Source organism: Bacteroides sp. MSSM.1001136sp1_RTP21357st2_D2_RTP21359_211015, from assembly GCF_040913205.1.
Taxonomy (GTDB): domain Bacteria; phylum Bacteroidota; class Bacteroidia; order Bacteroidales; family Bacteroidaceae; genus Bacteroides; species Bacteroides ovatus.
Genome location: NZ_JBDFVF010000002.1, coordinates 230,687 through 288,357, shown reverse-complemented (window position 1 = coordinate 288,357; position 57,671 = coordinate 230,687). Strand labels below are relative to the sequence as shown.

Here is a 57,671-nt window from a genome sequence, read left to right as displayed (position 1 = left end):
AAAAATACATAAAAATCTATCGCAGCTTGATAGGCATATTTTCGAAACAGCAGAAAGGGAGAATCGTGTAATTACAAATGCAGGACATTTTCCTACTTTTCTTTACCAAACTGTAATTCACGTCCTTCTTCCAATGATTAAATATTCCTTTTTTAAGAATCATCGTTTTTTAAGAAGGTTACTAATTCCTTCAGAAGACTCTTTTAACTTTTATCCTTCAATAGCTCTTTTGTCTTATCTGCCAAAAACAGGGGGATATTAATCAAATTACCATCTTGTTTCAAATTCAGCATTGAATACCGAATCCGGTAAACGGGTTGGAAAAGCTTCTCATACTGAATCAGACTTTTACCTGTTACATTCTGGTCTGCTTTCACTTCTATCGGATAAATATGATTGTCGTATTGAAGCAGAAAATCTACTTCAGCCTTATTGCCGGAAGTCCAATACCGAAAAGATGCCTGGAACTGTGCCGTAAGACTCTGCAACACATAATTCTCTGCCAAAGCTCCCTTATATTCCATATAGCCGGGAGTAGACAGAAGCAAAACACTTGCGTCCAGCTCCGACAACTGCCTCAACAGTCCTACATCTAATGCGTAAAGTTTAAATGTACTCAAATCATCATACGCTTTCAATGGTAATTTGGGTGACTTGCTCAATACGACCTTATTGATAAGTCCTGCCTGCTCCAGCCACAAAATAGCATCTTCATACTCACGAGCACGGGCGCCGGGACGCACCAACTGATAAACAAACTTACGATTTTCCTTCGCCAATTGTGAAGGCAAGGAATTCCATACATAATTAATGCGGGGAGCCAATGCCGACGTAGTATGTTTTACAAAATCCAATGCATAGTCATTCAAGATATCCCGAAGTGCCGAATCCACCTTTTCCATATCATTGAAGTCAATCATTAGAGTAGCAGGTTCGGGCATACCGCCACAAATGGAATAGGCAACAAATGATTCACGCAACTTATCGAAAAATATTTGAGGAAGAGGAGCTATTTCTTTAATAGAACACAGATACTCATACATATTCGGGTCTTTTGTCTTCAGAAATTCCGTAAAAGTAAGCGGATACATAGACAAATGATTCACCTTTCCCACCGGAAAGGAATTGCCAATATGATTCAAATAAATACCTAATAAAGAACCTGCGCAAGCTACCGCATATTCGGGAGCTTCCTCACAAAAATATTTCAGTGCGTTTAGTGCTTCATTACACTCCTGAATCTCATCCAATATGAGTAAAGTCGTTTGAGGATTGATTTTCTTCCCATGCAAGAAAGACAATTGCTGAATAATCCGCCTAGGATCTTTAGTCGTTTTAAAGATATCGCAAAGCCCGCTTTCATCTTTATCCAAACTAAAATAGGCGACATCCTCAAAATATACCTTCCCGAAATACTTCAAAGCCCATGTCTTTCCTACTTGACGAGCCCCATGAATAACAAGTGGCTTCCTATTCACGTCCATTTTCCATGCCGACAATTGCCTGATAATATCTCTTTCAAACATAACAAATCACATTTTTAATATCAGAAATGTGATAATTTACACATTTTTGATATGAGTTTTGTGCGAATATACACATTATCCATATAAAACGAAAGAAAAATTCAGATATTAATACTTGGCAACTAATAAGTTATATCTGATAAATAAAATCCGCGGACAAATTTACAGACACGTATAATTAAAAAGAAATCCCTCCGAGGACGGAAGGATTTCCAGTTTAGATATGTATATCAGCACCTTTTATTTTAAGAACATAGGCAAAACAGCAAAGAAATCATCTTAAAACATAGGCAAGTCAATCTTTCATTGTATCAGCCTTTAGTTGATTTTTAGATTAAAAATGAGAAATATCTATAAAACCTAACAATCTAATCTTTTTTGAATTACATTTGTCAAAAACTCAACACAAAAAGATATGAAAAGAATTTTATTAGCAACATTAATTATCACTATTTTATATGGTTGTGAAAAAGAAAAAAGTGAATCAATCAACCCAACTATAACTATAGGGAAAGTCACACATTTAGACATATCAGGTGCTAAAGCTTTATATACTACAGTTAACAATATTAGCATAATACAAACTAGAGATTTAGGAACAAACAGTTCATATGCTTTATATAAAATACTTGCAGATGGAACAAGCTCAAAAATTAAAGTACAAGATGAAAACGGAAATAACATTGAGTTTTTCAACAGCAAAATATTTCCTGCTAATGATAATTTAATCGCTTTCAACTTCGAAACATCAGAAGGTCAATACGAATACTATATAAGAAAGACCGATGGAGCAGTATTTGAAATTCCAGAATCATTTTGGGGACAATATGATCATGAGTATTATATTCCTCCCTATGACAAATTCCAATACATATATGCAACAATCAATGAAAACAACAATCGTCCCATTTATAAAATTCAAGGTAATATCAATAACAAAATTATAGCAAACAGAATATCGGATAACTATATTGTCAATCAATATGATGTAGATTATAACGGAACTGTATATTGTCGAGTGGAAAGTACTGACCACTTACTATGCATCTTACCTGATGGAACAAAAGTTATTGGCGATAGAGATAATATGCCTTCAGGATTTACTTTAAAGAAATATGAAAATGGCGGTTTACTTTATTTTGAAGATGGAAAACTTAAACAAACATTAATTAACCCTGAAACTCAAGTCATAACCCATAATATTATATACGACCCCAATACACCGAATGATATTTATTTTTCAATACTAAGAAAAGATAATATGACTGTTGCATTCAATAAAGAGAAAGTATTAGTAATAAAAAGTCCAAACAATATTATTGATTATACTTGTGCGGTTAATTCTTATACAATTTATGATATACATTGTACTGAAAATTATCTTTATTGGGAAAAAGATGGTGATATTTTCCGCCTTAATCTAACAAATGGAACAAAAGAAATGATATTTAATGGAGCCGGGAATTACATTTTTTATGATTATCCAAACATAATATACTCGAAGATATATGTGCAATCTGATGATATAGTACATTTTAGAGCTCGAAAATTTTCTACTGGTGAATTGGTTGCTGCAAAAATTGATAAAGGCATATTTAGTGAGAATACAATCAATGAATCTAATAATAGTACTATTATATCATTTATACAAATAAACTAGCTTCCATTTTCAACAACAAAAACATAGGGTATCCTCGGTAAAATACCCTATGTTTTGTTGTAACACAACATCCACTCTTTCAATTAAGCTGCCGGATCAGGAGCTTCCCTTCCGCTATTGCCACCCGGATTCCCACCACTATCTGAATCTGAATCACCATTGCTATCGCTCGCTGACACCACTTCTAATGATATATATTTTGAGATGCTCATCTTATTCAACATGGGTTCCAACTTAATTTCCGAGTAGTAAATGCAATATTAAGGTTTAATAAAGAACAAAGAACTATATAATGATTATATTCAGGATAATATCATACTTAATTTATTATGAGATTATTATAAAGAAAGTATGATCAATTATCCTGAATAAAACATCTTGTTTATTTCACATCATCCCACGCATCCGTTCGAAAAGGGAATGCAGCTAATCCAAAAGTATTACGCAATGAAATATTTCCTACATAGTTACGAAAAGCATACCGCACAGCTATCGGTTGTTCTACTTGTTCACTCCAAACTCTCACTGTGGGTGTACGGTCTATAATTTGTGCTTGAGCCGGATAAAATTTCTTATCAGCCCCTGCAATCTCAAATCCTTTCAGGTTACAGAATGCTGGTGTCAATCCGGCAGAAGCATTATCAAAAGTGACAATTGCCTTACCTTCTGAGTAATTGACTTTCGTCATCGTTGGCCCGGTAGATGGAAGTCCACAAATGTTATATGTCTTAGTTAAAGCCAGAGTAGCCAAACGAAGTCCTACTACATCTTTTTGAGGAGGATGAATACAAAACTCATCACCAATGTCGGCAGTAGAAACCATGCCGGAGTTGGGTATTATTTCAAGAGCTTTTATCTGCGCTTCTCTTAATAAAGCCGCATCCGTATCCTGACTATCTTTATACTTATGAGGAGCAATCTGAACATAATAAAAAGGCATATTCGGTGCTTCCCAAACCTCTCTCCATAACTGAACCATAGCAGTCATCATAGGAGCATAACAGTAATAGTTAAAGATATTCGACTCTCCTTGATACCAAAGGAAACCACGTGCGGTAAAGTTCCTCACAGGCCACAACATTGTATCGTACATACACCCCAAGCGATGATGCATTTTTAATTTCGAACTTCTGGCAGCCTCTATATCTACTCCATCAATAGAAGCTAATGTTTTCTCATTCATCCATGATTCTATCCGTGAACCTCCCCAGCTACTAATGACCAGCCCTACCGGAATATCGAGCACTTCTGTGACTTGTTTTGCAAAGAAATAAGCAACCGCACTACAAGTCATGACCGCTTCCGGTGCCGATACCTCCCATTTTCTCCCTTCAAAATCAATCCGTTGCTGTGCATCTTTCGTTCTCGAAACAGCAATGAAGCGGATACGGTTACGATAATTACCAGCATGCAGAATCGTCTCCAATGAACGATCAATAGGTTGTCCCGTATTTCCCATCATACGCATATCCATATTAGATTGACCGGAACAAATCCAAACCTCCCCTATCAATATGTCTGAAAGGATAACATCCTCTCCATCACTAATTGTGATGGAATAAGGCGTATAACTTGCCCCAGGAGTATCCACCTTTACCAACCAAGCTCCGTTCTTATCCGTTAATACCTGATAAGTCTGATTATTCCAGGAGGTAGTAACAGTAACTTTCTTATTATCTGCCCATCCCCACAGCTTAACACTACTATTTTGCTGGAGTATCATGTGATCTCCCATCATAGCAGGTAATTTAACCTTTCCCTGTATAAAAGATGAAAAACAGAAGCATAAAATCAAAATACTTAGAAGCTTTTTCATATTGTTCATATAAAGTTTAGCCCAGGTCTACATTAAAATTGTATCCTGGGCCAAGATTCGTTCATATCCGTTAATTCATTACCAAACTCATATCGTCAAGGAACGGCTGTTGATGTCCATTTCTTCTCCAAACAATATATACATCTGTCTTATCGGCAGGCATAGTGAAAGTATAAGAAACTTTCTTATGCTCATCAGAACTGCTTAAAACTCCATCGGAAGCCGCAACAAATCCAAAAGTAACTTCCGGAGCCAATGGATTAGATAATGTCGGTATGTCTGTTTCATTGATCACCGCACCAAGCCTGATATTTCCGGTTTGAGGCATTTCCGCCGCTGAAGGAGTCTTAAACCAGAAAGAGAATGTATAAGACTTACCCGGAGTTAATCCTTTCACCTTTCTCCATAACCAGTCTAAAGAACTGCCCGTTTCGTTTTCACGCATACGTACAAATAAATAAGATGATCCGGTGTGAGGTATAGGCGAGTTTGCAGCAACCCGGACGGCAGTGGCACTTGCTCCAAATTTACCAATCCCCTGACTGTCCGATCCGCCCCATTCTCCAAGAGCCGGCCAATATTTGTTGGTAGTAATTCTCTCAAAGCTGTAATCTTCTTCAGGAGTATCCAATAAGTTCACTCCCCCCATTGCTTCAGTTTGCTGAACAATATCTACACTTTTAGTGATACCCTGAGCAGTAATAGTAACCTTTCCTTCCCGGATCACATCATCCCCATTCTTTTCCACTACAAAATTCAAGGTTCCATCCTCCAAGCCCGAAGTTTCACTGGTAAAACTAATCCACTCTACATCGGTTGAAGCCTCCCAATCGACATTACAAACGAAAGATATTGAGTTCCTTCCACCCTCAAAATCCAGTTTGATAGGACTTTTGGTAGTGATGTTTAACTGTGGCGTAGAAGTATCTCTGTATTTCTGATGGATATTCAATCTTTTTTCCAACTCACCAGCCACTATCTTAATCACACCAATTCTATCCGCCCCCTCATCATTTTTAGTAACCTTTGCATTTATGGTAGCACTCTGACTGCCCGCCTTAGTGTCCAAAGTGATCCAAGTGGCATCTGTTGATACCTGCCAGTCCAAGTTACAAAGGAATTCTACCGGTATAGTTCCCCCATAAGTACTAAGAGCTTCAATATCTTCCGTTACGATATAAAGAGTCGGTTTGTTCTGTATTTCATCATCATCGTCACATGATTGCAAAACTCCGGCAGACACTCCGAACAGCCCGATACCTATCATTATCATAAATGACTTTATCCAATGGTCTGAAATATATTTTCTCATAATCTATCACTTTTGAATTATTCGTTAATTTCTGCTGAAAGAAGCCGGGTATATCCCAATAAGTCCATATATGACGACTCTCTGTTGAATGTACCCGAATTTATCAATTGCCTGATGGGTTCACTATCCGGATAATATCGCAACCCCATTTCATACATACCCGGATTATCACCGGCTTTTGTCATACGTTCCGTTTCACCACAATAATATCCTGACTTTATACATGAATCCATAGACCGGTAGAAATCACTGTAATACTCAAAACAGTAACGTAAATTCTCTCCGGTCGGAGCTGTATATGCAAACAAATCCAACCCATTATTATAACACATACGAGCAGTTGTAGACAATAATGTGAGTGTGAGATGCGTATATTGTAATCCTTTTAATGGTCCTGTGTCGTGACGGTAACGGTCATAAATTTCTCCCTTCACAGGAGGAGCCGAACCAGCTTTTTCTCTTGAACACGGAGTATCGCCATCCATCAATATACAGCCGCTTAACAACTCTTTTACATCCCTTGGATTTGCAGGAGAATCGATAGCAAACTGAACCAATTCATCATTATCTGTAGCCAGTCCAAGCATCAGTATTCCCATTGAATGGGCTACAAGATGATTCTGATAATATTGCTTATTAAAGTAATCGTTATCTTCCCACAAATTGATACTAATCATCCCTTCCCTATATAACACCTGAAACCAATCTGTTATATTCTTCTTTGTCTCATCACTCATGATATTCTCCGAAATCAGCATGTCATAAGCACAAACCATTGGATACATACCTCTGGTAAGATACATCGCACTACCCGCATCAGCCACATAACTAATGTCTTTACACGCTTTCGCCCAAACCTCTATTATTTCAATTGATTTCTGGGCATATTTTTTATCTCCTGTAAACCAGTATGCCAAAGCCAGATCGCGGGAGTTTGATCCGGGAACATAACTCTCTTCAATAAACTTTGTAGGATCTTGTCCCGTATAAGGAGCCGCCGTATAAGTCAGTGCATTATTACAGCGCTTCATCAGATTGTTGTAAGTCGTTGTTATACTTGCCGAACTGTTGCCTTCAACCATTTGTTTTATATTCAACAATTCCTCTTTGGTATAAAGGATAGAAGGGTGTTTATATTCTATATCAATCGTTTTTACAGATTGCCTGATCTCTATTATCTTTATGTTACCTCCACAAGTAATAGAGAGCTTTCCTGTACGATCCCCTCCAGATGTATTTTTCTCTATATGAATCTTTATGATTGCATTGCCGCTACCCTCTGTCGGCCCCCCAAATGTTATCCACGACACATCTGATGAAATTGTCCAGTTATCGTAGCAAATGAACTTAATCAGTTCTTCCCCGCCACCATATCCAATATTAACAGCATCATCTGAAACTAAAGCTATTTCCGTATTCTTCGCATTATCATTACACGCCATAAGCATCTGTGCTAACAACAGCAAAGTCAGGATGATCGAATGTTTATATTCTAATTTCATATTAATTTCGTTTAATAGTTAATGTTCTTATTCCATATAAAAAACTTCTTCCAATGGAATACTGACAGGTGAATTATCCGGATTAACTGCCATGATATCTGCCATATAGTCCCACCATTTTTTCACGATTTCATTATCGCCCATATCTTGCGAGCCTGCACCATCATTCTTCTGCACAGCATACAACACATTCGTTTCCTTATCCCAGAATATAGAATAATCGGACACTCCGTTCGCCTTCAAAAGCTTTACCAATTCAGGCCATATTTCGCTATGCCGCTTTTGATATTCTTTTTCAAAACCGGGTTTCAGATACATTTTAAAAGCTTCTCTTTTCATTGTTCACCTCCATTTGTTTACTAAGTACATACAAAAAACAGACAAGTTACCATCCCGGATTATTAGGTTTCAGAGCCGGATTCCGCTGAATTTCTTCACTTGGGATCGGCCATAGATAATCTCTTTCCGTAAACTTACGGGTAAAGCGAATCTCTCCGGTAAAGTCTTTCTCCTGACGATTATTCAGATATTGCACAGCCACCCCCCAACGTCTTAAATCACTAAAACGGTGTCCTTCACCAACAAGTTCCACAGCCCGCTCGTGCATAATACGTTCGAACATATCCTCTTTATCTGAAACCTGTAACCAGACCGGTCCACTATTTAATGCCGGCATACTCGTTGACTGTCTTTTTCTTACCTTATTCAGTTCAGCGACAGCCTTGTCCAATTGGTTATCTTCATTATAAGCTTCAGCCAGCATCAATAACACATCTGCAAAACGAATGATAGGGAAGTTGATAGGAGTGTGATTACGATTGGTGATGGCACCACCCATATCTTCAATCGGAACAAACTTCCGGTAAAAATACACATTCCATCCTCTGTCATTCTGAATAAAACCATTGGCCACCGTAGTACCTGCCGCAATCGCATACAATTGCTTTTTAGCCCCTGTTCCCACTATATAGCCATTATAATAAGAGTAAGGAACAATCAATGATTGCATCATTCTCGGATCTCTCCCTCTGTAAATCTCACCTAATAAAGTGGTATCAGGGATTGCTTCCAATTTCTGTTTGGTCGAATTCAAGGTTGCCTGAAACGCTTTTTTCTTCACAGCATCACTTTCATTATATCCGGGAATATAATTATTCCAGTTAAACTTCTGTCCATCCTTCTCTTCATACATATCCGCTAAAGTTACCGACGGCATACAAGTAGCACGGCCACCACCATAAGAGCCGCGTGTTCCATACAAAGTACAAAGCGGCATACCATACAAATTGTCAGTAGTACCCTTATTTTGAATGGCAAATACCGTTTCATTATCATTAGGAACCGGTCCTGCCGAAGTGAACAAAGTCAGATAATCGGGATACAATTGATAACCATACTGATTAGTTTTGTTATATACAATTTCCTCAAAATCAGCAATCGCTTCAGACCAATTCTTTGTATACAGATGCGCCTTTCCACGTAATGCATAAGCCGCTCCCTTTGTCGCCCTTCCATAATCGGATACCGCCCATTTGAGAGGAAGGTTTGCAATTGCAAAAGTCAGATCTTTAATAATGAAATTCCAAACCTCCTCTCTTGAATTACGAGGCAATAACATTTCATTGAAAGATTCGGAAACTTCCCAACTCTCATCATAGATAGGCACTCCGCCAAAAAAATCAGCTAAATGAAAATAATACAAAGCCCGCAGAAAATGAGCTTCTCCCAAGACATTATTTTTCACCTGATCGTCAATTGACATGCTTGATACATTCTTAATAACGGTATTGGCACGCTGCACACCATCATAAGTGTCTTGCCAGTTTTGCACCAGGAAATCATATGCACCGTTATATGTACCCTGTTCAACAGGTCCACCCGGTCCGTGACCTATATCCGAGTAAGTGTCGAAAAGAGGCATATAACCATAAGCACCGTAATCTTTCAGTTGGGCATATACCCCCATAACTCCCGATTTGGCATCGGCTTCCGTTTTCCAATAGTTATTTTGAGCGACCTTATCATACGGAGCCACATCCAGATCATAACAACCGCTGAATCCCAGTGTCACTACAACCGCTACCATAATATAATTGACTGTTTTCATAATCGTATTTTTTAAAAGACTACATTTACACCTACCGTTATCTGCTTCATCGTCGGATAAGTTGTACCACTTATCTCCGGATCAATCCCTTTATAGGAAGTAAAGGTTAACATATTCTCCAAACTTGTGTATAGTCGAAGTTGGGATATATCCAGCTTTTGAAGAAGTTTCTTAGGAATCTTGTATCCTATCTGAACGTTCTTTAATCGTAAATATGACTTATTCTGAACCCAAAAATCACTCGGTTGAGCATTTAACGTATTCAAACCGGTCAGCAATCTGGGATAAGTAGCATTTGTACGCCCTTCCCGCCAGGCACCTTCGGCTATTTCTTTGTTGATTACATCTCCATAATTAATATATCCCATATAAAATTTATCCTGCCAATATACTTGCAAACCAGCATTTCCCTGGAACAAACAAGAGAAGTCGAACCCATTCCATTCTGCCCCTAATGAGAAGCCATACGTCAAACGGGGAGCAAGTCCATGCCCTACTGCATATTTATCATTATCGTCGATGACACCGTCACCATTCAAATCTTTATATAAGAAATCACCTTTCTTCGGAGTTCCATAAGAAGCAAATGGGTTAACACGTTGTCCGGTGGTAGGATCGAGCGGTGCGTCTTTAATCATCTTTTCAACAAACAACATGTCTTCGTCCGTTTGAAGAATCCGGTCTACCGCCAATACATATTGAATATTGATAGGATAGCCTTCTTGAATCATGTTCGTCCCCGAAATCGACCTTTCCTCTCCTTTAAACCGGGTTACTTCATTGTCTATGAAAGTAAAATTACCACCCACAAAATAGTTTACTTTACCAATCCTATGATTCCACTTCAGATTCATTTCCACACCTCTATTCCGCACTCTTGCTGCATTTTGAGTAGGGATAGACGCATTACCAACAAGCAATGGTGCTGGTAAATCGATAAGAATATCATGCGTATCTTTATTAAAAAGTTCTATTGTTCCATCCAGCTTTGAACCAAAAAGACTGAAGTCTAGTCCGATATTGGTGACATAGGTCGTTTCCCATGAAACCATTGCATTAGCCAGCTGTATCTGTGCCAATCCCGGCACAACAGAGTTTCCTAAAACATAATTATCTTTATTGTACACAGACTGGTATTCATAATTATCTACCGCATTATTACCCAATGCACCCCATGAGAGCCTCAACTTCAACATATCCAGCCATTTAATTGACTTCATAAAGTTCTCTTCCGACATACGCCATCCCAAGGAGAAAGAAGGGAACGTCCCCCATCGATGATCCTTATGGAAGCGGGAAGAACCGTCCCAGCGAATATTCCCTTCAAACAGATATTTGTCCGCCCATGACAGGTTTATTCGTCCGAAATAAGAACGCATCACCCAGTCTGTTGCAGCCCCACTTGTTTCAGAATCTCCGGTAGCACCATTAATGACAGACAAATTATCTGCAAGAAGATCATATCTCTTCGCCTCAAACCATTTTACATTATCCTTTTCCTGACTAGCTCCCGCCAATATACCTACATCCAACTTATCAAAAAATGTCTTCTGATAACGAGCTACCACATCAGCTACGTGATGCGTATTAGTCCAATTCTTATTCCTTACAAACGTTCTACCGGCTGCCATCTGGGTTATTGTGTTAGATTGAAAACTCCAACGGTCAGCATAAACCGGAGTCTCTTCCTCTTGCGAATTATTACGGCGATACGTGTAAGATGCTTCTATATTTAAACCTTTGAAAACCTTTATATTCGTCCAAAAGCGGGAAGTGAAGTTATTAACTTCAATATCTCCTTGATACATATTCAGAGGATAGAGAGGACTTTGCACTTGCTGATTCTCTTCCGGATTCTCGGCAGATCCATACCTGCCATCCGGATGCCGGTAGACAATACCGGGGCTGGAGATGTTACTAAAAAGCGAACTCATGTATTTGGAACCCATCTCGGCATTTGATTTCAGACCGCTAATATTCATCCCCATTGTAATCCAAGGCTTTAGTTCGGCATTCACATTCAAACGGGCAGTAAATCTTTCATAAGCCGAATTCTCCACAATACCCGGATTGTTCAGATAAGCTACAGATCCAAATGCTTTCAGTTTCTGGTTTCCGACAGAGAATGATAAATTATGATTAGTAGACACCCCTGTTGAAAAAACTTCATCCTCCCACTTTGTATTCGGATACAAGTAAGGTTCATTGGGGTGAACTCTCCATTCCGCTATTTTCCGTTCCGAATATACCGGCATTGCTGTCGGGTCAACATTATAAGCCGCTTCGTTATAATACTCCATATAATCGGCATAGTTGTATACAGTTTCAATTGTATTCGAAGGTTTCTGGAAAGAAACATACCCATTATAGGAAATCGACGCTTTGCCTTCCGAGCCTTTCTTGGTCGTTATCAAGATAACCCCATTGGCGGCTCTTGAACCATAGATAGCAGAAGATGACGCATCTTTCAGTACAGAAACAGATTCTACATCCTGTGGGTTAACCTCATTTATATTTCCTTCTGCTCCATCAATAATAATCAATGGCGAAGAATTATTCAGAGTTCCCTGTCCCCTGATAAGCAGGGTGGCTCCATCGTTATTAGGACGGGCTGATCCCTGATTGACATACAGTCCCGAACTTAATCCTGCCAATCCAGTTGAAAGACTGGTCATCGGGCGGCTTTCAGCCTGTTCAGTCAGGTTCACCGTAGATACCGAGCCTGTCAAATTCACTTTTTTCTGGGTAGCGTATCCTACTACCACCACTTCTTCCAATGTTTTCCCATCCTCAACCAAAGTGATAGTCGCTCCATTAGCCTTTGATGCAATCATTTCCTGAGAAGTATATCCCATATAAGAGATGACAAGTATATCTTTTGCCTGAACCTTGACAGAAAACCGCCCCTCTATATTAGTAATGGTCCCTGTTTGCTTCCCTTTTACCTGAACGGTAGCTCCAATCAGGGGCTCATTGTTCACATCTACGACTTTACCGCTTATGTTTAACGGATCTTGCGCCCACAGATCTCCTATCGGGATCATGAGCATGAACATAATCACATATAATGAATATATTCCTTTACTGATGTTTCTCTGTTTCATAGATATTAATTATTAAAGATTATTTTATTCAATACAGCGTCCGTGAGTCAGAATCACCGGACCTAACAAATGCAGGTTATGAGCTGTACGATCATTGGTACGCAAAACCTCATTAAAGATTTTCTCCTCCGGATAACGGACATGCCCTACCTCCCACAATGTAAATACTGATTGATCGTTGTAGTTAATCCAAGAGTCTTCACCTGTATAAAATCCTCCCTTAATAGAAGCATCTTTAGTGATATAAAAATCAGCATAGAAGAGCAAAGGTAATTTAATACTCTCACCGGTAGGAGCTACATAATGATGAAGATCCAGACCGTTCAAACGTCCCATCTCTGCTGCTATCATTAGCAAATTAGTCGACAATCCCGCATACTGTAAGGCTCTGTTCGGCTTTGTAGTCTGTCCGTAATGAGTCAATGCAAAATGTCTGTAACGATCCATAATCTCTCCATCCTGTGTTGGCCATGAGCCGGGCTCACCACAGTAAGGCGGTTGTCCTTTCATCAAAATGATACCCTCAATTACCTTCTTTATATTATGTGGATTTGTTTCTCCGTCATATACATAATTCACCAACTCATTATCACGTAAAATAATGCCAATAGACATCAACCCCACAACTTCTGCAACTATATGATTCTGAAAATATTGTTTTCCAAAGTAGTCATTCTCCACCCAGCGTTTCACGCCTTCTTCTATATGAGGAAGCAATATCCGGAGCCATGCCTCAAATTGTTTCTGCTTACTTTTTCCTATCAAGTTATCCGCGCAAAGCAAATCATAGGCATAAAGGAATGCAAATACGCCACGTGAAACCAACATACCGGTATTAGGATAGAATTTATCCGGATCGAAATAAGTGCCCGGAGCATTTTTAGGAGAAGACCATTCATTGATTATTTCAATGGCTTTGTGCGCATAACGTTTATCTTTAGTGATCTGATAGCCTATTGCCAAATCTCTTGCAGCCGACCCGTCACGTATGGCGGCTTTATAGAAAGACATACTGGCATCTCCCCGATATACATTCGGTTTCCATTTCTCATCTGCATAACCGTCTATCTCACTTTCCAGTTTTTTCCAAGCTGTTTTCCAAGGCTCAATGCCCGAAAGAGCATTTCCCCGCATCAACTCAATGTCCGTACTCGACAGAATCAGGCGGGGATGTTCCGCTTTAATTCTAACCGGTTGGTTTTGAGAAAGTGACTTGCCTGCGATGAGAGCCATCAAAAACAGTAACAACGATACCTTCATCAACTTGTTTTTCATATAGTAATGATTTTAGTTAGTAACTCTATTCTTTCAAGTGCATAGCTCTATACCTCATTAATGCTTCTACAAAATAATAATCTGCATAAGTCAGGGGGACATCCACTTCGCTATTCTGTGGTAAAAAGCCTACGCTGTGTTTAAGTATGAAATTGCAGTTTTCTCCCGGCTTTGCCAGATACTCATCCGAAGCCAATGTTCTAAGCTGTGTTTCGGCAACAGTGATATATCCTTGTCCGGTTACCTTGTCTACATAACCCGACAATTCCAGTAAAGCAGAAGCCATAATGGCAGCAGCTGAAGCATCTCTCAAGGCATCCGGAACTTTTGGATCGTCAAAGTCCCAATAAGGAATCTTATCCTGAGGCATCTTCGGATGATTAAGAAGGAAGCTGGCAATATGCTTTGCCTGTTCCAGATAACGTGGTTGTTTCGTTTCCCGATACATCATAGTATATCCATACAATGCCCAAGACTGTCCCCTGCTCCATACCGATTCGTCACTATACCCTTGCCATGTACATTTCTGAAGTGCATGGCCGCTAATTGTATCATAATTCACCACGTGATAACAACTATAATCCGGTCTGAAATGATTCTCCATTGTTTTATCAGCATGAGAAATTGCCATATCATAGAAACGTTTATCACCAGAGAACTCCGTTGCCCGACAAAGTAATTCAAGGTTCATCATATTGTCAATGATTACAGGAAACTGCCAATGCAAAGTGCCCGGATGACTCCATGAACGTGTGCATCCTACAGCAGAACGGTAACGCGTAGATAATGACCGGGCTGTAGTAGTGATTATATCCCGGCAGGAAGTATCGCCCAATAGCCGGTATTTATTTCCGAAAGAACAGTTTATCATAAAACCGACATCATGATTATCTTTATTATACTTCTGGATCTCGACTCTATCACTCATCTTGGAAGCCATCTCCTTGAGCTGCTCATCTCCGGTATATTCATACAAATACCAAAGAGTCCCGGGATAAAAGCCACTCGTCCAGAAATAAGAATCCGAGGTTTCAAGCGCGCCATTCTTATCTATCGAACGGGGTAACATCTCCGGAATAGAATCCATGACAGAGTACATATACTTATATTGTTCTACCGCCCGGTTCAGGGCATCATCGACCATGCGTTCCATAGAAGGTTCCAAGGTTTTCGTACATCCTGATACCATCAATGAGAGCAGACATATCGCCACATAATTTTTCATATTTTCTTTGCTTATAATTTGAGATATATTAAAAATTTAAAGATCCATGCAAAGGTTTTCTCCCGATAGCAAGAGCAAAAGTAGGAGATTACGGGAAGCAGCATTGGATAAAAAAGTTCCAAAGGTTCCATAATTTTGTTCACATCCCTATTACAAACCGTTTTTTGTTTCATTATCTCAAAAAATAACGATACATTTGTGATTATCGAACCTGCTATCAGATATAAGATATATAATAATAGTCCCCCATTATATGAATCCCTAAGATTAATACCAAAACTAAATATAAGAAGTTTTGGAAACAATAGAAACTTAATTAACGCTTTTAATATATGCCTGAACATAACAGACTAGTCGCTATTATATTTATGCTGGTTTCATGCGTCTCATCCATCACTGGATTCGAGACGGTAAACTTCCAGCATTTATCACTCAATTCCATGTTTCCCCAAATTACGATTAACGGACTTTATCAGGATGAATCGGGTATCTTATGGATTGGAACTAAAGACGGTGTGAAGAAATATAATGGAAATTATATTGAGTCAGTCAACTTCATGGGAATAAACAACTGGATACAGTCCAACCTTGTTCCGACAATCTGTGGAGACAAGAAAGGGCACCTATATGTCAATACGGATTACAGCATCATTGAATATGACCTGATAAAAGAGGAAAGCCGTATCATATTCAGCCAGCCAAACACACAGATATTGCCGTCCATTGCCTTCAATTATGGTACCAACTCATTATGGATCGGTTTATTGGATAGTGTCTATAATTATAAAGAAGGTATATGCCAGGCCAAATACAAAATTGATGGCAACAACCTAAGCATCTCATCGCTGAAAGAAACGTCCGGCAAATTATTATATATCGGCACCAAACATGACGGGGTATTTACTATTGATCTATCAGGCAGGCAACAGAAAGTACTGACTACCCGCAGTGAAATTATATCGATAAACGAAGATAGCCGGAACAACATCTGGGTGAGCACCCTGAATGAAGGATTATTCAAACTAAATCCATCGGGCGACGTTATCCAATACACGGAACCTACCTTAGCCAGCAATTATGTAAGAACAGTATGTGAAGATAATAACGGAAATATCTGGATAGGAACCATGTTAGGATTGAATGTTATCAACTCGCAAACAGGTGATATCAGTTTTTATGGTCTGGAAAAAGAGGGTAGTGCGGGACTAAGCAACCTCTCTGTCTGGATTATTATGAAAGACGATCAAGGCACAATGTGGTTCGGTACCTACTATGGAGGCTTGGATTACTACAATCCGCATACTGACATCTTTGAATATAATAATCTGAAACTGGGGCACGCCGGTATCGGACCCGTAATCAGCAAGATTATAGAAGACAAGACAGGACGGCTATGGATCAGTACAGAAGGAGACGGGTTGGTATCCTATCTACCCGAGACAGATTCATATACATACTATACGAAAGAGAACAATACAATATCCCACAATAATATCAAGACCTTATATTATGATGATACATCCAGTACAGTATGGATTGGGACTCATCTCGGCGGACTTTGCAGTTACTCGATTGATAAAAAAGAATTCAAACATTTCACTATCGACCCGTCCGACCATACGAAACGGTCGGAAATAGTTCAGGCTATCATCCGTCATAAAGATATCTTATATCTGGGTACGCTTTCGGGGGTATATTATATGAACCTGGAAGATTACAGCATTCAAAAGCTACACCTTCTCGACAAATACATCTATGCTGTAAACTCATTGATGATAGACAAGCAGGACAACTTGTGGATTGGAGGGAATAACCTGTGCTATTACAGTATCAAACAGAATTATGTACGCAGTCTTGACAAATATCTTGCTAAAATCACCGCTTCTTCTAAGAATACCATTACGTCTCTTATTCAGGATAATAGCAATCGTATCATAGCCACCACATTAGGTGCAGGTATTCTTATTTATCATCCTACTCAAGATAGGCTCGAACAAATAAACTGCAAAAACAGTAACCTCGATAGTGATTATCTAAGTGCCGTTTATCCTCTGTCCGATCATCAACTTTTGGTCACCAGTGCAAACGGCTTATCCTATATCGATCTCAAAACAAAAAGAAGCTATAATTATAAATCACAAAACAAATTCGTCTTGCCGTCGATGATTCCGGGTGACATAATGAAAAGCAGTGATAGCCGTATCATCATGGGAGGAATAAACGGCCTTGCCATGATTTCTGAAAATAATTTGTTTCCAGAAAGTCTACCCACTAAAATGTTCTTTTCCAAACTATTTGTTAATAACAAAGAAGTGTCGGCAAATGATTCTTCTCGGATATTGCCTCGTTCTCTTTTTGCAACAGATCATATCAAATTGAAACATTATGAGAATAATATATCTGTCGAAATCGGAATCAATGACTTCGTAAATCTCGGACAATCCAAATATCAATATAAACTGGATGGGTATAACAATAGCTGGATTGAATTTCATCCCCAAAAATCAATCAACTACATGAACTTACCTTATGGAGACTATAAGTTAAAAGTAAGAAACATTTCCTTTAAAGATGAAACCGAACTTAATGAAATCAGTCTGGGGATCACGATTATCCCTCCTGTTTATGCCACCTGGTACGCTTATCTATTATATACGTTGCTAATATTAGCCATCATTATCAGCATTGCCTATTTCTACCGATCCAAGTTATTGTTAAGAAATTCACTGGAACTTGAAAGACGGGATAAACTACAAAAAGACGCGATAAATGAGTCCAAAATGCGTTTCCTCGGGAATATATCACATGAGTTAAAAACACCGATCGCATTAATATCCGGACAACTGGAACTTATTCTTATGTCAAATTACTCATTGTCTACTATCCAGAACAGCTTGCGTGAGGTACATAACAGGGCTGCCAAAATGGGTACTTTAATCAATGAACTACTCGACTTCTTGAAATACAACAAAGAAAATTTCACGTTAACAGTCAAACAGCAGGATATAATTCTATTCACGCAGGAAATATATGATTCGTTCGTTAGCTATGCCGAACTAAAGAATATTCATTTCAATTTTGTGTTCGACCAAAAAAGCCAGTGCACGTGGTTTGATGAAGTACAACTACAAAAGGTTTTCAATAACATTCTATCGAATGCTTTCAAATTCACTCCGGAAAATGGAACAGTCGAGATCAAAATAACGACTTCTGCGTCTTCCGTAATTATAACATTTAATGATTCCGGCATTGGGATACCTAAAGACATGACAGAACGAATCTTTGAACGTTTCTTTCAAGTAAACAACTCTGTAAACAGCGAACTATCCAACACCGGAACAGGGATAGGCTTATCACTGTCACTCAATATTGTAAAGGCACATCATGGACAAATAACGGTTGAAAGTGAAGTAGGAAAAGGTAGTTCATTCATTGTCGAATTACCAATCGGTAATGAGCACTTTAAAGAAGATAAGAATATCACCATCATAGAGAATGAAAAGAACACAGGGATAATCAATAACCCGATTAGTATAGAGAATGAAGAAGAGAGCTTGGAAAATCTGGAAGATTTCATCATACAGCAAAAGAAGGATTTCGATCATTCATCGACTTTACTTATCGTTGAGGATGACGATGAATTGAGGAAATTACTCATAGAGATATTTGAGCCCATTTTTGAAATCTATGAAGCAAAGAATGGTGAAGATGCATTCAAAATCGCACAGCTCAATTCACCGGATCTTATTTTATCAGATGTGATGATGCCCGGCATCTCCGGTATAAATCTATGTGCGAGGATAAAGTCTCATTTTGACACTAGCCATATTCCGGTCATTCTGCTCACGGCACTTAGTAGTGTGGAACACAATATTAAAGGACTCAATTGTGGAGCCGATGATTATATCACCAAACCATTTAATATCAGAATTCTGATCGCAAAATGCATTAACCTACTAAATAACAGACGAAAATTACAGGAACGATACAAAACTTTAGAAAACAGTAGTGCAGAGCAACTGACCAGCAATAAGCTCGACCAAGATTTCATCGATCATATAATAAGAATTGTACAAACCAAGTTGGAAGAAGGAAACGGAGATATTAACGTCACCCTGTTATGTTCAGAATTAGGACTAAGCCGGACAAAGCTATTCCTGAAAATGAAAAAGATAACAGGGGAATCTCCTCATTATTTTATTCAAAATATAAAACTGAAAACTGCTGCAAAAATGCTTCGGGAAAATGAAGAATATAACATTAGCGACATCAGTTTCCAGCTGGGGTTCAGCTCATTAAACTATTTTGGAAAAAGCTTTAAGGAGTATTTCGGAATGTCTCCTACTGCCTATCGTAAGTTTCACCAAGAACAAAAAGATAATCACTCAATATAGTAATATGGATGCGTGCAAGACAAAAGTACCTTGCACGCTTCACCACTTATTTAAAAGCAATCATAATCTGCTCATTACCTCCCTTATCAGGCATTCGCACACTACATACACCAGTTTCTTTATCCCAACTCCATACCACAGTTTCAGTGTCATTCTCCAGATTTTCTTCCAAACGTTCCGGTTTAGTTTTCTTTATCTTCTTTCCTTTGACAGTTACCTCTTTCGGGGCTTTCGCAGAATAAATACGGAACAACAGATTTCTCGGACCGGGAACAGTATATCCTTTTCCTTCACGGGCAGAGACAGTCAATTCATATCCATTCGCCAAAGTACTGCAAATAATCGGTGTTTTGACAAATTCATCACGCTGGTACCCTAAGTTTTCTCCTTCATCTTCGTAAAGAGTAAAGGCTGCCTGTGCACCTTCCTGTGTGGGAAAGATTTCAAAAGTAAGTGGATATACCGGTTTCTCATGGGTGTAGTTCATTACCGGCATGGTAGGGATGATAGAACCTTGCTTCACAAACATAGGAACAGAAGACAAGGGAGCATCAACGGTAGTCCATTGCTCTCCGGTGTAGACCGTCTGCTTGTTGTTGTAGTCTATCCATGTACCTTCGGGAAGGTACACGTTCTTTGTGCGGGCACCTTTCTTCACCACGGGGGCTACCAACAATTCACGACCGAACAAGAATTGGGCATCCGTAGAAAACGTTTCCATATCCATTGGATATTCGAGAAACAGAGGCCGCATGATAGGCAATCCTGTATCATACGCTTCGCGGGCGTAAGTGTAGATATACGGCAACAAACGATATTTCAGCTCGATAGCCGCTTTCGCGTTCTTTTCCGCTTCCGGTCCGAAAAGCCACGGTTCCACCGGGTTATCTCCCTCATGGTGAATACGACTCAAAGGATTGAAGGCACCGAATTGAATCCAACGGGTATAGAGTTCCGCCATAGCCGGATAATCCTCAATATCCCCACAGTAACCGGTGATATCGCAGGAAGAAAATGGGATTAATCCCAATCCGGCGGAAAGCATTACAGGAATCTGATTGGCTAATTGTCCCCACCCTTGCAGTACATCGTCTCCGTTTCCGCTATCACCCGTCCAACCGAACGTATAACGTTGCAATCCGGCATTAGCAGCACGAGTCATTTGGAAAACACGACGGTCCGGATTCCTCTTTTCAAATTGCTCTTTTACCACTTTGTCCCAAGTCAGGCCATAGACGTTATGGATTTCATCGTGCATACCGAGATGGTGCTTCATCACCAGGCGTTCCGTCTGCTCCTCGTTACTCCAGGCAGGTTCGCCCATGTCTGTCCAGAAGCCGGAGACACCATCATCAATAGGTTTCTGCTGATAAGTTCCCCACCAGTCGGCTACGGCAGGCAGGGTGAAGTCTACCACTCCGCAGTTTCCACCCCACGGCCAGGGCATATCGTAGCTTTTACCGTTCGTACTGTCCTTTACAAAATAGCCCAGGCGGTCTGCTTCTTCCCATTGTTTTTTGTTGGCTTGTGCAATTACCGGGTCTTGAGATACGACTACCTTAAAACCCATCTCTTTCAAATCCGAAAGCATCTTCCTAGGGTTTTCATAGTTTCCTTTGCGCCATTCGAAATCCTGCAAGTATTCTGTCCAGCCGATATCCTGATAGATAATATCACAAGGGATTCCCCGTTTCCGGTAGCCTTCGGCTATCTCACGACTTAGCTTTTCACTTGTCAACAGACCGCGGCATTGAGCAAAACCCAACGCCCATTTCGGCGGCATGATAGGTTTTCCGGTCAGTCCGACGTATTGGCTGATGATTTCTTTATAGTCTTTACCGAAGATAAAGTAATATACCATTTCCCCGTTCGGCGCTTCAAAGCTGTAATAATCACGGCTTTCCGTTCCGAATTTGAATTCCGTCTTATAGGTGTTATCAAGGAAAATACCATACCGGTAATTGCTCATAAAGAAAGGAATACTCTTGTAAAGAGGATCTTCTACCACGCTATAGCAAGGTTTGTCACTATTCCACATTTTATAAGACTCGCCACGACGGTCCATCTTTCCCGCTTTCTCACCAAGTCCGAAGAAGTGCTCGTCACGACGAAGCACTTTGTATTCCACCTTCTTCGTTCCTTCACTGACATGGCCTTTATCGGCATAATCACTAAACAGGAGTTTCTGATATTTATCGAATATCTGAAGACTCATCGGAGATTTATTCACCCGGATACGCAACTTCGGAGTAAATATCTCGTAACAGGCCGCCTGTTCATCCACATGAATAGTTCCTACCTCTTCCAGTTCTTCATTAATCACTGCAAACGAAGTATTTCTTCGTTGCAATTGCCCGTCGGGTGAGAACCAGATTTTCACGACGGAAGAGCTGCAAAGTTGCAATTGCAAGGCGGCACTGTCCGCCAGGTGAAAAGTCACCTGACGTCCCTGCTGTGTAAAAGAAGTGCATGTACGTGTCGTATTTTCCGCCCAAACCCATGTTGGAAATATCAGGCACAACACCCATACCCATAATCTATATCTAATCATCATACCTATCATTTTAGTTATTCTGTAGCAGCCGCTTTATTCAACCACAATCATCGCCCAATATTTCAGGGAAGGCAATGTAAATGAGACAACCCCGTTCTCCTGTGTAAAGGCCAATTCCTGCAAAGCCCCTCCGTGTACATCCGGCGACGCTACCCACAGCTTATTCACCTTTGCCGACAGATTCATTTGCAAAGCTGCTTTTGTAATCAGAGCCGGTTCCGGCATCGTACCGTCCACATCTCTCCAGCTAAGACTGTTCGCTTGCGAGAAATTAAGAAGATGTATCACTTGCTTGCCACCTACCTGCTTGGCATAAGTCGTAACTGATCCCTGTTGAGGAGGCCAACTATTCAATCTCATTTCGCCATTGGTACAATTCATGGAAACACTATTCTCTGTACCACCGTCACGAAGCAGATTCTGATAAGAAGTCAGGAAATCATAATAACGAACCATCGCTGTTTTCAATTCTTCGCTCATTGTCAGGTTCTCATTCGGAAAGTACTCTTTGCACAACATGTGATCGCCTCCCAACTCAAGGTGCGAACCACCCAAAGCAAACATGACAGCATCCGTCAGCAGAATACCCGGCGTATTAAATTCTCCCCGGTTATCCGCTTTATTATAATTCATATAAGCTGCAAAAACCGTATTCAACTCATAATTGCCATAGACTCCATTTTCATAAAGAATGGCTTTCAGATTGGTAAAATCAGCCTCATCCGCCCACACCTCATTATAGAAGAAATCAACTTTACCTGTCTCCCCTATCTGACGGGCACCGTAACGGCTGACCGCATTCATCACCAAACTCTTGTCCGGATGAGCCTGCTTCATCGCTTCAATAAAAGAAGCATATCCCTCACGCAGATTGACCGGAATACCATTGTAATTGTAAAGCGTGCTACGTCGTCCCAACTGGTCTATCTGATAGCCGTCGAAGGCAAAGTTCGCGTATACATCATCATTCCTTTCGTTCAAATATTTCTGCCATTCCTTATTAGAAGGGTCGACCAGATAAATATTACTTTTCCATCCGCCCGGCAAATCATGACTGTCTTTAGTAGTGTGAGAAGCATCCTTAAACAAATACCATTCCTCCTTCACCCCGTCCGTAGCAGCATCCTTCAACGCCCCGAAACAAAGATTGTAAAACATAGACTTCATACCGAAACGATGCTGCGCTTCAATGTAATTTTTCACCGAACTTGTATAAACCTCCCGGTTAGCGATGTCCATATATACTTCGTCCAACTGTGTGCGTGTACCGCCCAACGGCCAGTGATGTTTATTATGCCAGTCCTGAAACTGTACCCAATTGATGTGATGACGATTCAGATACGCCATCTCTTCCTGTGTCTTTTCAGCCGTCTTCTCCTGACTGAAATCAGCGACAAAACCATAACGCGGAAAACGTGACGGATCACTGGATACATCTACCGCAATCGTACCGACAATCACATCCGTACCATTCTCCTGACGGTACAGTTCCGCCATATATCCTTTGAAATCAGTAGTAGGCGGTTGCCATGTCCAGCTCGTACCATTTACCGACTCTTCTCCGACAACCTCCCCTAAAAGACGATAGCGAACTTTAGTTCCGGCAGGCAACGCATCTTCTGCTGTAAATACCACTTTCTCCCCCGGTTTATAGAAAGCCTTATCCGTAGACAGGTCCACACTTAAATCCGATGTTACCGGAGTCACTTCGGTAACACTGCCCGAAGCTCCTTCATTCTCCTGGTTCGACCCATGATCGTCACTGCAAGCCATACACAGAAAAGCAGCCACCCAATATATTATTTTCTTCATCTTGAATTCTTGTTTTATTGTTTCACAATCGAAATCGTCTCTTTCAACTGGTCTATCGTAATCCGATAAGAACCGGCTTCCTGAATATTCCACTTATAATCCAAACTACCCAAATCTGCATCCGGATACATACTGCTCAACTCCGCATCCGACTTAGCAACAAACAATGCCGTCTCTACTTCTCCCGTCGGAGCCTTGTTGCTCTTATCCGCCATAAACCAATCCCCGTTCCAGTCTGATTGCTTGTCGCAGGAAATCTTCATCTCACCTGTTTTCAGTGTCCCGCTCCAGGTAAAGATGTAAGGACTGTCGGCACTCTTCGTCATCGGAGTAGCATTGCCTAAATCCCATCCGTTTGGAGTTGCCTCACCCACCAGATACAGCCCTTCGTAAGGAGTGAACGGACGCATCAGCATCTTTTCTTTTCCTTTGCCTGTATAGAACCATACTTTATAAGGTTTGCCACATTCGGCTTCCTTCATCTGCCATTTATTATCGTCACCTCCAAGCACTACTGATGTCGAAGTGTACGGAGCATTAGCCACAGTAGGATGGAAGAAAGCATCCGCCTGACCGAAATCTGTCACAGAAGCGAATTTAAATTCTCCGTCCGCCTTCCAGGGAATCACGGCTCCATAATGGAACAGATCCATTTGGACAGCATCTTTAGACAGTGCTTCAAATCCCCAACCATTGTTACCCGTAAACGAACCGACAATGAAAAATTCTTCATATCTCCAGCCAATATCTTCTGTTTCGGTAAGTGTCAACGTCAAGTCGAGCAGGTTTGCTTTTACGATATAAGTTGCTTCTTTACTGATTGTGAACTGTTCGTCCGGTTGGTCACCCGATGTACGATAGGTCAGTTTGAATCCTTCTCCGGCAGTGGCATCGCGGTTGTACGACGGCAGGAATTCTCCTAAAGTCGTTATAAACTTAAACGATCCGGTATTCAGCTTTCCTGTCCATGTAAACTGTCCGTTATCCGTGCGCTCCATTGCCGTTGCGTTATCGGCACTCCATCCGTTCGGAGTAGCATCACCAATCAGGTAAAGCGTCGTAGTAACCGGCTGGTAAGTAGTCACCGTAAAGGCAGTCGTCGCAATCTGCTTCTGATCTTCCATTCCGGCAACGACGGCTGTGATACGTGCTTCCAGCTCTGCTTTCACAGCATAACCGATACCGAACTGCGTATGCAGAAATTGGTTAAGTTCTTCCACTTTCTTAGTCCATTGATACGTTCCCGTACCCAAATCCACCGAATAAGCATTCGCAAAGTCCGTTCCGGCTTTCGCCAGTTCCAGCGTATAAGAGATACGGTTACCGCTTCCATAATTCGTACCGGTAGTCCATGAAAGCGCCAATGCTTCCTGGCTATGGTTCTTTTCGTTCAACACCAACTCCTGCTGATTCACCGAAAGAGTGAGGGTATCATGTCCTTTATCTGTCTCCATATAATCCTCGGTACAAGCAACCATCGTTGCGCCGATGAAAAGAGAGCATAACAACTGATATATATATTTTTTCATCATATTATTTGTCTAAATGAATGATTATAAAACGGATTAATAACCGGGATTTTGAGTCATCAGGTGATTGGAGTCCATCTCCGTCTGCGGAATAGGCAACAAGAGACGTTCTTTGGTCACATTATTCTTACCGATAGATTTCAAGAATGTCAATGCATAATTTCCATTATCAACCCGGATCATATCGAACCAGCGATGTCCCTCAAAAGCAAGTTCCATCCGACGTTCGTGAATAATCTTTTCTCTCATTTCGGTCTGCGTCAGAGTGGTCGGCAACCCTGTCAGTCCGGCACGCTTACGAACGATATTCAATGGTTCGGCAGCCTGATCCGGATGTCCCTGCTCATTCAAGGCTTCCGCTTTCTTCAGTAAGACATCCGCATAACGGTATACTACAAAATTGTTGGGGTTGGTATTATACTCCGGAGAGACAGTTTTCGACACAAGGAACTTACGTACGTTATAACCCGTATTCGACCAGGAACGTCTGTATTCCATACCGTCAAAAGCAGGACAGCCCTGATACAACACAGTGATGTCTTTCCGTAAATCACCGTCCTCGTATTGCTTGACAAACTCTTCCGTAGGCAGATTCCATCCATAAGCACCGGCTACCATACCCGAATTACGAGGCCCCATGAAGGTAGACAGCCAGGATGCTTGATTATCGCCGCCCCAGAAGTCATATTCCGTACTACCGGAGTATTGCACTTCGAAGAGAGATTCCGCACCATTATTGATCGTCGCATTAAAGTTATCAGCATAATTGCATTGAGTCAGATCATATCCCATTGCAGCAATGTTATTGCACAAGGTCACTACTTCATTATAATAGTCGCGATGGTTGGGAGCCAGTGTCAGGTAAATATCCGCCAGCATCGCCATTGCAGCCTCTTTGCAGGCACGTCCCCTGTCAGCATCTCCATAACTGCTTTTCGGAGGAAGCATATTCACTGCATTTTTGCAGTCGGAAAGAATTTGAGCATATACCTCATCTACCGTATTACGGGCAATATCCGCAGATTCTCCCGGTTCAAACGGCTCCAAGCGCAAAGGCACCCCTCCGTACAAACGAACCAGAATATAATAATAATGTGCACGCAGGAAATAAGCTTCACCCATGCAACGGGTCTTTATCTCATTGGAGACAGATGCTGAAGGCAAATTGGAAAGCACGATGTTGCAACGTCCGATCCCTACCCACGGAGAACGCCATACATACAAGGCAAAGCCGTTATCGCTTTGGGCAATGAAATTGGAAGCCTGAACAGTTTCCAAACCGTCAGTACCTCCTCCGGCTCCTACTTCACTGTTGCCTGCGATGATGTCGAGGCTCCAAATACGTTGGTTGTACATATTCGACGATTGCAAGGTCTTATAGCAGGCAGTAGTCAGTGCCACAGCAATCTCGTTCGTCACTTCCGACTCGGGATCGACGCCATATTTAGGATATTTATCCAAGAAATCGTTGCACGATGTCAATGCCAGCACGGCAGACATAAATACCAAAGTTATTATCTTTTTCATATTCTTTCTGCTGATTTAAAAGTTAAAGTTCAAGCCCATACTGAAGGTACGTGAAATCGGGTAACGGCTGCTGTCGATGCCATTAATATCAACTTCCGGGTCAAAGCCGGAATATCCGGTAATAGTTGCCACATTCTCGCAAGAGAAAGAGATGCGGGCATTTTCCAGTTGAATCTTTTGCATCCACTTTTTAGGCAGTGTATACGAAAGCGTGATATTCTTCAGACGGAGATAGGAACCGTTTTCCACAAATCTGTCGGATACACGGCAGTTCTGGTTCGGGTCTCCCCAAATGGCGCGGGGCATAGAGTTGCTGGTTCCTTCACCCGTCCAGCGGTTCAATACGGCTGTGGTTTGGTTGTAAGCGGCTGCCATTCCTTCGTTGTCAACATTGTTGGCGTTATAAATCTTGTTTCCCGATACGCCTTGCAGGAAAACGGAGAGTTCCCATCCCTTATAAGAGAAATTATTGCTTAAAGAGAAGAACCAGTTCGGATTCGGGTTGCCGATAACGGTACGGTCTTCATCGTTGATGACTCCATCGTTATTCAAGTCCCGGAAACGAATGTCCCCCGGAGCTGCTCCCGGTTGGGTGGCGTGGCGGTTTACTTCCTCCCAGTTTTGGAAAAGTCCGTCGGTCATGTATCCGTAGAATACATTGATCGGATAACCGGCTCTAAGCATAGTCACGTATGAGTTACCCATCTGATTGATAAACATCGGAGTTTCGCTGTTCAGGTCCAGAATTTCATTCTTGTTATAGGTAGCCGTTAAAGCAGATTCCCAAGAGAAAAGACCTTTCAGGTTGATGGTGCGCAGGGTCATTTCCACTCCTTTGTTGCGCATTTTGCCGGCATTGGTAAAGGTTTCAGTAGTATCTTCAAAACCGGAGGTGATAGGGATGGAAGCTTTCACCAACATGTCTGCCGTCTTCTTGATGTAGGCATCCAGCGAAAGGTTGACACGTGAATTGAACAGGCTCATATCCACACCGAAGTTGGTCTGGCGTACCTCTTCCCAATGAATATTCGGATTGGAAAGGGTGGTAGATACCAAAGCGGTGGAGTTGTTGTTGCCGAAAGGATAGACTCCTGTATTATAGGAAGCCACAAAGCCGTAGTTACCGATTTCCTGATTACCGGTCACACCGTATCCGATACGCAGTTTGAGGTCATTCACCGGAGAATTGTCTTTCGGAAACCATTCTTCCTGCGAAATACGCCATGCCAGAGAAACGGAAGGGAATGTTCCCCAACGGTTGTTCTTACCGAAGCGGGAGGAACCGTCACGGCGCACAGTGGCTGTAAGCAGGTATTTATCTTCGTAAGAATAGTTGAGACGTGCCATCAGAGAAAGCAGTGCCCAGTCGCTCTGGCTGCCACCGATACTGTACATCTTCTCGCCGTTGTCCATTTCATGGATATTATCAAACATGAAGATATTCTTTTGAGCATTCAGGTAATCATAGTTGTTCCACTGGGCGGAAGAACCTGCCATCACACCTACACGATGTTTTTGGGCGAAAGTATGGTCGAATACAAAATAATTATCCCACAGGTAGGTAAATGATTTGTTGTCACTCTTATAGCGGGAAGATTCTTCTACCGGATTCGGTTTCCAGTCGTAAGCCGGAGTAAAGTTGTTGACAAACCAGAATTTGGCGTCATAACCGAAGGTGCTTTTCAACTTCAACCATTTGGTAAAGGCAATCTCTCCGGTGATGTTTGCCAGAAAGTTATATCCTTTTGTCTCGTTCGTCATCATATATAACGTACCGATCGGATTGCGGACACTTCCATACCATTGCGCTTCCTGTCCGGGACCGCTCCAGCTACCGTCTTCATTCTTCACCGGCTGGGTGGGAAGTGCTTTCATCGCATCTCCGATGCTATAGCTTCCTCCTTCTTTCACGTCCGTACTGAATGTCAGGTTAGTAGTGAACTTCAACCATTTATTAACCTGGGCATCACTATTTGCCTGGAAATTGAAACGACGGTAATTAACGCTTTCCACGATACCGGACTGGTCGAGGAAACCGCCGGATACATAGTAATGTGCCTTTTCCGTACCACCGGAATAGCTAACCGAATAGCTTTGTTTCACTCCCGTACGTAGCATCTCATCCAGCCAGTTCGTTCCTGTTCCCAATAAAGAAGGGTCTGCCCAATAAGGGTTTGTATTATCATCATTATTAGACAGCATATCATTGCTCAAGGCGGCATATTGCGCAGCATTCAGCATATCGGGCACTTTAGTAGCGTTCTGAATAGCCCAGTTTGCGTTTACCGTTACTTTTCCGGCACCCTCAGCACCACGTTTGCTGGTAATCATCACCACACCGTTGGCACCACGGGAACCATAGATAGCTGTTGCCGAAGCATCCTTCAATACGTCTACCCGTTCCACATCAGCCATATTCAAAGAAGACAATCCCAAGTCGGTAGGAATTCCGTCAATGACAATCAGCGGGTTACTGTTGTTGATCGTACCCAAACCGCGAATTTTAATAGTGACATTATCACCCGGCTTACCGGCATCGATTATCTGCACGCCGGATACTTTTCCCTGCATTGCCTGACCGATATTAGCTACCGGAGAGTCTTTGATGTCCTTCACTCCGACAGAAGATACGGCACCAGTCAAATCGCTCTTTTTCATTGTTCCGTAACCTACCACTACTACTTCGTCCAATACTTCCGTATCTTCCTGCAAGGTTACTTTCAACGAGTTTTTCCCGTTCACCGGAACAGTCTGCGTTTTATAGCCGACAAAAGAGATAGTCAGCGTGCTGTTAGCCGGAACGCTTAATGAGAAATTACCGTCTACATCGGTTATCGTACCATTCGTTGTACGTCCTTCCACCACACTGGCACCGATCACCGGTTCACCCGTGGCATCTACTACATGTCCTTTTATTGAAATCTGTTGTGCGAATGCACTAAGAGATAGGAACAAGCCCCACATTATTAATAAGAGGCGGCGTTCAAAGCCTTTCGACTTCATACTCTGTTTCATGTACATTAATTTAAAGTTAATATTAGGGTTACTTTTGTTTTCGTTCTCTGTGTCATTGCTGAAATGACCGTGAAACAAAAGTATCCACATTTCATACTGCTTCTTTGAGCAGATAGCAAAAATATAGTGATTTATACAGTATCTCACAGCATAAACCACTAAATATAAGAACGTTATAAAATAGAAGTCAGACTAAAAAAGTAGTGATTTTCTTATTCTTCCACCTTCCCTATTTGCATTACTTTAGTCTCAAATTCATCTCTTTCTCCCAAAGCTTTGTTACGGACACGGGTCCGGTAATTATAAATAGTAGTCACGGAATAACGGAGGAATTGCGCTATCTTGGTACTGTCCGTAATCCCCAGCCGGATAAGGGCAAAGATACGGAGTTCGGTGTTCAACAGTTCTCCCGGTTTGGGTTGCATGGGTTCTGTGAGCAGCGCATTAAATTCCTCCACAAAATTGGGGAAGAGTTGCAGGAAAGTCATGTCGAAATTTGCATAAAACTCTTTCAGTTCTTCGTCAAGAAATTGAGAAGATTTAATGGCTTTATATAGTTCTTCCACTCTTCCGGCAGCAGCAATTTTATTTAGGGAACGACGGTATAAATCCATCTTGTCGAGATAAGTGGAGCATTGGTCCATATATCGGCCGATATATTCCTCCTTGATATAGTTGGCTTCCGAAAGCGTATGGTTCATCTCTTTCAGTTGCGAGTTGGAGTCGTGAAGTTCTTCGTTCAGTTCTTGCAACAACGTATTGGTATCGACCACTTCGCGACGTGCGGCAGCAACCTTTTTCATCTGCTTGTAAACGAAGAAAATGGCAACCAACAAAAATACGGAAAGCAAACTGATACAAATCAATGATACTTTCATCTCCTGTTGCTGCCGTTTGGTTTTCAATTGGTAAGCCTGGTCAATGATAGGAAAGACTTGCGAGATTTCTAACGTACGAAGGCGGGCATTACAAAGAGTGGCATCCTCTAAGGAGCATTTCAGGTAATTGTAGGCACGGTCAATATCCCCTTCATCGTAGACAAGAGAAGCGAGTTTGCGCAAAGATACATATTCCTTTACTGCCGATTTCAGGTCGGCAATGGCCGAAAGGGCCAGGTAATGCTTTTGTCCTTGTTTGTCGCCTTTCAACCGGTAACCCTCGGAGAGAGTATAAGTAAGCATTGCTTTTGAATGGTCATCCAAAGAAGGTTTGTTGTAATATTCCATCAGCATACGGATGGCTTCATCGTATTGAGCATGTACAATGCACTTATCCGCCATCACCAATACGTGTCCCAAAGAGTCGGAAGCGTTGACCTGCAGAAGAGAGTCACGATACAGATCCGTCATTCGATAATACTCTTTCTTGACTTTCTCCGTAACGGCATAATCTCCCATCAATCCGTAAATAGTGCGATACAAGTGATAATAGTAACCATAGAGATAATCGGGCAGCGTTTTCTTATCAATCTGCCCCAATAGTTCCAACGCTTCTTTATACATCCCGGTAGTTCCCATCACTTCCGCCATATTCATGGCAGCATCATCCAGATAATCCAGTTTATCCATGCGATGCGCCAGTTCCTCTTTCCGTTGAGCATAGACAAAAGACGAATCCAGATTATAAGCCCGGTATTCATCGAAAAGACGTCCGCAAAAACCATATCGTTGTTCATCGGAAGTAGCCTCCGCCAACAATTTCTTCAGGTCAGCGATACGTGCCTCCTTTTCCGCTCCATAGGTCTGACGGTTTTTAATGATACCATCAATCTCATGAAGTAACGCATCGGTACTCTTATTATCTTTTGCATAAAGCAGACCGGAAAGGACAATTGTCACAAAAATCAGAATCACTTTTTTCATAGTGCCGTATGTATTATAGTTGCAAAGATAAAAGTCTTTCAGAAACTTCCGGCTTTCAGGAGAAAATTATTGCAGACGGAATGAACAATCTTGTATTAAAACAGGAAGCATTACAAATTTATTATGAACATAATTATTATATTTATAATAATTTTATCGTTGGAACAACCATCAATATACAGATAAATTCAAAAGTATGTATTCACAGCAAATTCAAACTGTTCTATAAATATTTTCTTAAATGGATATATATTATTTTGTTCATAGAAAACTAACATAGCTTTCTTATAGTCGATAGAATCAACTGAACGAAATGATAAAGGACAATAACCGTTGGCTATAAGTATTGCATTACTTGTTATACGCGCAGTACGTTTATTACCATCAGCAAATGGCTGAATGTAAGATAACAGAACTAAAGCTAGGAAAGCTTTATCAAAGATACTCTGCTTATTATTAATTAATTGACAAGTGTCTTCCATAGCTTCTCTTATTTGATATTCATTATCAAGTGGACGATAATTCGTACCCGTAATACCAACACGCCGAGAACGAATATGACGCTCAACTCCCAGTTCTTTAATAAGGATACTATGAATGTCTTCAATCTTTCTTATTGATAAATACTGAAGATAATCAGGATTATCTAAAATAAAATCAAGAGCTTCCTTGTGATTTAGTAGCATAATGGCTTCTTCTTTAGTTTTACCTTTTGCTTCTTCTTTTTCCAGCAAAAGTCTTTCCGTTTCAAGAAGATTATATGTGTTCCCTTCAATTTGAGAAGACTTCCAACTAAGATCCACACCTAACCTTTCCATTTCTTTCCGGTACTCTCCGTCTGTCATTTCTAATACATTTCTTCTAAACGTTTCTTGAAGAGCCGTTAAATGTTTCCGTTCGTCCATCGTGAAAGGGTCAACATTAGGCAATATATCAGGAATAAGGCTGAAATTGAAAGCTTGTTGAATTTCACGCTCATCAACTTCTTTCCGAAAGTATGATTCTAAGTCGAAATAACTTGTAACAAACGTTTGTGGTGTTAGTTTATAACATGTGGCAGGTCCTTGCCCTATGACTTCAATACTTCCAGCGGAAATCATGGCAGCTAATAAACGCTTGAATGTGGCGACACTTACTTTAGTATTCACTCCCTCCATTAATTCTGACCTAGAAGATAGAGGATGAAAACGAAGATATTGTTGAATTTCTTCTTCCATTGCTATTTAGTTGATTATATCGGCTCAAAAATACATAATATTATTAATATATCGGCTCAAAATGAGCCAATAATTACAGTGTATAGAACTCTTTTGAGCCGATATGAAAATCTTCAGCTACCTGTTAGTAGTCTCATATTGTTTCTGCATTGCTTTGATCTATTCTTCAGAATTCTTATTTATCACAGCAATTTTATCCTGTAATTCCTTATTCTGGATTTCAGATAATCTCATCTGTTCAGTATGGATCTTCTGACTGTCCTCTGTGGTGAAATAGTTCATTTACGTACGGGTTTGGCTCATTCTCTGTACGGTTTTGAATAAAATAATGGAGTATTCTGGAAACGTTGTGGTAAATCTGAAAAAGATGATTGAGTTTTTAAGATTCCCCGTTATCTTTTTATTATAAGATATGGGTCCAGGGTGAGGGGTGGTGAGGGTAGATTTATAACTTTCGTATTTTTTTTTGAGGATAAAAAAGGAGATAATATAGAAAATAATAAAATAAAAGGTTATAAATCTACCCTCACCACCCCTCACCCTGGACCCATTCATTAGCGCACCGTTTAACTCGTTTCTATGCACTAATGAGGTAAATACAGTTTTTTGAAACGCTATCCAATAGAATGATTATATTTGCATTTTGATATAAGAAACAAATTACAAACTATTAATCAGTAAACCATGAGATTCAGCAACGTAAGATTATTAGTGAAAGACTTCGCCAAATGCTTCAAGTTCTACACCGAACAACTCGGATTAGAGCCATCCTGGGGAGATGAAAATAGCGGATATGCCAATTTTAAAGTAGCTGACGGGATAGAAGGCTTCACCCTTTTTGTATCCGACTGGATGGCACCTGCGGTAGGCAATGCAGATAAGCAACAGCCCGTTGCGATGCGTGAGAAATTAATGGTTTCATTCAGTGTAGATAACCTCGACGAAACTTTTGCCGATCTAAAAGCAAAAGGCGTGACGTTTATCACCGAACCTACGGATATGCCCGATTGGGGGATGCGTACCCTATACCTGCGCGATCCCGAAGAAAACCTGATAGAACTCTTTACCCCTCTAGCACCGGAGCAATGTAGCCAGGAGCTCCTCGAAGAAGATAAGAAATTTCAATAAGAAAGTTTGTTATAAAGAAATGTGCCCATACGAGTGAGCCGGAAAAATGATAGTTAATGAGCCCTATAGTGACATCGCTATGGGGCTCATACATTAACTTGATATTGCAGATATTCACTTGCCTTTCAACTTTATAGCAAGAAACTCACAAAGTAGAATATGAATCTGATTAATAAGCCCTCAACCCATAATCGAATCTCATCTTCTTGCTATCTTTCACTTCGATTTTCAACAAATTACTTCCTTTTCGCAAGTAACGGCTGTAATCGCTGATATTGTATTGATTATATTGCCTGGTCTGCTTTGCCTCCTGCGCAAAGACTTCTACTCCATTCAGCCATACTTTGGCTTCTCCGGCAACATTCAGCCATAGAGACAGATGATTGAAATCCTTATCCACCTTAAAAGTAGCTTCTGATACTACCGTAGAACGAGGGGGACAGTCGAAAGGCAAAGAAGTCATTTTCAGCTCCTGACCGTTCAGACTGACAAGGCGGGTATTCTTGCTTCCATTCTGACCGTCTGCAATCAAAGTAACAGCTTTCGCAGGGGTGATTTCATACAAACGGTTGTGCATCAGGTGTAACAAGCCTTCCGGTATTTTAGTTACTTTCCGGTCGTAAGTAATCAGGCCGTTCACTTCTCCTTCCACATCAGTGGTTTGTGTATAAACAGCCGCACTCAACCCTTGGGCAATCAGCGTTTCCAAATCATATACCAGACGGCCGTAACTATCAATCAGAGCCATTGCTCCGTCTATATTCTTATACCCCCAGTTCCTCATATTCGGATTCCAGATATGTTCCTTGATCGCCCAGCCATAGCCGCCGAATTCTCCCAGTACGGAAATGCGGTTGCCGTTGTTCTCCGGCAGAATCATGGAAGTGACAGGATAATTATGTACGTCGTACATATCGCCTACGCCTCTGTCCGTCCAGCCGGTCACTCCGTTTATCAGGCGTGTATCGTCGTATTTTATCACTTTATTTACGATTTCCACCGTGTTATGCTGTCCCCATCCTTCATTGAAAACCACCCAGGTAGTGATACAGGGATAGAAACGGAGACGGTCGATCATCTCGAACATTTCTTTTTGCCATTGGCGGGTGTGTTCTTCGGGGGCGTTCCAATCAGTAGTAGCCAACGGATTGACGTGTTCCTCCTTCTTCCTTGACGTAGCAAAACCGGAAACCATGTCTTGCCACATCATCAATCCCAGAGAATCGGCGTAATAATAATATTGCTCCGGTTCTACTTTGATATGTTTACGGATCATATTGAATCCCATCTTCTTCAACTGCACCATGTCCCACAACATCGCTTCCTCGGAAGGAGGAGTCAACAATCCGTCGGGCCACCAGCCTTGATCCAGCGGACCGTATTGGAAGATGGGTTGGTTATTCAGGCAAATACGGTTGTATCCACATTCATCTTTACGGGCATCTACTTTTCTCAAGGCAAAGTAACTCTTTACCCGGTCTAAAACACGTCCTCCATTGGATAAGACAATATTCAAATGATACAGTTTCGGAGATTCGGGAGACCATAAGACAGCGTTCGGAACGTCTATCTCCATCGCATTAGTCAACTTCTGTTCCACCGTCTTGATTACTTTGCCATCATCCAACACTTCTATTTTCACTTCTTCATTGCCTTTGGCTCCGGCTATATCGAAAGCCAGCTTCACGGATTTTCTCTCAATATCAGTGGAAGGAAGTACCTGACGAATATAGGTTTTATTCACCGCTTCCAGCCACACAGTTTGCCAAATGCCCGATACAGGCGTGTACCAGATACCTTCCTGATTAAGTTGTTGTTTCCCTCGGGAAATAGATTCCGTGTCCGTCGGGTCGGTGACGGCTACTTCAATGTTTTGGGGGCCACTCTTCTTCAGGTATTTAGTAATATCGAACGAGAACGGGTTGTTTCCTCCTTTATGCGTACCGACCAACCGGTTATTCACCCATACTTGACATTCATAATCCACTGCTCCGAAATGCAGAATAGCAGATTTATTCTTCCAGGAAGGATCTAAAGTGAACTCACGTTGATACCATAATTTATCCGTAGGAAGAAATGTTTTTTGCACTCCGGACAGAGATGATTCAATCGCAAACGGGACCAGGATTTCCCCTTCAAAGGAAACATTCTTCCGGGGCGTGTTCTGATCCGTTACGGCATACTTCCACAATCCATTCAGATTGATCCATTCGGCCCGTTGCAACTGCGGTCTGGGATAACTTTGCCACACATTTTCCGGCGTCACCTGTTCAGCCCATACTGTTTTGATTTTATCACCTTTAGGCTCCCATGCATGGGCAAACACCTGCGACATGGCTCCTAAAGCCAGAGTAAATAAGATTCTTTTATCCATAAGCATTAGCGGGTTTTATATTCTTTAAAATCTTTCCGTCGATTCTTATTGTAGGTATTCCACATTTTCTGGAAATACAGTACATCACTCTTGTCCGCCCATTCGAAATAGGCTGTTTCCAATTCTTTTGCCATTTCAGGATATTTACCGATCAGGTTGTGCTGTTCGGTACGGTCTTCCTTGATGTTGTACAATTCCCATTCATCTCCTTTGAAGTTGGCGGAAACCAGCTTCCAATCACCTTTACGCACCATGCGGTTGCCTTCATGTTCCGCATAGATGTATCTTTCGGGCATCTTCTTTCCTTTCACAATCGGAAGGATAGACTGACCTGCCGTAGGCAGAATCGCTCTTCCCTGATATTCTTTCGGATAAGTGGCTCCCGCCAGTTCCACACAGGTAGACATGATATCGGAGAATTGTGCAGGCTGATGATTCAGTCCGCCTTTGTTCTTCACATGATTACCCCAGGAAATAATACACGGCGTGGAAATACCTCCTTCATGTGCATAATGTTTATAGAACGTGAACGGCGTGCAGCAAACATTTGCCCAGCCTGTACCGTAATGATGATAGGTTCCGGGCAAACCCATTTGGTCGAGTTCTTCTCCGGTATGGGTATGGTATTCGACTCCGGTCTGTTTGTCAAAGCCAAATTCGTGCCATTCGGCACAAGCTCCGTTATCGGACATAAACATGATAAACGTATTGTCCAACTCACCATTCTTCTTTAATTCATCTACCACCCGGCCGATGTTCGTGTCCATCACATCTACCATAGCGGCAAAAATAGACATACGTCGTGCGAGGTCGGTCTGCTGATCTTTCGTCAATGAGTCCCATGCCGGTAGCGGATGCGTTTCATCTTCAAACAGACTTTCGGGAACCACACCGCGCGGACTAAGTTCCGGTTTGCCTTGCATGAGTTTCAGGTCAACAATCCGTTTCCAGCGAGCGTCACGAATCTTGTCCCATCCCTGCATATAGAGAGACATGTATTTATCGGTCACTTCTTTCGGTGCGTGCAAAGGGAAATGAGGAGCGTTATAAGCCAGATACAGGAATAACGGTTTCTTCTCCTGATGTGCCTGGTCGATAAAGTCAATCGCATAATCCGTTATCACATTGGTAGCGTAGAAAGTTCCTTCCTCATAATGTCTGGGGGTACGGTCTTTCGGCAAACGAGTATATACTGCCGGATTCCAGAAAGAATTAAATCCGCCCAACAAACCGTAATACTCCTGGAAACCACGAAGAATGGGATTCGACTTATTCCCTAGATGCCACTTTCCTGACATAGCCGTAAAATATCCGGCATCTTTCAGGACTTCTGCAATCGTGACGTTGTCCGAATTGGAACGAAAACCGGAATATCCTTTCGGCCAGGCAGGATGACTGCCGTCCATGTGTCCCAATCCCGTCTGATGGGGATAAAGTCCCGTCAACAGGTTGGCACGCGACGGGCAACTGCGTGCACTGTTATACATCTGCGTCATACGGACGCCATTCTTTGCCAGTTTATCCAACACCGGTGTATGAATCTCACCACCGAAACAGCCGAGATCGGAGAAGCCCAAATCGTCTGCCAGTATGATAATAATATTCGGTTTGTCCTGCGCATACGTCATCGGAACCAGAGCCAGGCTGCCTGCTATCAATAAAGAAGTTTTCATTTGGTATTATAATTAAAGTTGGGTTTGAATTTACCATTCTCATAGATCATCGGAATTAATCCGGGACGGCACGTCACTTTATACTCTGCCGCCTGTGCCCCACGCGGATTGAAGAACATGGTAGCCCACCAGTTTCCATCCTTATCCTGGAAAAGGTTGTTGTGTCCTCCTCCCGTGATGGCATTGTAGCGTTCGCTATAGGGACCATACACATTATCGGCTGTCGAGATGATGCAGTCGTAACTATAACGTGTCTTCGGTGAGGTTACTCCCTTTTTCTCAATATAGGTATCTCCCTCCGACGTACGGTGCGACCATATAGCTTGTACGAGGTGATATTTGTTATCGTATTTGAAGATAAACGCTCCTTCAATATATGGTTCCGGATTATATTTTTTCTCTTTCAATGTTTTCAGTTCCTCGGCAAATCCGCTCATATCCGGTTTCATACGGGCGATATAATGGTTGTGCCCGACAAAGTAGACAGTGCCGTCCGTATCTTCGAACAAACTTCCGTCGATGTTCGGGAAGATAGCTTTATCTTTATTACCTTCGATATTCTCGTACGGTCCTTCCGGCTTTCCGGTCTTGCTCCGCAAAATGAAAGAACCTCTCCCACCTGCCGACTCATTCATGCAGGCAACGATAAACCAGTTCTTCACACTTTTGATATAATGCATTTCCGGAGCCCATACAGCATGGAAACGGTTGTCCATCGGATCACCGTTTATGGATTTTTTCTGATATTTCTCTCCTGCTTTATATACTTTCGGCTTCTTTTGCCAGGTTCCGTCTTTTTCCATCGACCATATTTGTCCTCTGGCTTCCCAATACTTCATATCTTTGGAACGCCACAGGTACAAACCGTCGTTCCAGTCCCAGCAATGTCTCTGTCCCGGAAAGTAACGGTCGGGGGTAGAGGTCGTTCCTGTGATATAATAATAACCGTCGGGACCCAGCGTAGCCCAAGTGTCCCTCATCCAATAATCAAATGCCGGCTTTACAGATGTCGGAACACGTAGTTCCGGAGCGTTTGTATCTGCCGTTCCATATAACTGTGCTGATGCTGTAGAGATGGAAATAAATCCTGTAAGCAAGATCAATCCTAATCGTCCAATCAATTTCATATATTCCTGTTTTATGTTTACGTATTCTTCCTATTTAAGATAGTTAAATGGATTCTGTTTAAAATGATAGCGTCTTTGCGGAAGAGGTAGTGGGTCCTGCAAACGTAATTCCCATGCCAGCAACCGGGTCAGAAGTTCCGTTTGAATTTCGCTATATTTCTTCTCACCAAACAGATTATGAACTTCCGAAGGGTCTTTCTTCAAGTTATAAAGTTCACCGTTTCCATAATGATTCATTACCAGTTTCCAGTCATCCTTTCTTATCATGCGTGAAGTGCCACTTTGTGTCCAGGTGTTCAGTTCGTCAAAGTGGGCTATTTTGCCGGGAGTCAATGCTCCTTCCTGTTCGAAAGTCAGGGAAGCGTCCAGTCCGACGTCAGCTCCACCGAAGCCTTGTTGAACCACCATGCTGGAGAATTCTTCTTTGGGATAAGCCTTCCCGGTCAACATCGGCCACAAGCTACGTCCCTGAACGCCTGCCGGTATTTCGGCACCGATGGCAGAGCAGAATGTAGGGAAAAGGTCGGCTATCGACACGTGGCCATCCATAGGTGCAGGCTGATTCTTGATCTGATAGCCCGCCCATACCATCGGAATACGTGCCAGGCTTTCGGAAAGTCCGGCTCCTTTACGGATTAATCCGTATTCTCCCCAATAATCACCGTGGTCGGAGAGTACAACAAAGATGGTATTTTCATATTGTCCGCTGGCTTTCAATGATTCGATCAATCTTTTGATCTGATCGTCTATCAACCGGATCATTCCGATATAGTTGGCACGGATTCGGGGCAGGTCCTGTTCCAGGTTGGGGCAGGATGCATCTTCCAGTTCTGCCAGAATACGGTATTTCTCTCCTTTCTTTGCCAAGTCCTTGCGTGATGTCTTCAATACGGGAAGTTTGTCGGGCGAGAACATGGAGTAATAGGGTTCGCATACCTGATAAGGGTTGTGGGGTTCCGGAAAGGATACCCATACGAAGAAAGGATTTTCTTTCTGTTTCTCAATCCATGCCAGTGCTTCGTTCACGATTTTGGTGGGATGCTGCTCTTCCAGGAAGATTGGAGAGGGTTCCAGCCATTGGCCTCTGGCTTGCTGATTCAGGAAACGGGCAGTTTCTTTCTCGGCGGGAGTCGCCTTTTTGTTCTTTCCCCAGTGTCCGTATTCAGACCAAAAGTCCAAGTCGGCAGGTTTCAGGTAAGCATGATTCTTGCCCACCAATGCTGTCTGATATCCGTTTTCTTTCAATACTCCTACCAAATCCTGTTGATAGAAGATGTCGGGAATATTGTGGTTCGTACGTACGTGAGTGGCAGAAGGGAAACGTCCGGTGAACATGGAACAACGAGCCGGAGAACTGGCCGGCATCACAGTATATGCCTTGTTGAACCATACATTCTCCTGTGCCAGTTGGTCTACATAAGGAGTCACTTCCAAAGGAAAACCCTCCCTGCCGCACAAGTCGGCACGTTGCTGGTCGGTCATAATGACCACAATATTCGGTTTGCCGGTTTGTGCCGCGGCTGACATAGCCAACCCCTGTATGGCAAGTCCTGTAATACAAAAGAGTGTATTTTTCATTTTTGCTTCTTTTAATTTCCTATTTATGTAAACCTCATATTCTTTTGTTTAAATCTCTTATATCCGCTTATTGAATCTTATGGTTCTCCTATTTAAAACGGTACACAGTCATAGAAGCGGCCTCCAGTTCGAGCGGTTTGTTCAGGTCCAGTCCGACTTCGGTCTCCACCGGTTCGACTTCATTCGGAGTAGCCGGTGTGTTTTCTTTTCCCGGAACCAGTACCAGGCTTGTCTTATGAGCCTTGACCGGACGTTTGAAACCGGAGACTTCCGGCTGCAAGGTGACTTTCTTATCCTGCAGGTTTATCAGTTTCAGGATATATTGCTTACTGCCCGTATCATATCCCATTGTTACAAAGATATTCTGCATACCTTCCATATCTTTAATCGCTGCATCCAGGCACACATCAAACGTGTGATCCCTGAACATCTTCGCCAGATAGAAGAAAGAAGTCTTTACGCTACTGTCCACTCCGTTAATCAACATCGGCAGGAAAATACGGTGTTCCAGGAAATCCCAATGCCTCATCACCGGACGTTCGGCAAACAGAGGATTCAAATCGCCGTTACGCTCTATTGACATACGGATTGCCCCGGTAGCCAGCAAGTTATAAGGATATTTTCCGCTGATTCCCAATTCGCCGATAAATAAATCGGCAACACCCCGTTTGTAATTATCAAAGCGATAATGCTGTTCGCAAGCCCATTCAATCGAGTTATAATAATGTTCATCGAACACTTTGACATTCTTCGGGTTGACAAAATTGGGAATATCTTTCCGTTTGTCGTCATTCTCCCTCCCCACTACCCGGATAACGCTATTAGCGATATAAATCAAATCGGGATATTTAGTGGACAATGCCTGATAGATCTTTTCATAACGTTCCCAATATACAGGTCCGAAATCTTCATTTCCAATCTCGATATATTTTAATGGGAAAGGGGCGGGATGACCGTTCTTTGCACGTTCGGCTCCCCACTTCGTAGTCGTATCGCCAATAGCATACTCTATGGCATCCAACGCATCCTGAATATACGCATCCAAATCGACGTCAATATGCCTGAAGTTCCATTGCGGACTTTGCTTTACCCAACCGCTGCAAATCATGCCCGTAGGCATGACATACATCGCATCAGCCCCCACATATTCGCACAATTCATAAAACTCATGATAACCGATTCCGTCCGTACGGTAATAAGGCGCCCATTTACTCCACTGTCCCGGACGGTTTTCGATCGGTCCGAGCGTCTTCTTCCAGTGGTACATCGTTTCTTCATTGACTCCGTGTACGATGCATCCGCCCGGAAAACGAATGAAACTGGGAGCAAACTCTTTCAGATTTTGAACAATATCTTTACGGAATACGGATTTCCCCTCATTCCAGGTATCAGAGGGAAACAGGGAAACGACATCTATCTGAAATTGTCCTTTCGACATAGGCTGAATAGCAAGCATTCCGCGCTGGACGTTCTTTTCCGGTTTCAGTTCGCCCGTATATTTTGTCCAGTCCCGATTCTCTATATTCACTTCGATCACATTGCTCACCCGCTGTCCCAGTTCGTCAACTAGAAATACACGCAACGGGGCGGAATAATTCCTGCTTTTCAGAAACAAGGAAAGGCGATAAGACGTATCTGTTTTCAGATTCATTCCATAATATCCACGGTTGAGAATCAGAGCATCCGGGTGATTCGCAATATCTTCCGTAACATTCACCAGCATCGAATACTTATTTTCCTTGCTCATCGGATTTTCCTCCGTGCGACTGATAAATACAGGAGTATAAGATAGCGGATAAGTCGCCCATCCAATCAGCGGATCGGCCTGAAATACTTTCTTCTCTTTAACACGGGGAGCCGGAACATTTTCATACAGCCCGTTCTTTACTGATAATCCGGCAGGCGGTGTAGCTTCTTCAAACGAGCGGTTACGGATCAGTTCAGCGTGTAGAGCACCCTCGCCCATCATTCCTATTTCCTCATAATGGAAACCGTACTTTACGGGAGCCACTTTACGGGTTTTCGATTTATTGATATACAATGTTCCATCGGATAAAGACGGAAAAGAACTATTCGCATATACCAGAGGTAATGTGAAAAACAGACCGATACCCAACGTAAGGGATTTTAATGTCGGATGATTCATAGCATTGTGTTTTTAGAGTTTCACATTGCAAATGTGGTCTTTTCTATCCAAGAAAAACAGAAAAATAATGCTTAATACCTGCAATCATGTATAAAAATCAGCTGCCGGACAGCAAACTGAACATGAGTGCTGTCCGTTTGAACAATTCTACGACTGTTCCAAACAAAAAAAGACGTATCTTTGGTCATGAAATTAAATCCGTAAAGCCATGAGAACCACTGCCCTTAAAATCGTCCTCTCCTTTAGTCTCGTGCTCTTAAACGCCAGCCTGTCGACAGGACAGATACAATATAATAATATACGCTTCAAACAACTAAGCATAGCCGAAGGACTCCCGCATAATACTATCAATGCGATTACCCAAGACAATCACGGATTCATCTGGTTCGGCACACGCAACGGCTTGTGCCGCTTCGACGGTTATAATATTAACCTGTTTGCACACAATGAGGCCGACAGCACCTCGCTCTGCCACGACTTTATCACCCGTCTGTATAACGATTCACTCCGCAACGTTCTATGGATCTCCACCGATCAGGGTATCTGCAGCTACGACTACCGGACGGAAGATTTTACCCGTTACCGGATTAAAGGAAATACCAAAGATGATGTTTGTTTCCTGAACACCAGTGACGGGATGCTCTTGGCGGCCTGTAGTAACGGACTCTACCACTACAATGAACAGGACAGCCTGTTCGTTCCTTTCCTTCTCAATGAAGAGAAACCGCATGTGAGATATTTTGCAGAAGACGGAGATAAAACCCTATGGATTGACACCAACAAAGGACTGATGCGATACAGTCTGGAGAAGAAACAGTTCGTTTCGCTCCCTACCCTAATCCAGCCTTTTGCACAGCAATGTAACAATGCCGTGTTGATCTCGTCCAACCAGCTTTTATTCAATACCAATAATGATTTCTTCGTTTACCATATACAAAGCAATACTCTGTGCAATCTCTCCAAAGATCTGGAAGTAAAAGATTTCCGGTGTGCGTCAACCGACCATACCGGGAATATATGGGTAGGAACGGAGTATGGCATCTTCGTGTTCAACAAACTCTACCAACTGATTGCACACTACGAACAATCCGAACGGGATTTAAGTGCCCTGAACGATTCGCCCATTTACAGTCTTTATCAGGATAAGGCCCACAACATGTGGGTGGGAACCTATTTCGGAGGGGTCAACTATTATATATTCGGCTCCGACCAGTTCCGGATATATCCATACGGAGGCAGTTTCAATCATTTGAGCGGAAAAGCAGTCCGCCAGATTATCAATGCGCCGGACAACGGATTGTACATCGCTACGGAGGATGGCGGATTGAATTACCTGAACAGTAAAAAAGAGATTACCCGCGCCGAACGGCTTCACAAACAGATGCAAATCTACGCCAAGAACATACACTCTCTATGGCTCGACAAAGATAACAGCCTATGGCTCGGACTGTTCCTGAAAGGAGCTCTTCACTATATACCGCATCTGAACCGTACGGTGGACTATAATCTATTGTCGGAAGAGGTTTCGTCCGGCTTCTGCATCATCGAAGACAAGAACGACCACGTTTGGTACGGAGGCCCTTCTGGCTTATTCCTGATCGACAAGAAAAAAGCCAATGCCCGTCCGGAAAAGATTTCACCGCTCCGTATTTTCAACCTGGTACAATTCAATGACAGCATACTTTGGGCAGGAACCCGGAAAGGCAGTATGTTCCAGATAAATACCCGTACGCTGAAAGTTACCTCACTCCCTATCTTGCCGCACACCGATCTCTATGTAACCTATATCTACCCTGATTCACACCAACGGATATGGATAGGGACAGACAACAACGGGCTTTATGTATCAGACCGCAACGGAAGCATCATCGCTTCTTACAGCAAAGAGCAGCTGGGCTCGAATGCCATTAAAGGCATCATAGAAGATGAAATGAACAACATCTGGGTAGGAACCGGAAGCGGGCTCTGCTGCATCAATCCACAGACGGAAAATATCGACCGTTATACCACAGCCGACGGACTGCCGATTAACCAGTTCAACTACTCCTCCGCCTGTAAGAAGCCCGACGGAGAGCTGTATTTCGGAACCATCAACGGCATGATTTCTTTTTATCCGGAACAGGTACGCTCCGTCAATCCTCATTTCAACATTGCCCTGACTGCTATATGGAGCAACAGCGAATATATGTCGCCCAACAACGAGAAAGCGTCCATTCCTTCCTCCATCTCCGAACTGACAGAGATTACCCTGACACACGACCAGGCCCAATCCCTGCGTCTCGAATATTCCGGACTGAATTATCAATATACCTACAACACTCAATATGCCATGAAAATGGAAGGTATCGACAAGGACTGGCAGTTTGTGGGCAACCAGCATCAGGTACGCTTTTCAAACCTGCCTTCAGGAAGGTATATTTTAAAGATCAAAGCCAGCAAAGACGGTATTCACTGGGACGAAACGGGACAAAAGGACCTTGCCATCAGAATCCTCCCACCCTGGTGGCTATCACCGGGAGCGTATTTTGTATATGCATTGCTCTCCTTATTAATCATCTACGCCGCCTACCGATATACCAAAACGCGTATTATCCTGCTCATGCGACTGAAAACGGAACATGAACAGCGTGTCAACATGGAGAACATGAATCAACAGAAAATAAATTTCTTCACATACATCTCCCATGATCTGAAAACACCATTAACCCTGATTTTATCACCTCTACAACGATTGATCCAGCAGCCGCAGATTAGTAACAACGACAAGGAGAAACTGGAAGTTATCTACCGCAACGCCAACCGGATGAATTATCTGATTAACGAACTATTGACATTCAGTAAAATCGAAATGAAACAGATGCATATCAGCGTCCGTAAAGGAGATATCATGCACTTTCTGGAGGAACTCTCCCATATCTTCGACATCGTAGCCGGAGAACGGGAAATCGACTTTATCGTCAGTCTGGAAGATACCAAAGAGGAAGTCTGGTTCTCGCCTTCCAAACTGGAACGGATTCTTTATAATTTGCTCTCGAACGCATTTAAATACACACAACCCGGCGGATACGTCAGATTGAGCGCCAAACTGATTAAAGAGGAGAAAGAAACCATGGTTCAAATCTCCGTCAAGGACAGCGGCAGAGGAATTCCCAAAGACGTTCAGGAACAAATATTCGAGAGCTACTACCAGGTCGAAAAACGCGACCACCGCGAGGGATTCGGCTTGGGACTTTCGCTCACCCGTTCGCTCATCCACATGCATAAAGGAGAAATACGGGTAGAGAGCGAGGTCAACAAAGGTTCGGACTTTATCGTCACCCTGAACGTATCGGAGGATGCCTACGCACCCGACGAACGCTCTTCCGAAAACATCACGACAGAAGAAATACAAAAATACAACCAGCGAATCAAAGAGACAATCGAACTCATCCCCGAAAAGCTGACCAACAAAGAGAAAGACTCCGGCAGAGAATCTATCATGATTGTGGAGGATAATAAAGAGATGAATGATTACCTCGCCAGTATATTCGGTGAGAAATATGACATCATACGTGCCTACAACGGAGCGGAAGCCTGCAAGAAGATAGCCAGACAACTGCCGAATCTGATTATATCGGACTTAATGATGCCGGTGATGGACGGACTGGAATTCACGGAACGCGTCAAGCAAGATGTAACGACCAGCCATATCCCCGTTATCCTCCTGACTGCCAAAACAGATGAGAACGACCATACAGAAGGCTATCTGCGGGGAGCGGACGCCTATATCACCAAACCTTTCAACGCCAAGAACCTGGAGTTGCTGGTACAGAATATCCAAAAGAGCCGGAAACAGAATATCGAGCACTTCAAACAGGCGGAAGAACTGAACATCAAGCAAATCACCAACAATCCACGGGATGAGGTATTTATGAAAGAACTGGTAGAACTGATTATGGCGAACCTCACCAAGGAAGATTTTGGAGTAACTGAAATCACAGCCCATCTCCGCATCAGCCGTAGTCTGCTGCACATGAAACTGAAATCACTCACGGGATGCTCCATCACACAGTTTATACGGACCATCAAGATGAAGGAAGCCAAAACCCATTTACTGAATGGCATGAATGTTTCCGAAGCCTCATTCGCTGTCGGTATATCAGACCCGAATTACTTTACAAAATGTTTCAAAAAGGAATTTAATATCACTCCGACAGAGTTTCTCAAGCAATTGAAGTAATTCGCCGGAACTGGCACTTGTAAATCTCCTTATACTCTACAAAGTTTGAAAAAGAATACGTAACTTTGTAGTAATTATGAGTGAAAGTCAGAATATTGAATATAAGGAATCGTGGAGAGACGAATATCTAAAGTGGATTTGTGGTTTTGCAAATGCACAAGGTGGACGTATCTATATCGGTATAGACGATAACCAACAAGTGGTTGGTGTAGCAGACACCAAACGACTGATGGAAGACATTCCTAATAAGATTGTTAACTATCTGGGCATTGTAGCTGATGTAAATCTTTTGCATAAAGAGGATAAAGACTACATCGAGATTGCCGTGCAACCGTGTAATTTGCCTATCGCTTATCACGGTATATATCATTATCGTAGCGGTTCTACCAAACAGGAGTTGAAAGGTGCAGCCTTGCAACAGTTTTTGCTTCGCAAAATGGGGCATTCGTGGGATGATATTGAAAACGAAAGAGCTACATTGGATGACATCGACCGCCAAGCTATTGATTTCTTTTTGCGTAAAGCCGTCGATGCCGGACGTATGCCTGTAGATTCATTGAATGAAACTACGGAAAAAGTACTCTCTAATCTGAATCTTATCGGTGGGGAAGGTAAGTTGCGCAATGCTGCTTTACTTCTATTCGGCAAAAATCCTGCAAAGTTTTTCACCAGTGTGCAATTTCGTATTGGGAGGTTTGGTCGTGATGAAGCCGACCTGATGTTTCAAGATGTAGTAGATGGAAATATCATTCAGATGACCGATCGCGTGATAGAAGTATTGAAATCCAAGTATCTCATTTCACCTGTCCATTATGAAGGATTGCAGCGTATTGAACCTTTAGAAATTCCAGAAGATGCATTGCGGGAGAGTTTATTCAATAGTATTGTGCATAAGTTGTACACGGGAGTACATATACAAATGAAAGTGTATAATGACCGCATCCGTCTTTGGAATCCGGGGACACTTCCCGAAGGTATGACTATCGAACAATTATTAGGTGACCACGCTTCACAACCCCGGAATCGCCTTATCGCCGAAACTTTTTACCGTGCTGGATTTATTGAATCATGGGGACGAGGTATTCATAAAATTTATGAGGGTATGACGAAAGCAGGGCTCCGCAAACCGGAGTTTATAAATGAAGCCGGTGGCGTTACACTTATCATATATAGACCCAACATAATTAAGAACGATGACCCTTTAAATGACCCTTTAAATGACCCTTTAAATGACCCTTTAAAACTATCATCATTAGAAAAAGATATATTAAAATTGATAGTAAAAGATAATCAGTCAACATATGATAATCTAGCCATATCTTTATCTGTTTCCAGTGCTACGATCAAGAGAGCATTTCGCAACTTAAAAGTGAATGGCTGCATTATTCGAAAAGGCTCGAAAAAGATAGGTTATTGGATGATAACAGAAAAAGGAAAATCTATTCTAAAGTAGATCGTAAGCTAATTTAAGCGATATAAACCTAACAGAATGTCTAAAAACATCACCGGTAATCAGCCTGCAACATCGTTGATTCAGCTAATTACCGGCGACAGATAGACACCTATAATCGACTAATACCTATTCTACCATTCCTGGAAGCGTAAATCAGCTTCCGGATTCTGACGACGAATCAGTTCCTCGTCAACCTGATAAGTGACGCCACCTTTCGTGTACTTATAAGAAAGGGTAAACTTAGGCTGTTTCCCTACAAATTCCAATGATTCGGCTGCAGGATCTAATGTGGCGGATGCATCCGTGATAGCGACACTTCCTCCGGCTTCAATATTGACGCTTCCATCCGGATTGACTGTCAGATTCACCGACTCATTGTTTTCCAATGTGTTTCCGAAACCCGGTCTGCGTACTTTGTTTCTACCTAACGAAACAAAGTCACGGGTCATATTCTGACTCAAATCCTTGTTACTATATTCAGTAACCTGCTGGGTAGACAAATTGGTAACTTTTCCTTTCACAAAGTAGGTACCATGATACTGGCTGACAAATTTGACAACTACAATACTGTAATCCTTCAAATTGCCATTCACATCAGTACTAATTTCATCCTGATTATGATCGACCAACCGGAAAGGGATTGCATAGTGCTTGTTCAAAGCAGCATTGTCTTCATAGAAAGCATCGGAGAAAGTCACTTTCACATCTGCTATTGCCAGATTCGGATTGCTAATTGTCATCTTGTTCGGATTAGCCAACTGATAATAGTTTTCCGGCATCAGTGTCAAGCCCGTACCATCCAGTAAAGACGGATCGATCTCAAACGTAGCCCAATCATCGGTATGCACCTCTCTTTTACCGCCAATAGCCACTCCTACCTTTATCGACATATCTGTATCGGCTACCAGTGTCCGCAGAGGTTTTTGCGAAGCAAAGTACACAGAACTCTTATCGTAGTCCTTTTCATAATCGTCATAACAAGCAGTCATCAGAACGCTTATCAGCCCTATCCATAATATATTTAGTCTTTTCATTGTAAATAAGTATTTATATCAACAGCACGTTATTCCCAACCCTGATTATTCATTAGATTCTTATTCTTTTCCAGCTCTGCATACGGTAATGGCATGAAATAGTTTTTCACTTCATATTTCCGTTGTTCCACTTTCTGTACTTTGAAGCTGAATGTGCCATCTTCATTGCGGGTAACGGCAACACCCTCCACCTCTTCGTTCAACGGTAATACCCAACGACGCATATCAAAATAACGATGATTCTCGAAAGTAAATTCCAAGCGACGTTCGTTCTGAATCAGCTTTCTGAACGAGTCCTTACTTTGAGCCATTTCATCCAGATAAAGATCAAAATTGATACCCCCGGCTTGCGAACGGATTGTTTTCAATATTTCGTATGCAGAATACAGACATCCTTCGGCTTTCACTGTCGGGTTGCCCCAAGCCTCATTGGCAGCTTCGGCAAAGTTAAGAAGAACTTCCGATTTCCGTAACAAAGGATTGTAATGAACCGAGTTTAAGGTCTGAATCGGATTCAGCATAGCCGATTTCTTGGAAACGAATTTAGCCAGGTAATAACCCGTACGTGTAGCATTCTCACTAAACGAAGGAGAATCTTTTCCACCCTCGGACATATCCAACGGCTGACCGGAATCGCCAAATGTAGCACTATGATAGTAGACATTCAGTGCAAAGCGATTATCCAGTACGGCATAAAGCTGCGTCAGATCGAAATCAGGATCAGACAGATCGACACCGGAACGGACATCGGTTGCCGGATAACCATTCTTCGCATAAAAAGCCTTTACCAGATTATGAGAAGGAGTGGCACGGGCACTTCCGTAGTAGAATGGCGGGAAATGGTAACCTTCCAATAGGTTATTATTAAAATATCTGCGGAAAGCATAATCGGAACTTTCCGTCTGAACATCGGCAATGGACGAAGCCGTAACAGGAACATAAGTTCCGAAACCTTCCATGCCCAGAATTTTATTGATCTCTTTGGCTACCGCTTCCCATTTTGCCTGATAAACCGTAGGGTTCAGTATTTCGAATTGTCCCATGCCAGTGATCTTCGTCACATCATCATCCTGCATGGCAGGGCTTGCGCTATATAAAAGCGCACGACTTTTCAGAACAGCTGCCGCCGCTTTCGTGGCACGACCGATTTGTGTATTACCAAACTCCAGGTCATCTCCCTGATACACATTCGGTAATAACTCGATGGCATTATCCAAATCGTTAACGATAAAATCGACTGTTGCCTGATAAGTAGGACGAAGAAATTCACCATTCTGCGCGGCCTCATCCTGCGAAATAAAATGATCTGCCAACGGAATACCCAACGCTTTTCCATTCTTCGCCTTTCCGCCGTACATCTTCAATAGCTCAAAATGCCACCATGCACGCAGGAAATACGATTCACCTTCCAGACGCAGCTTGATTTGCTTGTCCACTTCCGGGTCGGTACGGTTGTACTGCACCTGGTCGGTCAAGCCGTTTTCGAGGAAAGAGTTTACATAGTTCAGCATGTTGTACGCATTGCTCCAATTTCCGATCGGGTTGTTAAACGCTGTCATCCCACCCATATTTAATTTATAGACAGAAGAGCTGCGCAGATTAGTCACTGCATTATCGGTAGCACAATCCAGAAAGTTATCTTCAAAACAATCCGGACGGTTGGCTATGCCATTATAAGCTTTATATAGTACGCCTTGAGCAAGTTCCGGCACTCTCCAGGTATCAGAGTCTCCGATCTGCCATGTCACCTTTGTATCCAATGTGTCGTCACAAGCACAAAAGAGAAACAGACCTGCTAAAACGCAACTTCCTAATATATGTTTCATATTGCCATCTATTAATTGTTCAAAATTAAAATACAAAAGAGACTCCGCCTGTAAAAGTACGTGTCACCGGGTAGTTTGTCACACCGGCATTCAGCAATTCAGGATCCAAATCTTTCACGGAAGAAAGCACAAACAAGTTTGCACCACGAGCGAAAACCTTCATCTTCTTCACTACCGAACTTGGGGAGAACTGATTGAACGTGTAGCTCAATTCAACATTCTTCATACGGAAGAAGCTTGTATTCTTCAACCAGAAAGAAGAATTGCGGAAATTGTTCTCACCGGCAGTGGTTGTCAGGCGCGGATAACTTCCGGTCGGATTGTTTGCCGGATGATAACGATCTAATGCCAGTTTAGAGTATTTACCTTCTCCATTGTTCCAATAATAAGCATTTGTTGCCCAAGTGTGAACGCCCAGTTCGGAATATCCCTGAAGATACAATCCCCAGCCTTTGTAACTTACATTGAAATCGATGCCCAATGTAGTACGTGGGAATGAGTTTCCGAGTTCCTTTACGTCACGACCGTCAATGATCTTATCGCCGTTCAGGTCTTTGTAGGCGATGTCGCCTTCCTGATAATCGGCAAACGTCTGGGGGGCATGTCCGTTGATGGCTACATCTTTGCCAAATAATCCTTCGGCAACCAGTCCCATCATAGCATCGGTAGAACGCCCCACTGTATAACGGTATTCTTCACCATGTTTCACCTGGTTCCATTTCAATACTTTATTCTTTGACCATACGAAATTGGCTCCTACCGAATAAGACCAGTCGTTGATACGGTCGCTCCAGGTGAACATTCCTTCTATACCATGATTCAAGACGGAGCCCATGTTATCCTGGTAGGTAAAGTTGCCAGTATAATCCCCGTAAGAGGCATCAACAGAACCAATGATGTCCGTATGTTTCTCACGGAAATAGTTTATTTCGGTATATAAGCGGTTGTTCAGGAACAGGCCCTCCACACCGGTGTTCCATTCTGCTGCCTTTTCCCATTTCAGGTTCGGATTGCCCGCACGGACAAAAGTGGAATAGTAAGCCGTAGCACCGTTGTTCGTTGTTCCGAACCGGAAGCTGCCGTCTTGCGACCAGGCACGTTCATACAATAAATGTTCGGTGCTTCTGTCATAGCCCAATATACCGGCACTGGTTTTCAGTTTCAGGAAGTTCACGTATTCATTGTCTTTCAGGAAATCTTCATTGCTTAGAATCCAGGCAAGCCCGCCTGCTGCCGAGAAGAAGTATTTATTTCCCGGTTTGAAACGGTTGCTTCCCATCAATGCCATATCCGCTTCCACAGCATAACGGCGGTCATACATATAGTTCAGACGCAATGCGTAGTTTGCATTGATGATGTCCTGGGTCACTCCCTGATTCGTTGTTTTCGAGTACATATAAGTCAGGCGTGCCGATACATCGTGTTTTTGGTTGAATGTATTCTCATAACCGGCAAAAGCATTCCAACCCAATGTCTGTTGCAAGGTAGTCGACTTCCGGCTTTGTGAAGTGGCTACATCTGTTTTCTTCATCTGGGTGTACATAATTTGTTCCTCACCGGCAAAGTCACGATATGTCTTGATGGCATACGTAGGATAGACTTTGCTCAAAGAGAGTTGCAGGTAATCATAGTTGTCGAAAGAAAGGAAAGCACCGGCTTTCAATCCTTTTGTCAGCATATCAAGATCAAATTTCAAACCGATATTGGTCTGGCTGCGTGTATAACGCTCATCCGTATATCCTCCGTACATCGTTTCCGCGTATGCATTCATCGGACGCAACAGACTTGCGCCAAACAAAGGAATTCCGTCCGAGCTGGCCAGTCCGGTTTCTTCCGGTGACATAGTCAGCGGGTATTCATTCGGACGATGCGTAGACAAGGCCGTAAATACCTGACCACAGTCCAATTGTCCCCATTTACGCATTTCCATACGTCCGGCAACGTCTGCGGATATAGTCAGGAAATCCGTTACATTAAAATCGAGGTTTCCGCGGAGAGTCAGGCGATGTAACTGCGGAGTATAGGTGACATCTTCAAATCCGCTACCTCCTACATATCCGGCAATCAGAGCATAACGCACTCTGTCGGTACCTCCCGTCATATCGAACGATACTTTCCGATAGTTGGCATTTTTGTTCAACAACTGATCGTACAGATCGACGTTCGGATACAATAGGTCATTGGCTCCTTTGGAATTTTTATATCCTTCCAGTTGTTTCTGATTATAGTAAGGAGTCAGTCCGTCGTTTGCACGCGCTTCATTATACAGATTAGCATACTGATAAGAATTCAGGAAATCAGGAGTCCGCGTCATCTGTACCACACCTGCTTCGGCGGTTGCGTTATAAATGCGGCGGTTGGCCTTTCCTCTGCGGGTAGTCACCCAAAGTACGCCATTCGCAGCACGTGCCCCATAAAGAATCTTGGCGGTGGCATCTTTCAGCAACTCGATACGTTCGATTTCTTCAGGAATCAAATCCGCTGCCGGACGTTCCACACCATCGATGATAACGATAGCTGTATTTTCCGACATGCCATGCTGGCCACGGATAAATAAATCAGGCGTATTGTTCCCCAATCCGCTGACTGTGGAGCGAACTTGCAGACCTAACATTTTACCTTGCAGCATATTCGTCAGCGTCAAATCAGGGAAGGTTCCGAACTGTCCGTTCTCCAGTACGCTCGTTGCGCCTACTTCATTCCCTTTATACGTCTTGCCACCATCGGCTCTATTCACCAGCGATTCTTCGGTCAGAAACAGAGGCTCTTTCTTCAATACAATCTTTTCAGGAACGATATTGCTGCCTGTCAGCTTATACACTTTATCTTCATATCCCAAAGCCTCCACCATAACGGTTGCGTCATTCTCGACCTTCGTCTGAAAACGTCCCTTTGCATCTGTATATAGAACGACTGCGCCTTCTCCACAAATGATAGAAACATTCTTCAACGGGCTACCTTTCTCGTCGGTAACAATAGAAACTACTTCCACCAAAGGCTTCTTCGCCGACTTTCTCTTTGATTTATTTTGTGCGAAAGTCAGGCTAGAGCCAACGATAAGGACAAATATGAGCCCTATCAGTCTTATATATCTAATCTTGTTTCTCATATACTTTTCTTTATTTATAGGTATCACCATCCGGGGTTCTGTTGAAGATTATCCAAAGCCGCCACTTCATCCATCGGCAGCGGATACCAATAATTACGCTTGTTAAACGTCCGCACGGCTGTCCTCACCGGAACATACTCGTAAGTAAAGTCGGTCAACTTATAAGTGCAGGCTTTTTCCACTTTCAACTGGTCGGCCGTATAAGAATGATTGATCGGGGTTGCTTTGACGCCCATGATCGGATATTCACCCTTAAACAGGTCTTCAGCAATCATCCAACGGCGGATATCATACCAGCGATGTCCTTCGAACATCAATTCCACACCACGTTCCCGACGATAAGCTTCTCTAAAGTCAACTCCATCCGGTAGTTCGCCAATTCCGGCTCTTACACGGATTTTATTCAAAGCCTGACGGGCCGACATCGTACAACCCGTAACGACTGCATCCGGATCACCTGTCGCCTCGTATGAAGCCTCTGCCATATCCAGATAAACTTGCGAAACACGAATGTACACAGCCACCAAACGATATAATTGGAAACCAGCTTCGCCAAACAAAGGCACACTTGCTTCCGGCCAAATGAACTTCTTACACATATATCCGGTCTGTTGAGAGCCTCTCGTAAACTGATTGGTAGAAATGAAGTTCTCGGAGTAACCGCCCGAATAAGTAGTCAGATAATAGGGAACACCCTGTAAATTCTTCCCCCATTGCTCACCGGGCACGAGGATATTATTCGTGAAGCGAGGGTCTCTATCCGAGTAAGGATTGGTAGTCTTTACCGCATCATAACCGGAACGCGGATCAGTGATCGGATAGTATTTACCGTCGGCTCCCTTGCGTTCGTACATATCTACCGCATTTTGTGTCGGAGCATTATAAGGAGTACCTTCGGCACCGGTTTTATTATCGTATGGTTGTGTCAGCCATTGCGCTCTGACGAAAGCAGACCAGTTGCCATGATGCCAACGCAGGAACCATAAATATTCCGGCTGTGCGAATTGATTGGAATTAGGCATTAATTGAATACTACGATATTCGTCATGATTCATCAGGCGATAATATTCGTGACTTTCAATAGCATTGATCGCCTTTTGCGCACTACGGGCAGCTTCGGCAGCCATGTCTTTTCCATATCCTTTGTTTTCAATAGAATTCAGGTCATTCTGCATCAAAGGGCTGGCAGCATACAGCTGTGTCATCGCTTTTAATGCCATGGCGCTTACTCTGTCAGGCCGTCCATGTTCCTCGTCAGGCCAGCTTATAGGTAAATATTCAATGGCTTTATCCAAGTCAGTCTGCATCCAAGCATTGGATTCCTGATAAGTTTTACGGGGAAAGTCAAAGTCGTCCGATGCTCCCCAAAGCTGGTCAAAGATGGGCATTCCGCCATATCGTTTGATAATCTCAAAATAGAAGTAGGCACGCAGGAAATGAGCCTGTCCCAACAGTTTTCTCCTTTGGTCGTCTGTGATGGATTTCACTTGATCTACTCCACTAATTACACGGTTCACGATACGAAGTCCGGTATAAGCACGAGAAATAGCACTTTTGAAATTCGCTCCATCACTTTTACTTCCGATTTCGAAACGTGTACTAGCATTCTCCAGCCAGTTACCTGCATTGACAAACTTCGACGGATCATTATCGCGGACGGATGCATATTCATCCGACAAATTACCTACCGTTACATATGTATTCGAATAAGAGTTGATACCATGTGTAAAGATTAATATATCACCATTTTGAAAGATACGGTCCATGAACCCTAACAAACTGCTATAATCTTTATAAACATCATCTTCGGAAAGTCCGTCATCGGGAGAGCGGTCCAGATAGTCCTCACAGCTTCCTACAAACAGACCCAACAGAATGATCCATATCCAATTCAACTTATGTCTTCTCATATCAGTAAATTTAAAGTGTCTCATAATCCTAATCTAAAACCAATGTTATAACGTCTCACCATCGGATAAACATTCTGTCCCGAATGTTCGGGGTCACGACGGGAATCTCCTTTTGAGAACGTCAGCAAATTGCTGCCGTTGACATATACTTGCAGTTTTGTCAGACGTAAAGGCTGCAACCAACGTTTCGGAATCTGATAATTCACTTCCAGGTTCTTCAAACGAAGATAAGCATGGTTGGTATATGTGTATGTACTGGCCACCGAATTATAACTTCTCTGAACATGAATACTGGGGCGAACCGGACCGCTTTGAATCGGAGCATCGGCTGTCCATGTATTCAATGTATTCGGTTGAGCCTTGATATTACCTTCCGGGAAATCCCATAAGTAAGATGGTATTGCTTCTTTATAAACATCCATAGCACTGTACCACAACATATTGAATCCGATTCCTTTGTAAGAACCTCCCAATGTAAATCCGAGGGTAGTGGTCGGATAGTTCAGGTTTTTCATCGGAACCATATCCTTAGCATCAATCATACCGTCTCCATTATAATCGATGTAGTACAAGTCTCCCGGAATCAATGTGTTGTGTGCACCATTGGCAATAGTGGACTGTGCCGAGTTATAAATATCGTCCAACGACTGGAAGTTT

The 57,671-nt window shown here is 42.5% G+C and carries 32 protein-coding genes (1 of these 32 cut by a window edge); 5 read left to right on the top strand and 27 right to left on the bottom strand.

Annotated features, from left to right (window positions below; genetic code table 11):
- Nucleotides 1-203 precede the first annotated feature (203 nt).
- Entirely contained in the window at nucleotides 204-1,526 is a 1,323-nt protein-coding gene (locus tag AB5217_RS02910; protein ID WP_032845566.1) for an ATP-binding protein, read from the bottom strand.
- Between the two features lie 415 nt (nucleotides 1,527-1,941).
- Here AB5217_RS02910 and AB5217_RS02905 point away from each other — a divergent pair, with 415 nt between their 5' ends.
- Nucleotides 1,942-3,186 (top strand): hypothetical protein, encoded by a 1,245-nt coding sequence (locus AB5217_RS02905; RefSeq protein WP_032854510.1) that lies wholly within the window; start codon nucleotides 1,942-1,944, stop codon nucleotides 3,184-3,186.
- 83 nt (nucleotides 3,187-3,269) lie between these two features.
- Here AB5217_RS02905 and AB5217_RS02900 read toward each other — a convergent pair whose 3' ends face one another.
- The 9 genes from AB5217_RS02900 to AB5217_RS02860 all read right to left on the bottom strand — a co-directional run bounded on the left by AB5217_RS02900 (nucleotide 3,270) and on the right by AB5217_RS02860 (nucleotide 15,527).
- The gene (locus AB5217_RS02900; protein ID WP_256387961.1) at nucleotides 3,270-3,398 is read right to left on the bottom strand and encodes a hypothetical protein; all 129 of its coding nucleotides are present in this window, start codon (nucleotides 3,396-3,398) and stop codon (nucleotides 3,270-3,272) included.
- A 170-nt stretch (nucleotides 3,399-3,568) separates the two neighbouring features.
- A complete protein-coding gene (locus AB5217_RS02895; RefSeq protein ID WP_032845740.1) occupies nucleotides 3,569-5,002 on the bottom strand; it encodes a sialate O-acetylesterase in 1,434 nt (477 codons plus the stop codon).
- 70 nt (nucleotides 5,003-5,072) lie between these two features.
- Nucleotides 5,073-6,314 carry a BACON domain-containing protein gene (locus AB5217_RS02890; RefSeq protein ID WP_004307768.1) on the bottom strand — a complete coding sequence of 414 codons (1,242 nt, stop codon included), beginning with the start codon at nucleotides 6,312-6,314 and terminating at the stop codon, nucleotides 5,073-5,075.
- Between the two features lie 17 nt (nucleotides 6,315-6,331).
- Nucleotides 6,332-7,816, bottom strand: a complete 1,485-nt coding sequence (locus tag AB5217_RS02885; RefSeq protein ID WP_368112622.1) for an alginate lyase family protein — start codon at nucleotides 7,814-7,816, stop codon at nucleotides 6,332-6,334.
- 27 nt (nucleotides 7,817-7,843) lie between these two features.
- Nucleotides 7,844-8,155 carry an L-rhamnose mutarotase gene (rhaM, locus tag AB5217_RS02880; RefSeq protein ID WP_004307766.1) on the bottom strand — a complete coding sequence of 104 codons (312 nt, stop codon included), beginning with the start codon at nucleotides 8,153-8,155 and terminating at the stop codon, nucleotides 7,844-7,846.
- 46 nt (nucleotides 8,156-8,201) lie between these two features.
- Entirely contained in the window at nucleotides 8,202-9,923 is a 1,722-nt protein-coding gene (locus AB5217_RS02875) for a RagB/SusD family nutrient uptake outer membrane protein (protein ID WP_004307765.1), read from the bottom strand.
- An 11-nt stretch (nucleotides 9,924-9,934) separates the two neighbouring features.
- A complete protein-coding gene (locus tag AB5217_RS02870) occupies nucleotides 9,935-13,027 on the bottom strand; it encodes a SusC/RagA family TonB-linked outer membrane protein (protein WP_032845741.1) in 3,093 nt (1,030 codons plus the stop codon).
- Between the two features lie 24 nt (nucleotides 13,028-13,051).
- On the bottom strand, nucleotides 13,052-14,302 hold the full coding sequence (locus AB5217_RS02865) for an alginate lyase family protein (protein ID WP_032845743.1): 1,251 nt from the start codon (nucleotides 14,300-14,302) through the stop codon (nucleotides 13,052-13,054).
- Between the two features lie 25 nt (nucleotides 14,303-14,327).
- Entirely contained in the window at nucleotides 14,328-15,527 is a 1,200-nt protein-coding gene (locus AB5217_RS02860) for a glycoside hydrolase family 88 protein (RefSeq protein WP_032845746.1), read from the bottom strand.
- 332 nt (nucleotides 15,528-15,859) lie between these two features.
- On the opposite strand from AB5217_RS02860, the gene AB5217_RS02855 reads away from it, so the two are divergent.
- Nucleotides 15,860-19,921: a two-component regulator propeller domain-containing protein gene (locus AB5217_RS02855; RefSeq protein ID WP_229115752.1), complete on the top strand. Its 4,062-nt coding sequence runs from the start codon at nucleotides 15,860-15,862 to the stop codon at nucleotides 19,919-19,921.
- Nucleotides 19,922-19,967: 46 nt separating this feature from the next.
- Here AB5217_RS02855 and AB5217_RS02850 read toward each other — a convergent pair whose 3' ends face one another.
- The 7 genes from AB5217_RS02850 to AB5217_RS02820 all read right to left on the bottom strand — a co-directional run bounded on the left by AB5217_RS02850 (nucleotide 19,968) and on the right by AB5217_RS02820 (nucleotide 33,437).
- The gene (locus AB5217_RS02850) at nucleotides 19,968-22,472 is read right to left on the bottom strand and encodes a glycoside hydrolase family 31 protein (protein WP_042994337.1); all 2,505 of its coding nucleotides are present in this window, start codon (nucleotides 22,470-22,472) and stop codon (nucleotides 19,968-19,970) included.
- A gap of 36 nt (nucleotides 22,473-22,508) precedes the next feature.
- On the bottom strand, nucleotides 22,509-24,287 hold the full coding sequence (locus AB5217_RS02845; protein WP_032845751.1) for a glycoside hydrolase family 66 protein: 1,779 nt from the start codon (nucleotides 24,285-24,287) through the stop codon (nucleotides 22,509-22,511).
- Between the two features lie 14 nt (nucleotides 24,288-24,301).
- On the bottom strand, nucleotides 24,302-25,816 hold the full coding sequence (locus AB5217_RS02840) for a SusF/SusE family outer membrane protein (protein ID WP_032845754.1): 1,515 nt from the start codon (nucleotides 25,814-25,816) through the stop codon (nucleotides 24,302-24,304).
- A gap of 36 nt (nucleotides 25,817-25,852) precedes the next feature.
- Nucleotides 25,853-27,316 (bottom strand): RagB/SusD family nutrient uptake outer membrane protein, encoded by a 1,464-nt coding sequence (locus AB5217_RS02835; protein ID WP_004322918.1) that lies wholly within the window; start codon nucleotides 27,314-27,316, stop codon nucleotides 25,853-25,855.
- Between the two features lie 42 nt (nucleotides 27,317-27,358).
- Nucleotides 27,359-30,358: a SusC/RagA family TonB-linked outer membrane protein gene (locus tag AB5217_RS02830; protein WP_050486421.1), complete on the bottom strand. Its 3,000-nt coding sequence runs from the start codon at nucleotides 30,356-30,358 to the stop codon at nucleotides 27,359-27,361.
- Between the two features lie 212 nt (nucleotides 30,359-30,570).
- Nucleotides 30,571-32,220 (bottom strand): DUF6377 domain-containing protein, encoded by a 1,650-nt coding sequence (locus AB5217_RS02825; protein WP_032845752.1) that lies wholly within the window; start codon nucleotides 32,218-32,220, stop codon nucleotides 30,571-30,573.
- Nucleotides 32,221-32,408: 188 nt separating this feature from the next.
- Nucleotides 32,409-33,437, bottom strand: a complete 1,029-nt coding sequence (locus AB5217_RS02820; protein ID WP_004302765.1) for a Fic family protein — start codon at nucleotides 33,435-33,437, stop codon at nucleotides 32,409-32,411.
- Between the two features lie 684 nt (nucleotides 33,438-34,121).
- Here AB5217_RS02820 and AB5217_RS02815 point away from each other — a divergent pair.
- Nucleotides 34,122-34,565, top strand: coding sequence for a VOC family protein (locus tag AB5217_RS02815; RefSeq protein WP_004302766.1), 444 nt, complete (start codon nucleotides 34,122-34,124; stop codon nucleotides 34,563-34,565).
- Between the two features lie 169 nt (nucleotides 34,566-34,734).
- Here AB5217_RS02815 and AB5217_RS02810 read toward each other — a convergent pair whose 3' ends face one another.
- The 5 genes from AB5217_RS02810 to AB5217_RS02790 all read right to left on the bottom strand — a co-directional run bounded on the left by AB5217_RS02810 (nucleotide 34,735) and on the right by AB5217_RS02790 (nucleotide 43,463).
- Nucleotides 34,735-36,939 (bottom strand): glycoside hydrolase family 2 protein, encoded by a 2,205-nt coding sequence (locus AB5217_RS02810; protein WP_032846970.1) that lies wholly within the window; start codon nucleotides 36,937-36,939, stop codon nucleotides 34,735-34,737.
- 5 nt (nucleotides 36,940-36,944) lie between these two features.
- On the bottom strand, nucleotides 36,945-38,612 hold the full coding sequence (locus AB5217_RS02805) for an arylsulfatase (protein ID WP_032846947.1): 1,668 nt from the start codon (nucleotides 38,610-38,612) through the stop codon (nucleotides 36,945-36,947).
- On the bottom strand, nucleotides 38,609-39,739 hold the full coding sequence (locus tag AB5217_RS02800) for a family 43 glycosylhydrolase (protein WP_032846949.1): 1,131 nt from the start codon (nucleotides 39,737-39,739) through the stop codon (nucleotides 38,609-38,611). Before AB5217_RS02800 ends, AB5217_RS02805 begins: the two co-directional genes overlap by 4 nt.
- A gap of 30 nt (nucleotides 39,740-39,769) precedes the next feature.
- The gene (locus AB5217_RS02795; protein ID WP_032854511.1) at nucleotides 39,770-41,317 is read right to left on the bottom strand and encodes a sulfatase; all 1,548 of its coding nucleotides are present in this window, start codon (nucleotides 41,315-41,317) and stop codon (nucleotides 39,770-39,772) included.
- Nucleotides 41,318-41,405: 88 nt separating this feature from the next.
- Nucleotides 41,406-43,463 (bottom strand): alpha-L-arabinofuranosidase C-terminal domain-containing protein, encoded by a 2,058-nt coding sequence (locus AB5217_RS02790; RefSeq protein ID WP_032846953.1) that lies wholly within the window; start codon nucleotides 43,461-43,463, stop codon nucleotides 41,406-41,408.
- 208 nt (nucleotides 43,464-43,671) lie between these two features.
- Between AB5217_RS02790 and AB5217_RS02785 the strand changes: the two genes are divergently transcribed.
- Nucleotides 43,672-47,682 carry a two-component regulator propeller domain-containing protein gene (locus tag AB5217_RS02785; protein ID WP_032846955.1) on the top strand — a complete coding sequence of 1,337 codons (4,011 nt, stop codon included), beginning with the start codon at nucleotides 43,672-43,674 and terminating at the stop codon, nucleotides 47,680-47,682.
- 76 nt (nucleotides 47,683-47,758) lie between these two features.
- A complete protein-coding gene (locus tag AB5217_RS02780; protein ID WP_032846957.1) occupies nucleotides 47,759-49,135 on the top strand; it encodes an ATP-binding protein in 1,377 nt (458 codons plus the stop codon).
- Nucleotides 49,136-49,266: 131 nt separating this feature from the next.
- Here the strand turns inward: AB5217_RS02780 and AB5217_RS02775 are convergent, their stop codons facing one another.
- The 5 genes in view from AB5217_RS02775 to AB5217_RS02755 are tightly spaced (at most 29 nt apart) and all read right to left on the bottom strand, a layout consistent with a single transcriptional unit that may run on beyond the window.
- On the bottom strand, nucleotides 49,267-50,169 hold the full coding sequence (locus AB5217_RS02775; protein ID WP_004302773.1) for a BT_3987 domain-containing protein: 903 nt from the start codon (nucleotides 50,167-50,169) through the stop codon (nucleotides 49,267-49,269).
- 29 nt (nucleotides 50,170-50,198) lie between these two features.
- The gene (locus tag AB5217_RS02770) at nucleotides 50,199-51,995 is read right to left on the bottom strand and encodes a RagB/SusD family nutrient uptake outer membrane protein (protein ID WP_004302774.1); all 1,797 of its coding nucleotides are present in this window, start codon (nucleotides 51,993-51,995) and stop codon (nucleotides 50,199-50,201) included.
- Nucleotides 51,996-52,020: 25 nt separating this feature from the next.
- Nucleotides 52,021-55,104 carry a SusC/RagA family TonB-linked outer membrane protein gene (locus AB5217_RS02765; RefSeq protein ID WP_368112623.1) on the bottom strand — a complete coding sequence of 1,028 codons (3,084 nt, stop codon included), beginning with the start codon at nucleotides 55,102-55,104 and terminating at the stop codon, nucleotides 52,021-52,023.
- A 23-nt stretch (nucleotides 55,105-55,127) separates the two neighbouring features.
- Entirely contained in the window at nucleotides 55,128-57,014 is a 1,887-nt protein-coding gene (locus AB5217_RS02760) for a RagB/SusD family nutrient uptake outer membrane protein (protein WP_368112624.1), read from the bottom strand.
- Nucleotides 57,015-57,034: 20 nt separating this feature from the next.
- Nucleotides 57,035-57,671: the final stretch of a SusC/RagA family TonB-linked outer membrane protein gene (locus tag AB5217_RS02755; protein ID WP_032846976.1), read on the bottom strand. 2,543 nt of this gene lie beyond the right edge of the window; only the last 637 of its 3,180 coding nucleotides appear in the window; its start codon lies beyond the right edge, outside the window; it ends in the stop codon at nucleotides 57,035-57,037.

Coding starts and splice junctions, on each gene's coding strand:
- AB5217_RS02910 (WP_032845566.1), bottom strand. CDS start 1,526: ATGTTTGAAAGAGATATTATCAGGCAATTGTCGGCATGGAAAATGGAC.
- AB5217_RS02905 (WP_032854510.1), top strand. CDS start 1,942: ATGAAAAGAATTTTATTAGCAACATTAATTATCACTATTTTATATGGT.
- AB5217_RS02900 (WP_256387961.1), bottom strand. CDS start 3,398: ATGAGCATCTCAAAATATATATCATTAGAAGTGGTGTCAGCGAGCGAT.
- AB5217_RS02895 (WP_032845740.1), bottom strand. CDS start 5,002: ATGAAAAAGCTTCTAAGTATTTTGATTTTATGCTTCTGTTTTTCATCT.
- AB5217_RS02890 (WP_004307768.1), bottom strand. CDS start 6,314: ATGAGAAAATATATTTCAGACCATTGGATAAAGTCATTTATGATAATG.
- AB5217_RS02885 (WP_368112622.1), bottom strand. CDS start 7,816: ATGAAATTAGAATATAAACATTCGATCATCCTGACTTTGCTGTTGTTA.
- rhaM (WP_004307766.1), bottom strand. CDS start 8,155: ATGAAAAGAGAAGCTTTTAAAATGTATCTGAAACCCGGTTTTGAAAAA.
- AB5217_RS02875 (WP_004307765.1), bottom strand. CDS start 9,923: ATGAAAACAGTCAATTATATTATGGTAGCGGTTGTAGTGACACTGGGA.
- AB5217_RS02870 (WP_032845741.1), bottom strand. CDS start 13,027: ATGAAACAGAGAAACATCAGTAAAGGAATATATTCATTATATGTGATT.
- AB5217_RS02865 (WP_032845743.1), bottom strand. CDS start 14,302: ATGAAAAACAAGTTGATGAAGGTATCGTTGTTACTGTTTTTGATGGCT.
- AB5217_RS02860 (WP_032845746.1), bottom strand. CDS start 15,527: ATGAAAAATTATGTGGCGATATGTCTGCTCTCATTGATGGTATCAGGA.
- AB5217_RS02855 (WP_229115752.1), top strand. CDS start 15,860: ATGCCTGAACATAACAGACTAGTCGCTATTATATTTATGCTGGTTTCA.
- AB5217_RS02850 (WP_042994337.1), bottom strand. CDS start 22,472: ATGATTAGATATAGATTATGGGTATGGGTGTTGTGCCTGATATTTCCA.
- AB5217_RS02845 (WP_032845751.1), bottom strand. CDS start 24,287: ATGAAGAAAATAATATATTGGGTGGCTGCTTTTCTGTGTATGGCTTGC.
- AB5217_RS02840 (WP_032845754.1), bottom strand. CDS start 25,816: ATGAAAAAATATATATATCAGTTGTTATGCTCTCTTTTCATCGGCGCA.
- AB5217_RS02835 (WP_004322918.1), bottom strand. CDS start 27,316: ATGTCTGCCGTGCTGGCATTGACATCGTGCAACGATTTCTTGGATAAA.
- AB5217_RS02830 (WP_050486421.1), bottom strand. CDS start 30,358: ATGAAACAGAGTATGAAGTCGAAAGGCTTTGAACGCCGCCTCTTATTA.
- AB5217_RS02825 (WP_032845752.1), bottom strand. CDS start 32,220: ATGAAAAAAGTGATTCTGATTTTTGTGACAATTGTCCTTTCCGGTCTG.
- AB5217_RS02820 (WP_004302765.1), bottom strand. CDS start 33,437: ATGGAAGAAGAAATTCAACAATATCTTCGTTTTCATCCTCTATCTTCT.
- AB5217_RS02815 (WP_004302766.1), top strand. CDS start 34,122: ATGAGATTCAGCAACGTAAGATTATTAGTGAAAGACTTCGCCAAATGC.
- AB5217_RS02810 (WP_032846970.1), bottom strand. CDS start 36,939: ATGGATAAAAGAATCTTATTTACTCTGGCTTTAGGAGCCATGTCGCAG.
- AB5217_RS02805 (WP_032846947.1), bottom strand. CDS start 38,612: ATGAAAACTTCTTTATTGATAGCAGGCAGCCTGGCTCTGGTTCCGATG.
- AB5217_RS02800 (WP_032846949.1), bottom strand. CDS start 39,739: ATGAAATTGATTGGACGATTAGGATTGATCTTGCTTACAGGATTTATT.
- AB5217_RS02795 (WP_032854511.1), bottom strand. CDS start 41,317: ATGAAAAATACACTCTTTTGTATTACAGGACTTGCCATACAGGGGTTG.
- AB5217_RS02790 (WP_032846953.1), bottom strand. CDS start 43,463: ATGAATCATCCGACATTAAAATCCCTTACGTTGGGTATCGGTCTGTTT.
- AB5217_RS02785 (WP_032846955.1), top strand. CDS start 43,672: ATGAGAACCACTGCCCTTAAAATCGTCCTCTCCTTTAGTCTCGTGCTC.
- AB5217_RS02780 (WP_032846957.1), top strand. CDS start 47,759: ATGAGTGAAAGTCAGAATATTGAATATAAGGAATCGTGGAGAGACGAA.
- AB5217_RS02775 (WP_004302773.1), bottom strand. CDS start 50,169: ATGAAAAGACTAAATATATTATGGATAGGGCTGATAAGCGTTCTGATG.
- AB5217_RS02770 (WP_004302774.1), bottom strand. CDS start 51,995: ATGAAACATATATTAGGAAGTTGCGTTTTAGCAGGTCTGTTTCTCTTT.
- AB5217_RS02765 (WP_368112623.1), bottom strand. CDS start 55,104: ATGAGAAACAAGATTAGATATATAAGACTGATAGGGCTCATATTTGTC.
- AB5217_RS02760 (WP_368112624.1), bottom strand. CDS start 57,014: ATGAGAAGACATAAGTTGAATTGGATATGGATCATTCTGTTGGGTCTG.